Origin of the sequence: Methylobacterium sp. GC_Met_3 (genome assembly GCF_026540775.1) — a bacterium.
Classification (GTDB): Bacteria; Pseudomonadota; Alphaproteobacteria; order Rhizobiales; family Beijerinckiaceae; genus Methylobacterium.
Genome location: NZ_JALNUL010000015.1, coordinates 53,923 through 109,972 on the forward strand (window position 1 = coordinate 53,923; position 56,050 = coordinate 109,972).

At 68.5% G+C, this 56,050-nt stretch carries 48 protein-coding genes, 1 tRNA gene and 4 pseudogenes (1 of these 53 cut by a window edge); 21 read left to right on the forward strand and 32 right to left on the reverse strand.

The window, feature by feature from the left end; genetic code table 11:
- Positions 1 to 378 carry the 5' portion of a helix-turn-helix transcriptional regulator gene (locus OXS27_RS18190; protein WP_267358064.1) on the reverse strand. Its footprint begins 30 nt before the window's first position, so 378 of the gene's 408 nt are visible here — the first part of the coding sequence; it begins with the start codon at positions 376 to 378; its stop codon lies beyond the left edge, outside the window.
- A gap of 578 nt (positions 379 to 956) precedes the next feature.
- On the opposite strand from OXS27_RS18190, the gene OXS27_RS18195 reads away from it, so the two are divergent.
- From OXS27_RS18195 to OXS27_RS18205, 3 genes are all read left to right on the forward strand, one after another.
- Entirely contained in the window at positions 957 to 1,790 is an 834-nt protein-coding gene (locus OXS27_RS18195) for a thermonuclease family protein (protein ID WP_267358066.1), read from the forward strand.
- 5 nt (positions 1,791 to 1,795) lie between these two features.
- Positions 1,796 to 3,277 (forward strand): M48 family metalloprotease, encoded by a 1,482-nt coding sequence (locus OXS27_RS18200; RefSeq protein WP_267358068.1) that lies wholly within the window; start codon positions 1,796 to 1,798, stop codon positions 3,275 to 3,277.
- A gap of 73 nt (positions 3,278 to 3,350) precedes the next feature.
- Positions 3,351 to 4,031 carry a glutathione S-transferase family protein gene (locus OXS27_RS18205; protein ID WP_267358069.1) on the forward strand — a complete coding sequence of 227 codons (681 nt, stop codon included), beginning with the start codon at positions 3,351 to 3,353 and terminating at the stop codon, positions 4,029 to 4,031.
- A gap of 9 nt (positions 4,032 to 4,040) precedes the next feature.
- On the opposite strand, the gene OXS27_RS18210 is transcribed toward OXS27_RS18205, so the two are convergent.
- The 5 genes from OXS27_RS18210 to OXS27_RS18230 all read right to left on the reverse strand — a co-directional run bounded on the left by OXS27_RS18210 (position 4,041) and on the right by OXS27_RS18230 (position 8,699).
- Complete coding sequence (locus OXS27_RS18210; RefSeq protein WP_267358071.1) at positions 4,041 to 4,196, reverse strand: hypothetical protein; 156 nt, start codon at positions 4,194 to 4,196, stop codon at positions 4,041 to 4,043.
- A gap of 65 nt (positions 4,197 to 4,261) precedes the next feature.
- Entirely contained in the window at positions 4,262 to 4,699 is a 438-nt protein-coding gene (locus OXS27_RS18215; protein WP_267358073.1) for an EamA family transporter, read from the reverse strand.
- Between the two features lie 196 nt (positions 4,700 to 4,895).
- Positions 4,896 to 7,163 (reverse strand): xanthine dehydrogenase family protein molybdopterin-binding subunit, encoded by a 2,268-nt coding sequence (locus tag OXS27_RS18220; RefSeq protein WP_267358075.1) that lies wholly within the window; start codon positions 7,161 to 7,163, stop codon positions 4,896 to 4,898.
- A 7-nt stretch (positions 7,164 to 7,170) separates the two neighbouring features.
- The gene (locus tag OXS27_RS18225; RefSeq protein WP_267358077.1) at positions 7,171 to 8,178 is read right to left on the reverse strand and encodes a xanthine dehydrogenase family protein subunit M; all 1,008 of its coding nucleotides are present in this window, start codon (positions 8,176 to 8,178) and stop codon (positions 7,171 to 7,173) included.
- On the reverse strand, positions 8,175 to 8,699 hold the full coding sequence (locus OXS27_RS18230; RefSeq protein WP_243921960.1) for a (2Fe-2S)-binding protein: 525 nt from the start codon (positions 8,697 to 8,699) through the stop codon (positions 8,175 to 8,177). The genes OXS27_RS18225 and OXS27_RS18230 overlap by 4 nt, the downstream gene beginning before the upstream one ends.
- 347 nt (positions 8,700 to 9,046) lie before the next feature.
- Here OXS27_RS18230 and OXS27_RS18235 point away from each other — a divergent pair, with 347 nt between their 5' ends.
- On the forward strand, positions 9,047 to 10,432 hold the full coding sequence (locus OXS27_RS18235) for a M20/M25/M40 family metallo-hydrolase (RefSeq protein ID WP_267358079.1): 1,386 nt from the start codon (positions 9,047 to 9,049) through the stop codon (positions 10,430 to 10,432).
- Positions 10,433 to 10,436: 4 nt separating this feature from the next.
- Here the strand turns inward: OXS27_RS18235 and OXS27_RS18240 are convergent, their stop codons facing one another.
- Complete coding sequence (locus OXS27_RS18240; protein ID WP_346732996.1) at positions 10,437 to 11,264, reverse strand: ParA family protein; 828 nt, start codon at positions 11,262 to 11,264, stop codon at positions 10,437 to 10,439.
- A 50-nt stretch (positions 11,265 to 11,314) separates the two neighbouring features.
- Between OXS27_RS18240 and OXS27_RS18245 the strand changes: the two genes are divergently transcribed.
- The gene (locus OXS27_RS18245) at positions 11,315 to 11,467 is read left to right on the forward strand and encodes a hypothetical protein (RefSeq protein ID WP_267358081.1); all 153 of its coding nucleotides are present in this window, start codon (positions 11,315 to 11,317) and stop codon (positions 11,465 to 11,467) included.
- 302 nt (positions 11,468 to 11,769) lie between these two features.
- A complete protein-coding gene (locus OXS27_RS18250) occupies positions 11,770 to 12,213 on the forward strand; it encodes an MEKHLA domain-containing protein (RefSeq protein WP_267358083.1) in 444 nt (147 codons plus the stop codon).
- A gap of 10 nt (positions 12,214 to 12,223) precedes the next feature.
- Here the strand turns inward: OXS27_RS18250 and OXS27_RS18255 are convergent, their stop codons facing one another.
- The 8 genes from OXS27_RS18255 to OXS27_RS18290 form a co-directional block, all read right to left on the reverse strand.
- Complete coding sequence (locus OXS27_RS18255; protein ID WP_267358085.1) at positions 12,224 to 13,204, reverse strand: oligopeptide/dipeptide ABC transporter ATP-binding protein; 981 nt, start codon at positions 13,202 to 13,204, stop codon at positions 12,224 to 12,226.
- On the reverse strand, positions 13,201 to 14,181 hold the full coding sequence (locus tag OXS27_RS18260; RefSeq protein WP_267358087.1) for an ABC transporter ATP-binding protein: 981 nt from the start codon (positions 14,179 to 14,181) through the stop codon (positions 13,201 to 13,203). The genes OXS27_RS18255 and OXS27_RS18260 overlap by 4 nt, the downstream gene beginning before the upstream one ends.
- Positions 14,178 to 15,149 carry an ABC transporter permease gene (locus tag OXS27_RS18265; RefSeq protein ID WP_267358089.1) on the reverse strand — a complete coding sequence of 324 codons (972 nt, stop codon included), beginning with the start codon at positions 15,147 to 15,149 and terminating at the stop codon, positions 14,178 to 14,180. The genes OXS27_RS18260 and OXS27_RS18265 overlap by 4 nt, the downstream gene beginning before the upstream one ends.
- A gap of 10 nt (positions 15,150 to 15,159) precedes the next feature.
- Positions 15,160 to 16,140 carry an ABC transporter permease gene (locus OXS27_RS18270; protein ID WP_243921945.1) on the reverse strand — a complete coding sequence of 327 codons (981 nt, stop codon included), beginning with the start codon at positions 16,138 to 16,140 and terminating at the stop codon, positions 15,160 to 15,162.
- A 9-nt stretch (positions 16,141 to 16,149) separates the two neighbouring features.
- Entirely contained in the window at positions 16,150 to 17,763 is a 1,614-nt protein-coding gene (locus OXS27_RS18275) for an ABC transporter substrate-binding protein (RefSeq protein ID WP_243921943.1), read from the reverse strand.
- Positions 17,764 to 18,146: 383 nt separating this feature from the next.
- Complete coding sequence (locus tag OXS27_RS18280) at positions 18,147 to 21,305, reverse strand: multidrug efflux RND transporter permease subunit (RefSeq protein WP_243921941.1); 3,159 nt, start codon at positions 21,303 to 21,305, stop codon at positions 18,147 to 18,149.
- An 18-nt stretch (positions 21,306 to 21,323) separates the two neighbouring features.
- The gene (locus OXS27_RS18285; protein ID WP_243921939.1) at positions 21,324 to 22,595 is read right to left on the reverse strand and encodes an efflux RND transporter periplasmic adaptor subunit; all 1,272 of its coding nucleotides are present in this window, start codon (positions 22,593 to 22,595) and stop codon (positions 21,324 to 21,326) included.
- Positions 22,596 to 22,748: 153 nt separating this feature from the next.
- Positions 22,749 to 23,201: a hypothetical protein gene (locus tag OXS27_RS18290; RefSeq protein ID WP_267358093.1), complete on the reverse strand. Its 453-nt coding sequence runs from the start codon at positions 23,199 to 23,201 to the stop codon at positions 22,749 to 22,751.
- Between the two features lie 172 nt (positions 23,202 to 23,373).
- On the opposite strand from OXS27_RS18290, the gene OXS27_RS18295 reads away from it, so the two are divergent.
- From OXS27_RS18295 to OXS27_RS18305, 3 genes and pseudogenes are all read left to right on the forward strand, one after another.
- Positions 23,374 to 23,934, forward strand: coding sequence for a L,D-transpeptidase (locus tag OXS27_RS18295; RefSeq protein ID WP_243921935.1), 561 nt, complete (start codon positions 23,374 to 23,376; stop codon positions 23,932 to 23,934).
- Between the two features lie 529 nt (positions 23,935 to 24,463).
- Positions 24,464 to 24,675 (forward strand): annotated as a pseudogene (locus OXS27_RS18300) (DUF4287 domain-containing protein).
- A 202-nt stretch (positions 24,676 to 24,877) separates the two neighbouring features.
- Positions 24,878 to 25,746: pseudogene (locus tag OXS27_RS18305) on the forward strand (LysR substrate-binding domain-containing protein).
- A 91-nt stretch (positions 25,747 to 25,837) separates the two neighbouring features.
- Here OXS27_RS18305 and OXS27_RS18310 read toward each other — a convergent pair.
- The 3 genes from OXS27_RS18310 to OXS27_RS18320 all read right to left on the reverse strand — a co-directional run bounded on the left by OXS27_RS18310 (position 25,838) and on the right by OXS27_RS18320 (position 28,547).
- Positions 25,838 to 26,917: a molybdopterin-dependent oxidoreductase gene (locus OXS27_RS18310; protein WP_267358095.1), complete on the reverse strand. Its 1,080-nt coding sequence runs from the start codon at positions 26,915 to 26,917 to the stop codon at positions 25,838 to 25,840.
- Between the two features lie 68 nt (positions 26,918 to 26,985).
- On the reverse strand, positions 26,986 to 27,318 hold the full coding sequence (locus OXS27_RS18315) for a cytochrome c (RefSeq protein ID WP_243921931.1): 333 nt from the start codon (positions 27,316 to 27,318) through the stop codon (positions 26,986 to 26,988).
- Between the two features lie 11 nt (positions 27,319 to 27,329).
- Positions 27,330 to 28,547: a molybdopterin-dependent oxidoreductase gene (locus OXS27_RS18320; RefSeq protein WP_267358098.1), complete on the reverse strand. Its 1,218-nt coding sequence runs from the start codon at positions 28,545 to 28,547 to the stop codon at positions 27,330 to 27,332.
- Positions 28,548 to 28,634: 87 nt separating this feature from the next.
- On the opposite strand from OXS27_RS18320, the pseudogene OXS27_RS18325 reads away from it, so the two are divergent.
- Positions 28,635 to 28,814: pseudogene (locus tag OXS27_RS18325) on the forward strand (hypothetical protein); the annotation flags it as partial.
- A 140-nt stretch (positions 28,815 to 28,954) separates the two neighbouring features.
- Here OXS27_RS18325 and OXS27_RS18330 read toward each other — a convergent pair.
- On the reverse strand, positions 28,955 to 29,884 hold the full coding sequence (locus OXS27_RS18330; RefSeq protein WP_243921927.1) for a LysR family transcriptional regulator: 930 nt from the start codon (positions 29,882 to 29,884) through the stop codon (positions 28,955 to 28,957).
- Positions 29,885 to 29,979: 95 nt separating this feature from the next.
- On the opposite strand from OXS27_RS18330, the gene OXS27_RS18335 reads away from it, so the two are divergent.
- Together OXS27_RS18335 and OXS27_RS18340 are read left to right on the forward strand one after the other, a co-directional pair.
- Positions 29,980 to 31,074, forward strand: a complete 1,095-nt coding sequence (locus OXS27_RS18335; RefSeq protein ID WP_267358100.1) for an aldo/keto reductase — start codon at positions 29,980 to 29,982, stop codon at positions 31,072 to 31,074.
- A 198-nt stretch (positions 31,075 to 31,272) separates the two neighbouring features.
- Positions 31,273 to 31,623: an MmcQ/YjbR family DNA-binding protein gene (locus OXS27_RS18340; protein ID WP_267358102.1), complete on the forward strand. Its 351-nt coding sequence runs from the start codon at positions 31,273 to 31,275 to the stop codon at positions 31,621 to 31,623.
- A 51-nt stretch (positions 31,624 to 31,674) separates the two neighbouring features.
- Here OXS27_RS18340 and OXS27_RS18345 read toward each other — a convergent pair whose 3' ends face one another.
- The 4 genes from OXS27_RS18345 to OXS27_RS18360 all read right to left on the reverse strand — a co-directional run bounded on the left by OXS27_RS18345 (position 31,675) and on the right by OXS27_RS18360 (position 37,367).
- Positions 31,675 to 32,133, reverse strand: coding sequence for a DUF2852 domain-containing protein (locus OXS27_RS18345; protein WP_267358104.1), 459 nt, complete (start codon positions 32,131 to 32,133; stop codon positions 31,675 to 31,677).
- Positions 32,134 to 32,472: 339 nt separating this feature from the next.
- Complete coding sequence (locus tag OXS27_RS18350) at positions 32,473 to 34,215, reverse strand: HWE histidine kinase domain-containing protein (protein WP_267358106.1); 1,743 nt, start codon at positions 34,213 to 34,215, stop codon at positions 32,473 to 32,475.
- A gap of 405 nt (positions 34,216 to 34,620) precedes the next feature.
- Entirely contained in the window at positions 34,621 to 36,237 is a 1,617-nt protein-coding gene (locus OXS27_RS18355) for a cyclic nucleotide-binding domain-containing thioredoxin-disulfide reductase (RefSeq protein WP_243921915.1), read from the reverse strand.
- Between the two features lie 401 nt (positions 36,238 to 36,638).
- Positions 36,639 to 37,367 carry a helix-turn-helix transcriptional regulator gene (locus OXS27_RS18360; protein ID WP_267358108.1) on the reverse strand — a complete coding sequence of 243 codons (729 nt, stop codon included), beginning with the start codon at positions 37,365 to 37,367 and terminating at the stop codon, positions 36,639 to 36,641.
- Between the two features lie 461 nt (positions 37,368 to 37,828).
- Here OXS27_RS18360 and OXS27_RS18365 point away from each other — a divergent pair, with 461 nt between their 5' ends.
- A complete protein-coding gene (locus OXS27_RS18365) occupies positions 37,829 to 38,545 on the forward strand; it encodes a Crp/Fnr family transcriptional regulator (protein WP_267358110.1) in 717 nt (238 codons plus the stop codon).
- A 215-nt stretch (positions 38,546 to 38,760) separates the two neighbouring features.
- Positions 38,761 to 38,901 (forward strand): hypothetical protein, encoded by a 141-nt coding sequence (locus OXS27_RS18370; protein WP_267358112.1) that lies wholly within the window; start codon positions 38,761 to 38,763, stop codon positions 38,899 to 38,901.
- A gap of 145 nt (positions 38,902 to 39,046) precedes the next feature.
- On the opposite strand, the gene OXS27_RS18375 is transcribed toward OXS27_RS18370, so the two are convergent.
- The 6 genes from OXS27_RS18375 to OXS27_RS18400 form a co-directional block, all read right to left on the reverse strand.
- Positions 39,047 to 41,065 carry a hypothetical protein gene (locus OXS27_RS18375; RefSeq protein ID WP_267358114.1) on the reverse strand — a complete coding sequence of 673 codons (2,019 nt, stop codon included), beginning with the start codon at positions 41,063 to 41,065 and terminating at the stop codon, positions 39,047 to 39,049.
- A gap of 21 nt (positions 41,066 to 41,086) precedes the next feature.
- Positions 41,087 to 42,073: a phosphatase PAP2 family protein gene (locus OXS27_RS32675; protein WP_267358116.1), complete on the reverse strand. Its 987-nt coding sequence runs from the start codon at positions 42,071 to 42,073 to the stop codon at positions 41,087 to 41,089.
- Between the two features lie 163 nt (positions 42,074 to 42,236).
- On the reverse strand, positions 42,237 to 44,081 hold the full coding sequence (locus OXS27_RS18385) for a hypothetical protein (protein ID WP_267358118.1): 1,845 nt from the start codon (positions 44,079 to 44,081) through the stop codon (positions 42,237 to 42,239).
- 932 nt (positions 44,082 to 45,013) lie between these two features.
- Positions 45,014 to 45,772, reverse strand: coding sequence for a helix-turn-helix transcriptional regulator (locus tag OXS27_RS18390; protein ID WP_267358120.1), 759 nt, complete (start codon positions 45,770 to 45,772; stop codon positions 45,014 to 45,016).
- Positions 45,773 to 45,864: 92 nt separating this feature from the next.
- Entirely contained in the window at positions 45,865 to 46,455 is a 591-nt protein-coding gene (locus tag OXS27_RS18395; RefSeq protein WP_267358122.1) for a class GN sortase, read from the reverse strand.
- Entirely contained in the window at positions 46,452 to 48,629 is a 2,178-nt protein-coding gene (locus tag OXS27_RS18400) for a marine proteobacterial sortase target protein (protein ID WP_267358124.1), read from the reverse strand. Before OXS27_RS18400 ends, OXS27_RS18395 begins: the two co-directional genes overlap by 4 nt.
- A 251-nt stretch (positions 48,630 to 48,880) precedes the next feature.
- On the opposite strand from OXS27_RS18400, the gene OXS27_RS18405 reads away from it, so the two are divergent.
- The 5 genes from OXS27_RS18405 (at position 48,881) to OXS27_RS18425 (ending at position 52,707) form a co-directional block, all read left to right on the forward strand.
- Positions 48,881 to 49,612: an NUDIX domain-containing protein gene (locus OXS27_RS18405; RefSeq protein WP_267358126.1), complete on the forward strand. Its 732-nt coding sequence runs from the start codon at positions 48,881 to 48,883 to the stop codon at positions 49,610 to 49,612.
- Between the two features lie 10 nt (positions 49,613 to 49,622).
- Positions 49,623 to 50,609: an SPFH domain-containing protein gene (locus OXS27_RS18410; protein WP_267358128.1), complete on the forward strand. Its 987-nt coding sequence runs from the start codon at positions 49,623 to 49,625 to the stop codon at positions 50,607 to 50,609.
- Between the two features lie 11 nt (positions 50,610 to 50,620).
- Entirely contained in the window at positions 50,621 to 51,514 is an 894-nt protein-coding gene (locus tag OXS27_RS18415) for a hypothetical protein (RefSeq protein ID WP_267358130.1), read from the forward strand.
- A gap of 27 nt (positions 51,515 to 51,541) precedes the next feature.
- On the forward strand, positions 51,542 to 51,697 hold the full coding sequence (locus OXS27_RS18420; RefSeq protein ID WP_267358132.1) for a hypothetical protein: 156 nt from the start codon (positions 51,542 to 51,544) through the stop codon (positions 51,695 to 51,697).
- Between the two features lie 446 nt (positions 51,698 to 52,143).
- Positions 52,144 to 52,707, forward strand: coding sequence for an outer membrane beta-barrel protein (locus OXS27_RS18425; protein ID WP_267358134.1), 564 nt, complete (start codon positions 52,144 to 52,146; stop codon positions 52,705 to 52,707).
- A gap of 201 nt (positions 52,708 to 52,908) precedes the next feature.
- Here OXS27_RS18425 and OXS27_RS18430 read toward each other — a convergent pair.
- From OXS27_RS18430 to OXS27_RS18440, 3 genes and pseudogenes are all read right to left on the reverse strand, one after another.
- Positions 52,909 to 53,310 (reverse strand): annotated as a pseudogene (locus OXS27_RS18430) (GNAT family N-acetyltransferase); the annotation flags it as partial.
- Positions 53,311 to 53,345: 35 nt separating this feature from the next.
- Entirely contained in the window at positions 53,346 to 54,389 is a 1,044-nt protein-coding gene (locus OXS27_RS18435; RefSeq protein ID WP_267358136.1) for a MaoC family dehydratase, read from the reverse strand.
- A 12-nt stretch (positions 54,390 to 54,401) separates the two neighbouring features.
- Positions 54,402 to 54,704 carry a YggT family protein gene (locus OXS27_RS18440; protein ID WP_091722957.1) on the reverse strand — a complete coding sequence of 101 codons (303 nt, stop codon included), beginning with the start codon at positions 54,702 to 54,704 and terminating at the stop codon, positions 54,402 to 54,404.
- 123 nt (positions 54,705 to 54,827) lie between these two features.
- On the opposite strand from OXS27_RS18440, the gene OXS27_RS18445 reads away from it, so the two are divergent.
- Together OXS27_RS18445 and OXS27_RS18450 are read left to right on the forward strand one after the other, a co-directional pair.
- Positions 54,828 to 54,903 (forward strand) — tRNA-Ala (locus tag OXS27_RS18445).
- A gap of 100 nt (positions 54,904 to 55,003) precedes the next feature.
- Positions 55,004 to 56,050, forward strand: a 1,047-nt coding sequence (locus OXS27_RS18450; RefSeq protein ID WP_346733029.1) for a DUF6538 domain-containing protein, incomplete at its 3' end; no start/stop codon positions are given.

Below are 56,050 nucleotides of genomic sequence, written 5' to 3' on the forward strand. Positions count from 1 at the left end.
AATCGCGTCGGCGACGTCGCGGCGGGTCTCCTCGGAGCAATTCTCGATGATGTGGCGACCCACGACCTCGGCCAACCCCTTCAGCCCGCTGTCGGACAGGGATGCCTGCTCGCGCTCGCCGAATCCGGGGGCGACGAAGTCATCGGTCCGCGGCATGCCCTTGAAGAAATAGTCCATCGGCACGCCGGTCATCCGGGAGAAGATGTCGAGATGGACGGCGCTGATCCGGTTCGTGCCCTTCTCGTACTTCTGGAGCTGGGCGGCAGACATACCGAAGCTTTGCGCGACGCGGCGCTGCGTGAGGGATGCCTTCCGCCGCTGCTCAGCGATGCGCTGCCCGACATAGACGTCGCGCTGATCGGTTTTCTGACCCGCCATGAAGAAGCTCGCCCACCCCCTTGCCACGATTCCTGGCGGCAAAGCTTAGCGCGCGCCGGCGAACTTGTCACCGGTGGGCGATCGACAAGGTGAACGATCCGGCCGCACCATCTGGCTGTGCGGCACCCTGGACCTGAAAGAATGGCGTCCCCGGCAGGGCTCGAACCTGCGACCCCAGGTTTCATACCACTTCGGCTTTCGCCGCCGCGCCCCGGGAGCCGCGTTCGTGGTCTGGACTATCCCTTCACCCTGGACCGGACTCGCGCCCGGCCTTTAGGTGCCGCCCGTCTAGTCTCTACACCTTCCCGCGAGGCGCGGGTGCGCCGGGCGGGCTTGGCTCGGGATTGGCAGGGTACCGGACGGTAAGACGCCGGCGCCGGAAGCTTTCCCCGACTTTGAGCGGATCCGCCGCGCGGTTTCCCGATGCGACGCCCAATTGAACCTGTCTAGGAAACCTGTGCTCTGTCCAGCTGAGCTACGGAGACAACCGCGGGCTCCATAGCATTTCCCCCGCCGCAGGCCAACCGCGCCCGGGTGGACAGGCGCGCTTCACGGCGCATGATGTCCCGGGGTGTCGGATGCGCGGTACGGTGGGCGCGGCGAAGCGGATCGGGGCCGCGCTGCTGGCGGCGTGGGCGACGGTGACCTCCGTGCGGGGCGCACCGCGGGGCGGTGAGGCGGATTGCATGACGGGACCGGCGCGCGCCGAGGTGTTGGAGGGCATCGGGCTCCGGGGCGAGATCCGCCTCGCCTCGGGGGCCCGTGCGGTGCTCGACTCCCTGCGCTGGCCGGACGCCCCGGAACCCGCCGCTGCGGCGCGGGGCTGGCTCGAGGCGCGGCGGGGTACCGGACTTACGGTGACGCCCCGCGGGCAGCCCGATCGCTGGGGCCGGGAGCGGGCCGACATCCAAGTCGCGGAGGGCGACACGGATCTCGCGGGTGGCTTGATCGGCGAAGGTCTCGCCTTCGCCGACGCGAACGAGGCCGATTCGCTGTGCCGCCCGTCCCTGCGTCTGGTCGAGGCCGCCGCGCAGGCAAAACGCCGCGGCCTGTGGCGGGAGCCGCTCCCGGCGGCAACCGACGGCCCGGCGCTCCGCGCGTTCGCCGGGCGCTTCGTCGTGGTGGAGGGCCGGCTGCACCATGTCGGCGAGCGCGGCGCCCGGACCTATCTCGATTTCGGGGCCCGGGGCGCGGACGCGCTCACGGTGACGGTATCGAAACGCACTTGGCGAATGGTGCGTGCCCGTGGTTTGAGTGCGGCCTCGCTCGAAGGCCGAACCGTGCAGGTACGCGGCATCCTGGAGATCTGGCGCGGTCCGACCCTGGAGGTCGGGGCCGACGCCATTGAGGTCCTCGGCGAGGCGGACCGGCCCGAGGCCGGCCCGGAGACGGAACGGGGGCTGCGGCGCTGATCGCGATGGGCGGGATCACGGGGGGATTTCGGGTGGCGGGATGTTTCCCGCGCAAGGCGGCGGCACCCTGTGCTGCAGCCGTGGCGTTCAGCATTCTGCTGGGTGCCTGCGTGGCCGACCAGACCGCGGCGACCATTCAGCCGGCGGTGGTGCGGGTCCCCGTGGAGGCGCCACGCACGACGGGTCGCGAGCGCGTCTCAGACGCCGACCATCTCAAGCTCGTGGCCTCCTTCGGAGGCGAGGCCCGCGCGCCCAACGTGACGCGGATGCTCACGGAGGTAACCGACCGCCTCGTGAAGGCGAGCGACCGGCCCGACCAGAGCTACGTGGTGACGCTGCTCGATTCGCCGGTGGTCAACGCTTTCGCGCTGCCGAACGGGCGGCTCTATGCCACCCGCGGGCTCGTGGCGCTGGCGAGCGACACCTCGGAGGTGGCGGCCGTGCTGGCGCACGAAATGGCGCACGTGACCCTCAACCACGCCACAGCCCGCAGCGAGCTGGAACTGCGCTCGGCGCTTGTCAGCCGGGTCGTGCGGGACGTGCTGAACGATCCCGATACCGGCGCGCAGCTTCAGAGCCAGTCGCGCTTCGCGCTGGCCCGATTCTCCCGGGAGCAGGAGCTGGAAGCCGACGCCACCGGCGTGCGCACGCTGGCCAAGGCCGGCTACGATCCGTTCGCGGCCGGCCGCTTCCTGACCGCCCTCAACCGCTCGACGGGGCTGAAGGCGAACAGCGCCACCGAGCCCGACATGCTGGCGACCCATCCGGGCACGGCCGAGCGCATCACCCAGGTCACCCGCGCGGCCCGCCGCATCGGCGCGCCGGGCATTGGCACCGACGACCGGGCCGCCTACCTCGCCGCGGTGGACGGACTCGCCTACGGCGACAACCCGCACGACGGGGCCGTGCGGGGGCACCGCTTCATCCATCCGGGGCTGGGCATCGCGTTCGAGGTGCCGGACGGGTTCGCCGTCGAGAACACCCGCTCGGCGGTCCTCGGCACGACCACGGACGGCAACCGCCGCCTGCTGTTCGACCAGATCGAAGCCAAGGACGGCCAGCCCCTCGACACCGTGCTGAAGGCGAGCTGGAACGACGCGTTCGATCCGGCGGGCTTCGAGACCCGGGAGGTGGCCGGCCACCCGGCCGCCTTCGCGCTGTCGCGGGGCAAGGAATGGACCTTCCGCCTCGCGGCGATCCGGATCGGCGATTCGACCTACCGGATGATCATGGCTGCCAAGGGCGCGACCGATCCCGACCCGGCCTTCCGCCGCTGGACCGAGACCCTCGGGGCAATTTCCCCGGATGAGGCGGTGCTGCGCCCCCTGCATCTGCAGGTGGTCCAGGCGGCCTCGACCAGCGCCGAGGAACTCGCCCGCCGCATGGCGGTGCCCGACCGGGCGCTCGACCGGTTCCTCGTCCTCAACGGGCTGGAACGCGGCGCCGCGCTGGTGCCGGGCCACAGCTACAAGATCGTGACCGAATAGCCGCCCTGCGCGGTTGCGGCTTGTGCAGCGCGCGGCCTCGGACATCCTTCCGGGATCGTTCAGGGAGAGCGCCGTGATTCGATTCTTCTACAATCTCAGCCCCAACCCCATGAAGGTCGCCCTCTGTCTCGAGGAGATGGGCCTCCCCTACGAGACGGTGCCGGTGGATACCCGCAAGGGCGAGCATTTCGACCCCGGCTATTCGGCGATCAACCCGAACGGGAAGGTGCCGGCGATCGTCGACGGCGACGTGACGGTGTTCGATTCGAACGCGATCCTGCTCTACCTCGCGGGCAAGACCGGGCTGTTCCTGCCCGGGGGCGAGCCGGCGCGGGGCGAGATGCTCTCCTGGCTGATGTTCGTGGCCACCGGCATCGGGCCGTTCTCGGGTCAGTGCGTGCATTTCCGCCACTTCGCGCGGGATGGCGGCGCCTACGCCACCGAGCGCTACACCTACGAGGCGCGCCGCCATTGGGGCGTCCTCGACCAGCGGCTGAAGGACCGCGCTTACGTGCTGGGCGAGACCTACACGATCGTCGACATGGCGGTGTGGGGCTGGGCCCGGATGGTGCCGTTCGTGCTCGGCGAGGGGGCCTTCAAGGACCTGCCCAACGTGAAGCGCCTTCTCGACGCGATCAACGCCCGGCCGGCTGCCCAGGCGGCGGAAGCGTTGAAGGGTCGCCACACGTTCAAGGCCGAGATGGATGAAGAAGCTCGGGGCTTCATGTTCCGCGCCGCGCGGGGCGGCGCCTGACGGATCGCTTCAGGGCGCGGGGGCGGTCACCGTCAGCATCGGCAGCGTGATCGCGAGCGCGCCGCTTGGCGGCCTGTCGGTGCCCAGCGTCAGGCAGGCCGCGAGGCCGAGACATAGGGCGAGACCGAGGAGCGACGTCTCGAAGCCGCGGTAGAGCCAATCCATGGCGGTCCCCTTGCACGAGGCACCGCCAGAATGCGCCGGTCGGGTTAACGGATCGGTGTGCGACGTCACCAGCCGGAGGCGACAAGGGCGGCTCCGGCGGCGATCAGAGCGACGCCGGTCCAGGCGGCGAGGCTGAGCGTTTCGCCGAGCAGGCTCGTCCCGAGGATCGCCACCAGCACGACGCTGAGCTTGTCCAGCGGCGCGACCCGGGCGGCATCGCCCAGCGACAGCGCCCGGAAATAGCAGAGCCATGACGCTCCGGTGGCGAGCCCGGACAGGATCAGGAACACGAGGCTGCGGCCAGAAATCTGCGCAAGCCCACTCACCTGCCCGGAGGCGACCACGATCAGGCCGGCGAAGATCAAGATGACCGCCGTGCGCACGAAGGTCGCAACATCCGACGGGACGCCCGACACGCCGAGCTTGGCGAGGATCGCGGTGAGCGCCGCGAACCCTGCGGCGGCGAGCGCCCAGAAGCGCCAGGATTGCAGCAGGTGGCTCACGGGTTTTCAGAGAGCGCCGCTGTGCGGCGTGTCCTTGCGCCGGGTCCCGAGTCGCATTCAGCTGATCCTGCATGCGCCTGGGAGAAGGCGCCGCAATTCATTTTGCGCCGCCCTTTCCCGGATAGGTTGAGCGTCAGCGGAACCTGATCTGAGACCCAGCCTACAACGTGCCACGAAGCGGCTCCAACCCCGCTCCTCACAGCAGCTTGTCGACCGTGATCGGCAAGTGGCGCACCCGCTTGCCGGTGGCGTGGAACACCGCGTTGGTGATCGCCGCCGCGGTGCCGACGATGCCGATCTCGCCGAGGCCCTTCACGCCCAGCGGGTTCGCCTTGTCTTCCTCGTCCACGAAGATCACGTCGATGTCGTAGATATCGGCGTTCACCGGCACATGGTACTCGCCGAGATTGTGGTTCATGAACCGGCCAATCCGGTGGTCGAGCATCGACTCCTCCTCCAGCGCCGAGCCGATCCCCATCACCACGCCGCCGAGGATCTGGCTGCGCGCCGTCTTCGGGTTCAGGATCTTGCCGGCCGCGATCGCCGAGACGATGCGGGTCACCCGGACCTGCCCCAACTCTTCGTCGACCTTCACCTCGGCGAAGATGGCAGAATGGGTGTAGGCCTCGTAGGCCTGATTGAAGTCCTTGTCCGGGCCAGCCTCCTCGACCGCCTCGACCTTGTCGACGCCTGCCGCCTGCAGCACCTCCACCAGGGCAACACTGCGACCGGGATCGCCCGCGACCGAAATGCGGCCGTCCGCGAACACCGCCCGGTCGAAATCGACATTGGCGAGCGGCGAGTTCTCCATCGCGCGGGCGAGCTTGAACACCTGTTCGCCGACCTTGCGGCAGGCCTTCATCACGGCGGTGCCCGAGGAGGCCGCCGTCCATGAACCGCCTGCGACCGGGGCCTCGGGCAGGCGGGTGTCGCCGAGCTTGGTGGTGACCGACTCCATCGGCAGGCCGAGGGTATCGGCAGCGATCTGGGTCAGGATCGTGTAGGTGCCGGTGCCGATGTCGCCGGTGGAGTTGCCGACCGTCAGGCGGCCGTCCGGCGTCAGGGTCGCGATGGCGCTCGACTGCATCATCATCGATTCCCAGATGCCGGTGGCCACGCCCCAGCCGACCAACTCCCGTCCCTCGCGGGTGGTGCGCGGCTCGGGCTTGCGCTTCGCCCAGCCGAAGCGCTCGGCGCCGAGCGCGAAGCAGCGCCGCAGCTCCTTCGAGCCGAACGGCTTGCCCTCGGCGGTGGCGTCGGATTCGGCGTAGTTCTTCAGCCGCAGCGCGATCGGGTCCATGCCGGTCGCGTAGGCGAGTTCATCCATGGCGGTTTCGATGGCGAACACGCCGGTGACCGCGCCAGGCGCGCGCATGTCGCCCGGGGTCGGCGTGTCGAGCTTCACCAGCCGGTAGCCCAGGGCGACGTTGTCGCATTTGTACAGGACGCCCGACCAGTTGACGACGACCTCCTGGTAATCCTCGTACTGCGAGGTGCCCTGGACGGCGTCGTGCCGCAGAGCCGTCAGGGTTCCGTCTGGCTCGGCGCCGAGCGCGATCGTCTGCAGCGCCTCGGACCGGTAGGTGAAGCTCCACATCTGGTCGCGGGTCAGGGTCACGCGGACGGAGCGCTTGAGCTCCTGCGCGGCCAGCATCGCCAGGAACAGCTGGTATTGCGGGCGCAGGCCCGAGCCGAAGCCGCCGCCGAGATAGGGGTTGAGCACCCGCACCTGATCGGGCTTCAGGCCGAACACGTTGGTGAGATACTGGTGGCTGTTCGAGACGCCCTGGATCTTGTCGTAGACCGTGTAGGTCCCGTCCTGCTCCACAACGACGGTGGAGGCGTGCGGCTCCATCGGGTTGTGGTGCTCGTCGGCGAGGCTGTAGGCGCCCTGCACGCGGACCGGTGCGCTGTCGAAAGCCGCGTCGGCGTCGCCCCAGGGCTTCGGCGGCGGCTTGATGCCCTGGCGCTTGCCCGGCGGGTCGTAGGCGGTGCCGCGCAGGGCCCCCAGGTCGGTCCCCGGCTCCTGCGCCGCGTAGGTCACGTGGACCAGTGATGCGGCGTAGCGCGCCGTTTCGAAATCCTCGGCCACCACCAGGGCGACCGGCTGGCCGCTGAACGCGATCAGGTCGTCGTAGAGCGCGCGGAACGGCGAGCCGGGGGGCGCCACCTGATCCTGGAAGTTCTTGTCCCGCCACGCGGTGCGCGGCCGGTTTTCGTGGGTGAGCACCTTGAGGACGCCCGGCACTGCCTCGGCCTTGGTCGCGTCGATCGACACGATCCGGCCCTTGGCGATGGCGCTCGATACCACGTACCCATAGGCGAGGCCGGGGGCGGCGAACTCGCCCGCGTATTTGGCGAGGCCGGTGACCTTGGCGGGGCCGTCGATGCGGCTGCGCGGGGTGCCCACGAAGGTGTCGCGGCCGGTGGAGCTGAAGGTCTGGGGGCTTGCGGTGTCGGTCATGGCGGGCCTACTGGATGCGCTTGTCGCTGAGCGACTGGGGCGTGCCGGCAGCGGCCTGTTCGAGGCCGCGCACGATGGCCCGCCGGGCGAGATCGATCTTGAAGCCGTTCTCCGACTGGGGCTGCGCCTCGGAGACGATCAGGTCGGCCGCCGCTTGGAAGCTCTCGCGCGTGGCGGGCTTGCCTTCGAGCAGGGCCTCGGCCTCGCGGTTGCGCCAGGGTTTGTGGGCGACGCCGCCGAGCGCGAGGCGCGCAGTCTTCATCGTGTCGCCGTCGAGCTCCAAGGCCGCCGCCACCGAGACCAGCGCGAAGGCGTAGGACAGGCGATCGCGCAGCTTCAGGTAGGTGTAGTGCTGCGGGAAGCGGCTCTCCGGCAGGTCGACCGCGACGATGATCTCGCCGGGGGCGAGGTTGGTGTCGGTCTCCGGCGTGTCGCCCGGCAGGCGGTGGAACTCCGAGAACGGGATCGAGCGGTCGCCCTGCGGCCCGCTCACCTGCACGGTGGCCTCCAGGGCGGCCAGCGCGATGCACATGTCGGAGGGATGCGTGGCGATGCAGTTCTTGCTCGTCCCGAAGATCGCGTGGATGCGGTTCATCCCGCCGATTGCCGGGCAGCCGGAGCCGGGCTCGCGCTTGTTGCAGGCGGTGGCCGTGTCGTAAAAGTAGTAGCAGCGGGTGCGCTGGAGCAGGTTGCCTCCGGTGGAGGCCGCGTTGCGCAGCTGCGCCGAAGCGCCGGCCAGGATGGCGTTGCGCAGCAGCGGATAGCGCTCCGCGACGCGGTCGTCGTAGGCCACCTTGGCGTTTGTGGCGAGCGCCCCGATCCGCAGGCCGTTCCCGTGAGCCTCGATCTTGTCGAGGGGCAGGCGGGTGATGTCGATCAGCCGGCCCGGCTTCTCGACGTCGTACTTCATCAGGTCGATCAGGTTGGTGCCGCCCGCGATGAACCGGGCCCCGGCCCCGAAGGCCTGCACCGCCTCCGCCACCGTGCCTGCGCGGACGTAATCGAAGCGGTTCATCGGGCGCCTCCCTGCATGACGTCCTCGATGGCGTCGACGATGTTGGTGTAGGCCCCGCAGCGGCAGATGTTGCCGCTCATCGCTTCGCGGATCTCATCGCGCGTATGGGCATGGCCCTCGTTCATCAGGCCGACCGACGAGCAGAGCTGGCCCGGGGTGCAGTAGCCGCACTGGAAGGCATCGTGCTCGATGAACGCCTCCTGGATCGGGTGGAGGGCGTTGCTGCCTGCCCGGTCGCCGAGGCCGGCGAGGCCTTCCACCGTGGTGATCTCGGCGCCGTCCTTCATCACGGCGAGGGTCAGGCAGGAATTGACCCGGGTGCCATTCACCAGAACCGTGCAGGCGCCACACTGTCCGTGGTCGCAACCCTTCTTGGTGCCGGTCAGGTCGAGCCGTTCGCGCAGAAGGTCGAGCAACGTAGTCCATGGGGCGACTTGAAGCTCGCGCCGCTGCCCGTTGATCGTGAGCGTGATGCCAATGGGCGTATCCGCCGACACGGGCGGCTGGTTCTCAAGGCGCATGGCGTGTCCACGGTGCGGGGCGGCGGGCTCTCTCGACAACCGTTCCAATCCGCGCCCGTTCCGGGGCAGCGATTCTCGGTCTCGGATCGGACGGCTGTGGCTGCGGATTCGTGTGCTGGATCTCGGATCAGGCTCCGCTTCGCTTCACCTGCCCGGGAAAGGGGACAGTGCAACATGAAGCGCGGCGCCCTCTCGCGGGCGCATGCAGCGACAGCGGAATGCGACCCGGATCCAGCACGAGACGCGCCGTGCAGCGGCTCCAGAGCCAATCCATCCGCCGCCCGACATTGCCGCCCCTGCCCCGCCTCGGCTAACCCTCGTGCTGCGAACAAACCCCGGAGCCCCCGATGGCCGCGCTCGACGCGATCCTCAACGACATCGACGCCGATCTGGAGAACGCCCTGGAGCGGCTGTTCGCCTTCCTGCGGATCCCGTCGATCTCCACCGATCCGTCCTTCGCCGGCCCGTGCCGGGAGGCCGCCGCCTGGCTGGCCCAGGATCTCACGGCGCTGGGCTTCGAGACCTCCGTGGAGGAGACCTCGCTCCACCCGGTGGTGCTGGCTCACAAGCCGAAGCCCGGGGCGCCGCACGTCCTGTTCTACGGCCATTACGACGTGCAGCCGGTCGATCCCCTCGACCTCTGGACGACGCCGCCCTTCGAGCCGCACATCGCCGACGACGGGCAGGGCGGAAAAAAGATCGTCGGGCGTGGCGCCTCCGACGACAAGGGGCAGGTGATGACCTTCGTGGAGGCGTGCCGGGCCACCATCGCGATGAACGGCGAGTTGCCCTGCGGCGTCACCATCCTGATCGAGGGCGCGGAGGAGAGCGGATCGCAGGGCCTGCCCGAATGGGTCGCGGCCAATCGAGAAAGACTCGGCTGCGACGTGGTGCTGGTCTGCGACACCGGCATGTGGAACCGCACCACCCCGGCCATCACCTCGTCGCTGCGCGGCCTTGCCTATTTCGAGGTCATCGTGACCTGCGCTGATCGCGACCTGCATTCGGGCTTCTTCGGCGGGGCGGCGCGCAATCCGATCCACGTGCTGTCCAAGATCATCGCCGACCTACACGATGACGACGGGCGGGTGACCCTCCCAGGCTTCTACGAAGGCGTCCACGAGCGTCCGCCCGAGGTTCTGGAGCAGTGGCGCGGCCTCGGCCTGACGCCCGAGACGCTGCTCGGCCCGATCGGCCTCAAGGAGCCCGCGGGCGAGCGCGGGCGGATGCCGATCGAGCTGGTGCAGTCGCGCCCCTCCTGCGACGCCAACGGCATCATCGGCGGCTACACGGGCGAAGGCACCAAGACGGTGATCGCCTCCACGGCCTCGGCCAAGGTCTCGTTCCGCCTCGTGGACGATCAGGACCCGAAGCGGCTGGCCGAGGCGTTCGAGGCCTTCGTGCGGGCACGGATCCCGGCCGATTGCCGGGTCGAGGTCATCACCTACAAGGGTTCGCGGGCGATCACCCTGCCGTTCGACATGCCGCAGCTCGGGGCCGCCAAGGCCGCGCTCGCCGAGGAATGGGGCGTGCCGGCCGTCACCGTGGGGGCCGGCGGCTCGATCCCGATCGTGGGCGATTTCAAGCGGATCCTCGGACGCGAGACCCTGCTGATCGGCTTCGGGCTCGACGATGACCGGATCCACTCGCCCAACGAGAAGTACGATCTGACGAGCTTCCACAAGGGCACGCGCTCCTGGGCGCGGATCCTCGCGGCCCTCGGCCAGCGCTGAGGCCTCAGTGCGCCGTCGCCCGCATCTTCGCGTCGATCCAGGCCCACAGGGCCCGGATCTCCTCGGCGGCCGGGCCACCGGGGGCGTATTCCGTGACACCGAGGCCGGTCGCCAGGGCGTCCTGGTGGTCGACCCGGTGGATGATGCTCGGCTCGGCCAGCACGCCCAGTCCGTGCAGCTGCTCGGCATAGGCGCTGGTGCGGGGCGAGGGCAGCGGCGGGCACTGGTTCAGCACGAGGGCCAGCCGCCCGCGCAGGCCGAGATCGACCAGCGCCTTGAGCGTCGGGCGCGCCGCCACGATGTCGAGCCGCGAGGGCCGCACCGGCAGCAGCGCGAAATCGGCTGACTTCAGGGCCGGCGCCAGCCCCGCGGCGCTGCCGGCGGTGTCGAGGACGGCGAGCGTCGTGCCCTGCTCGGCCAGTTGGTCCAGGATCGCCGGGAGCTGCCCGATCTCCCAGGGCTGGACCCGATCGACGGCGACGGATCGCTCCGTCCGGAGAGCACCCCAGCCAGCCAGGGAGTTCTGCGGATCGAGATCGAGCGCGGCCACGCGCTCGCCCGCCTCCGCGGCGGCCACCGCCAGGGAGGCGGCCAGCGTCGTCTTGCCGGTGCCGCCCTTCTGAACGGCGATCGCAAGAATCCGCAGCGGCCGAACGACTGACTGGGCCGAGGTCCCGGGCTCGATCCCGGGATCCTTCAGGATCCATGCATCCCACCTGTCGATCGCCTGTGTTTCGGACGTGCCATCGCGGAACCGCCGCCTCCATCCAGCGGATTTTGGCAGCCGTAACCCGGAGCTTGAACGGCGGCCCCGGCTCGGCGACTCGCGCACGCGCGATGCCGCTTCGAGGATGGTATTCCGGACTTCATGACGACGAGACTATGAACACCCTGAAGCCGGCCGCCGGCCCTCGGATCGGCTCAAGAGCGTGGAAAGAGAAGCGCCCGGGTCGAGACCGGCATAAAATCAATCCCGGCTCGACCATGATCTTTTTGAACACCATGAACCGCGCCCACGGAACCTCAGTGATCTGACCGTCGCAGCACCGATACTGATGGGGCTATAACGTCACCGATGCAAGTTCGTCAACCCGCCCAACCAATACGAGATACATTCTAAATCAGAGATCAATACGATTATTGAACTAGTTTATAGTCTATAATAATTCTGGAGACGAGTGCGGCAGCAAAATATCTGGGATGCATTTGATGTATTCACGAAAGCGTATTTGTCAGCAGCCGCAGTTGCGGATCGCCGTTGCACGCTGCGATCGAACCGGGTCTGACTGCATCCGCATGATCCGCGGCCGCTTGGGCCGCTCCCTTTTCGGCACGCCATGACCGACCTCTCGCACGACCCGGACTTCTTCGCCGTGCTCACCGACAGCTACGCGCGGCGCCTGGGCACGCCACTTGTGCCCGAAGGTGCGGACGCGGCGTGGCTCTACGGGCAGGCGCCGTTCGCGGTCCTGGCGCATGACGGCGGCGCGGATCCGCGCTTCGTCTACGCCAACCGGGCCGCACAGGCCTGCTTCGGATACAGCCGGGAGGAACTCGTCGGCCTGCCCTCGCGGCTCTCGGCCGAGGCGCCCGAGCGGGCCGAGCGCCAGCGGCTGCTCGACGCCGTGACCCGGGACGGATTCACCCGCGGCTACCGCGGCCTGCGCATCGCCAAGGACGGGCGGCGCTTCTGGATCGAGCGCGCGGTGGTCTGGCAGCTCGAGCGTGACGGCGTGCCCGTTGGGCAGGCGGCGACGTTTTCGGAGTGGCGCGACGCGTGACCGCGCCCCGTCAGGCCCGCCCCTCGTGCACGGCGTGGCAGGCAACGCCGTCGAGCAGCGCCGGCACCTCGGTGCGGCAGCGGTCGTTGGCCAGCGGGCAGCGCGGGTTGAAGGTGCAGCCCGGCGGCGGATCGATCGGGTTCGGGATCTCGCCGGAGACCGGCACCCGGGCGCGGCCGACATGGGCGAGGTCGGGCACCGCGTCGAGGAGCATCCGCGTGTAGGGATGGCGGGGCGCCGCGAACAGGTCTTTCGCGGTGGCGACCTCCACGAGGCGGCCGAGATACATCACCCCCACCCGGGTCGCCATGTGGCGGACCACGGCGAGGTTGTGGGAGATGAACAGATAGGTCAGCCCCAGCCGATCCTGCAGGTCGCGCATCAGGTTGAGGATCTGGGCCTGTACCGACACGTCGAGCGCCGAGGTTGGCTCGTCGCCCACCAGGAACTCGGCTTGGCTCGCCAGCGCCCGGGCGATCGCCACCCGCTGGCGCTGCCCGCCGGAGAATTCGTGCGGGTATTTGTTCGAATCGTCCGCGTGGAGCCCGACGAGGCCGAGCAACTCGCCGACCCGGGCGCGGATCGCCCCCTCCCCCTGGATCAGGTTGAAGGCGCGGATCGGCTCCGCGATGATCTTCCCCACCCGCCAGCGCGGGTTCATGGACGCGTAGGGGTCCTGGAAGATCATCTGGATCCGCGCGCGCAGGCGCCGCCGGGCCGCGGCCTGGCGCGGATCGGTCATCGACACGCCGGTGATCGTCACCTCGCCGGCCGAGGGCGGCAGCAGGCCGACCACCATCCGGGCGACCGTCGACTTGCCGGAACCGGATTCGCCCACGATCGCGAAGGTCTCGCCCTTCTCGATCGTGAAGCCGACCCGGTCCACCGCCGTGAGGAATTTCCGCGGTTCGCGCTCGATCACCCGGTTGAGCCAGGGTTTCGAGACGTCGAACCGGCGGCGCAGGTCGGTGACTTCGACGTAGGCGCTCACGCTGCGCGCTCCGCTGCATCGTACAGGTGACAGGCGACCCGGCTGGCATCGACCGGGATCGGCTCGGGCCGCTCGACGCGGCAGCGGGCAAACACCTTCGGGCAGCGCGGGTTGAAGGCGCAGCCCTGCGGGATGGCGGTGAGCCGGGGCATCGAGCCGGGGATCTGGCTCAGCCGGTCCGCCTCCTGCGACAGGGTCGGGATCGCCCCCATCAGGCCGACCGCGTAGGGGTGGTGGGGCTTGGCGATCACCGAGGCGACCGGGCCGATCTCGGCGACCCGCCCGGCATACATCACCGCGACCCGGTCGGCGGCCTCGGCGATGACGCCCATGTCGTGGGTCACCAGCATCACGGCGGTGCCATGCTCGCGGCAGAGGCGCTTGAGCAGCGTGATGATCTGGGCCTGGACCGAGACGTCCAGCGCCGTGGTCGGCTCGTCGGCGATGATCAGCTCCGGCTCGGCGGCGAGCGCGAGCGCGATCACCACCCGCTGGCGCATGCCGCCGGAGAATTCGTGCGGGTAGCCGTCGATCCGCCGTTCAGGCGCCGGGATGCCGACCTCGGCCAGGAGGTCGATGGCGCGGGTGCGGGCGGCCTTCGCCGACAGACTGGTGTGGGTGCGCAGGGTCTCGACGATCTGGTCGCCGACCCGGAACAGCGGATCGAGCGAGGTCAGCGGATCCTGGAAGATCATGCCGATGCGCCGGCCCCGCACCCGCCGCATCGCCTCCGGGGACAGGTTGTCGATGCGCTCGCCGCGCAAAAGAATCTCGCCGCCGGCGATCCGGCCGGGGCGGTCGATCAGCCCGATCACCGCCGAGCCGGTCACCGACTTGCCGGCCCCGGACTCGCCGACGACGCCCAGGATCTCACCCCGGCCGATGTCGAACGACACCCGGTCGATGGCGGTGAGCGGCCCGCGGCGGGTGTCGAACGCGACCGTGAGGTCGCGCACGGAGAGGATGGTTTCGGTCATTGCAGCTTCGGATTGAGCGCGTCGCGCAGCCAATCCCCCAGGAGGTTGATGGCGATGACCAGCCCGGCGAGCGCCACGCCCGGGAAGGCGACGATCCACCACTCGCCGGAGAACAGGAACCGGTTGCCGGTGCGGATCAGGGTGCCGAGCGACGGCATGGTCTCGGGCAGACCCGTGCCGAGGAACGACAGCGTCGCCTCAGTGATGATCGCGAGCGCGAGATTGATCGTCGCGATCACGAAGACCGGCCCGGTGACGTTGGGCAGGACGTGGCGCACCAGGATCACCGGCGGCGACAGGCCGATCAGCCGGGCCGCCTGGACGTAATCCTTGCCCTTCTCGACCATCACGGAGGAGCGCACGGTGCGGGCGTACTGTACCCAGAAGGACAGGCCGATCGACACCACGATCAGCCCGATCAAGGGCCCGACATCCAGTGCGCTGCCGAAGCTCGCCTTGGCGACACCGTCCACCACCAGGGCGATCAGGATCGCCGGAAAGGTGAGCTGCACGTCGGCGACCCGCATGATCAGCGTGTCGACGGCCCCGCCCGCGTAGCCGGCGATCAGGCCGAGCGCGATGCCGAGCACCCCGGAGGTCAGCACGCCGAGGACGCCGACGATCAGCGACAGCCGCAGGCCGTACAGCACCGCCGAGAGCACGTCCCGGCCCTGGTCGTCGGTGCCGAGATAGTAGGGCGCCTGACCGTCCGCCTGCCAGATCGGCGGCAGGTTGGAGTTGATCAGGTCGAGCTGGGCCGGGTCGTAGGGGTTCTGGGGGGCGATCAGCGGCGCCGCGAAGGCGAGGCCGACCATCAGAACCGTGGCGATCAGCGCCACCATGGCGGTCTTCGAGCGCAGGAAGTTCGCCAGCAGGTCGGAATCGCGCCAGCGGGCGAGCCGGGAGCGCTTCGCCTCCGGCAATGGGACCGGCGGGGCATCGCCCGCGTCGAGGTCGTATCCGCTCATCGGTCGCCTCTCATGCCGCCCGCCCGGTGGAGAGCCGCAGGCGCGGGTCCACCACCGTGTAGAGGATGTCGACCACGAGATTGATGGTCACGAAGATCAGCGCGACCAGCAGCAGATACGCGGACATGATCGGGATATCGACGTTCTGCACGGCCTGGACGAACAGCAGGCCCATGCCGGGCCACTGGAACACCGTCTCGGTGATGATCGAGAAGGCGATGACCGAGCCAAGCTGCAGCCCCGCGATGGTGATCACCGGCACCAGCGTGTTCTTCAGGGCGTGGCGCAGGTGGACGGCCCGGGTGGTGAGACCCCGGGCGCGGGCGAAGCGGATGTAGTCGGTGCGCAGCACCTCCAGCATCTCGGCGCGGACCAGCCGCATGATCAGCGTCATCTGGAACAAGCCGAGCGTCACCGAGGGCAGGATCAGCGCCTTGAGCCCGGAGGCGGTCAGGAATCCGGTGGTCCACCAGCCGAGCCGCACCGTGTCGCCGCGCCCGTAGGAGGGCAGCCAGCCCAGCGTCACCGAGAACAGGTAGATCAGCAGGATGCCGATCAGGAAGGTCGGCAGGCTGATCCCGATCAGCGAGACCGCCTGGAACAGCCCGGCGAGCCAGGAATCCCGGAAGAGCGCGCAGTACACGCCCATCAGGATGCCCACCACTAGGGCGAACACCGTGGCGCAGAAGGCGAGCTCCAGCGTCGCCGGCATGCGCTCGGCCAGGAGCTGCGAGACCGGCTGCCGGAACTGGTACGAGATGCCGAACTGGCCCCGCACCACGTTGCCGGCATAGCGGGCGAACTGGACCAGCACCGGATCCTCGAGGCCGAGACTTTTGCGGATCTCGGCTCGCTCGGCCACGGTGGTGTCGGGGCCGACGATCTGGTTCACGGGATCGCCCGCGAACCGGAACATCGCGAAGGCGATGAGCCCGACGACCGCGAGGACCGCGGCCGCCTGGATCACCCGCCGCAGCAGGAAGGCGAGCACGCCCGGCTCCTACTGCGGGTCCTTCGACACCCAGTAGAGCAGGAGCAGGTTGTCGGCGCGCTGGGTCAGGTGGACCTTCTTGGAGACGCCCCAGGCCAGCGCCTGCTGGTGCAGCGGGATGTAGCCCCAATCGGTATTGAGGACGTCGAAGCCGTCCTTGATCAGCGCGTCGCGCTTGGTCTTGTCGGTCTCGGATTCGACCTTGTCGGCGATCTCGTCGATCTTCGGGTCGCAATAGCCCGCGAGGTTCCAGCTGCCCCGGCCCGACTTGTCACCGGGCTTCCGGCAGCCGACGATCTCGTAGAGGATGTTGTGGCTGTCGAGCGAGGACGGCGTCCAGCCGAGCAGGTAGAACGAGGTGTCGTAGTTCGGCGCCAGAACCTTGGCGAAGTACTTGGCCTTCGGCTGGGCGTTGAGATTCACCTTGACGTTGATGCGGGCGAGCATCGAGACCACCGCCTGACAGATCGCCTCGTCGTTGACGTAGCGGTCGTTCGGGCAATCCATGGTGAGCGAGAACCCGTCCGGATAGCCGGCCTGGGTCATCAGCTCCTTGGCCTTCTTGAGGTCGGTGGCCGGGCGCTTGAACTCGGCGCCGCGGTCGTAGAGCGCCGGGGCGATCATCAGCGCGGAGGGCACCGCCTGCCCGCGCATGACGCGCTTGGCGATCGTCTCCTCGTCGATGGCGAGGTAGAAGGCCTCGCGCACCTTGATGTCCTTGAACGGGTTCTTGCCCTTGACGCTCGAATCCTTCAGCTCGTCCCGATCCTGGTCCATGCCGAGGAAGATCGTGCGCAGCTCAGGCCCGGCCATCACGATGGCGGTGCCGCTGGCATTGACCCGCTGCTGGTCCTGCAGCGGCACGGGATCGATCCAGTCGACCTCGCCGGAGAGCAGCGCGGCGACGCGCGTCGCCGGATTGGCGATGGTGGTGAGGATCGCCTCGTCGAGGTTCGACTCGACCTTGCCCCAGTAGCCATCGAACTTCTTGAACACGGTCTTCACGCCGGGCTGGTGCTCGGCGATCACGAACGGGCCGGTGCCGTTCTCATGCAGGGTGGCGTAGCTCGGGCTGGTGGCGTTGGGCGCCGTCGGCTGGACGACGCCGTTCTTCTCGGACCACGCCTTCGACATGATCAGCCAGGTCGGGAACTGGGCGATGGCGATGGGGTTCGGCTTCTTCAGCACCATGTCGACGGTGAAGTCGTCGACCTTCACGAATTCGGCGTCGGAGGGGACGTTGGTGGTGAAGTTCGAGCCGGAGGCCCGGACCCGCTGAGCGGAGAAGAGCACGTCGTCGGCGGTAAAGGGCGAGCCGTCGTGGAACTTGACGTTCTTTCGCAGGTGGAAGCGCCAGCGGGTCGGCTCGGGGGTCTCCCAGGATTCTGCGAGGCCGGGGGCGAATTTCAGGTTCTTGTCGAGGGTAACGAGGGACTCGTAGGCCGCCTGCTGCATCCCTTCCGTGAAGCTTTCCTTGAGGGAGTACGGATCCAGCGATTTCAGATCGCCCTGGAAGGCGAAGCGGAACACGTTGGCGGCCTGCGCGGGCAGCGCGAACGCCAGGGTCGCGACCGCACCCACGGACACGCCGCGGGCGAGGGTCTTCAGGGCTGAGCGGGACAAGCGGATCTCCGGAACCGTGAAAGTTGAGCGCAGGCCGTTCCGCGGAAGCGGTGGTTAGGCTTAGCCCCGGCACCGCGCGTCGGCAAACGGCGCGACCGCTGCGCCCACAGCAAGGTTCGGACCAGAGGTACTGGTTGAGGGGCCAATTCCCGCGGTCTCGGAGGCGTGTCAGAGATTTACGGTCGAGGATCGAGCGCGGGTCCCCTCTCCCGTGCGGGAGAGGGACAGGGTGAGGGATCAGGTCTTCCTGAAGAGGGCGCGACCTGTCGGCGCTTCAAGGGTGCGCTCGATCCTGAGACTTCTCGTCCCTCACCCCAACCCTCTCCCGCACGGGAGAGGGGGCCTGTCGCGCCTTGCATAAACCACGACGCGAACGGCGCCGCTCACTCGGCCGCCACCCGCGCCGGCTCGGGACGCGTCTCGGCTTCCGCCGCCTCCCCCTCCGCCACGGCCTTGCGCCGGAACAAGCGCATGACAACCACGAAAAACACCGGCACGAAGAACACCGCCAGCACGGTAGCGGTGATCATGCCGCCCATCACGCCGGTGCCGATCGCCTGCTGGCTCTTCGAGGCGGCACCGGTCGCGATGGCCAGCGGCACCACGCCGAAGATGAAGGCGAGCGACGTCATCACGATTGGCCGGAACCGGAGGGTCGCCGCGTCGATCGCCGCCCGCACCACCGAGGTTCCGGGCCTCCAGAGGTCACGCGCGAATTCCACGATCAGGATCGCGTTCTTGGCCGAGAGCCCGATGATCGTGATCAGCCCGATCTTGAAGTAGACGTCGTTGGGCATGCCGCGCAGGTACACGGCCGCCACCGCGCCGATGACGCCGAGCGGAATCACCAGCATCACCGAGACCGGGATCGCCCAGCTCTCGTAGAGCGCGGCGAGGCACAGGAACACGATCAGCACCGACAGCGCCAGCAGCAGGCTCGCCTGGCTGCCGGCCTGCTTCTCCTGATAGGACTGACCCGTCCAGGCGTAGCCGAAACCCTTGGGCAATTGGAGCATCAGCCGCTCCATCTCGGCGATGGCGTCGCCCGACGTGTAGCCGGGGTTCGGCTCGCCGGTGAAGCGCACCGACTGATAGCCGTTGAAGCCGACGATCTGGCTCGGCCCCATGCCCCATTTCAGCTCCGCAAAGGACGACATCGGCACCATCGTGTTGGTGGCGTTCTTCACCGCGTAGTTGAGGATGTCCGACGCGGTCATACGCTGGAGCTGCTCGGCCTGCACGTAGACCCGCTGCATCTTGCCCCGGTTGGGGAAGTCGTTCGGGTAGACCGAGCCGAGGTTGAGCTGGATCGTGGCGTTGATGTCCTCGAACTTCACGCCGAGCGCGGCCGCCTTCTCGCGGTCGATGACCAGTTCCGCCTGCGGGGTCGGCGGCAGGCCCTCGATCTTCACCTTCTGGAGGATCGGGCTCTGCGTCGCCAGCTTCAGGAGTTGCTCCTGGGCCGACAGCAGAGCCGCGTAGCCGCGATTGGCCCGGTCCTGAAGGCGGAACGAGAAGCCCGCCGCGTTGCCGAGGTTGTCCACCGGGGGTGGTTCCTGGGCGTCCACGGTGGCGTCGCGGTAGGTGCTGAGCGCCGTATTGGTGGCGGCCACCAGCGCGGCGGCAGAGTTCTTGGCGTCGCGCTCGCCCCAGGGCTTGAGGGTCACGAAGGCCTGACTGGTGCTGGGCGCCTGGCCCGAGAACGAGAAGCCGTTCAGCATCGTCACGGTGGCGACGCCCGGCTGCGCCAGCAGGTACTCCTCGACCTTGCGCACCGCCTCCTGGGTGCGGTTGTAGGAGGCGCCGGGCGGCGTCTGGATGTCGACCGTGAAGAAGCCCTGGTCCTCCACCGGCAGGAAGCCCTCCGGCAGCTGGACGAAGGCGTAAGCGGTCCCCGCCACCAGCGCGAGGTAGACCAGCATCACCCGGCCGGACTTGCGGATGAACGCCGCGGTGCCGCGGCCGTAGCGGGCGGTCTCCCTATCGACAAACCGGTTGAACATCCCGAACACGCCGCCCTTGGCATGGCCGTGGCCCTTCTCGATCGGCTTCAGGAAGGTCGCGCAGAGTGCCGGCGTCAGCGACAGGGCCAGCAGCGCCGAGAAGCCGATGGAGGTCACCATCGCGATCGAGAACTGCCGGTAGATGATGCCGACCGAGCCGGGGAAGAACGCCATCGGGATGAACACCGCCACCAGCACCAGGGTGATGCCGATGATCGCCCCGGTGATCTGCCCCATGGCCTTCTTGGTGGCCTCCTTGGGGGGCAGCCCCTCCTCGTTCATGATCCGCTCGACGTTCTCCACCACCACGATGGCGTCGTCGACCAGGATGCCGATGGCCAGCACCATGCCGAACATGGTGAGCACGTTCACCGAGAAGCCCGAGATCCACATCACCGTGACGGTGCCCATGAGGGCGATCGGCACCACGATGGTGGGGATCAGGGTGTAGCGGATGTTCTGCAGAAACAGGAACATCACGAGGAAGACCAGCACCACCGCTTCGACCAGCGTGTGCAGCACCTTCTCGATGGAGGCTTCCACCGCCGGGGTGATGTCGTACGGGATGTCCCACTTCAGGTCCGGCGGGAAGAACTGGGACAGTTCCACCATCTTGGCGCGGATGGCCTTGGCGGTCTCCAGCGCGTTGCCGTCGGGGGCGAGCGTCACCGAGATGCCGGCGGCCGGGCCGCCGTTGAGGCGCGTGGAGAACTGGTAGGCGTCGCCGCCGAGTTCGATCCGCGCGACGTCGCGCAGGCGCACGTTCGAGCCGTCGGAATTGGCCCGAAGCACGACCGCCCCGAAATCCTCGATGGTGCCGAGCTGGCCCTTCACGATGATCGGCACGGTGAGCGCCTGCCGGGTCGGGCTTGGCTGCGCGCCGACCGAGCCGGAGGCGACCTGGACGTTCTGGTTGCGGATCGCATCGGTCACGTCCGAGGCGCTGAGCGACAGGCCGCGCAGCTTGTCGGGATCGACCCAGACCCGCAGCGACCGCTCCGTCGAGTAGAGCGTCGCGCGGCCGACCCCGGGGATGCGGCGGATCTCGTTGATGACGTTGCGGATCAGGAAGTCGCCGAGGCCGACCTCGTCCATCGACCCGTCCCTGGAGACGAGGGTGATGATGTTGAGGGTGGCGGCCGAGGCCTCCTCCACCAGGATGCCCTGCTGGCGCACCTCGGCCGGAAGGCGGGCTTCCACGCGCTTCAGCCGGTTCTGGACCTCCACGGAGGCCAGAGCCGGGTCGGTGCCGGGCTGGAAGGTGGCGGTGATGTTGACCGAGCCGAACGAGTCGGTGGTCGACTCGAAGCTCATGATGTTGGCGGCGCCGTTCAGCTCATCCTCGATGAGCCGGGTCGTGCCGATGTAGAGGCTCTCGACCGAGGCCCCCGGATAGGCCGTCGACAACGCGATGGAGGGCGGCGCGATCACCGGATACTGCGCCACCGGCAGGTTCGGGATGGCGAGCGCGCCGCCGAGGCAGATGAACAACGCCACCACCCAGGCGAAGACCGGGCGGTCGATGAAGAAGCGGGCCATGGTCGGGGTCTCCCGGGCTCAGTGGCGCTGCTGGGCGGCAGCGGCCCGCGGGGCGGCCTCCGCCTTGTCGCGAGAACTCTGGTCACCCTGCACGTCGGGTGCCTCGTCGGCATCGTGCTTCGGCCCGGTCTCGCCATGGACCGGACTCTGGTCGAGGGGCTTCACCTTGGCGCCCACGGTGATCTTCTGGAACCCGTCGATCACGACGCGCTCGCCCGCCTTGAGGCCCGAGCGGATCAGCCAGTTCTGGCCGACCACCGGCCCGACCTCGACGGGCTGGCGCATCACGGTCTCGTCGGCACGCACGATCCAGACCTCGGCGCGGCCGTCATCGGTGCGCTGAATCGCCTGCTGCGGCACCGCGATGGCGTCGGAATCGATGCCCTGCTTGATCCGCGCCCGGACATACATGCCGGGGAACAGCTCGTCGTGCGGGTTCGGGAACTGCACCCGCAGGGTCACCTGTCCGGTGCTCGGATCGGCGGTGACGTCCGAGAACAGCAGGCGGCCGGCCAGCGGGTAGAGGGAATTGTCGTCCATGATCAGGTGGACGTTGGCGGTGTTGTCCTCCAGCCGCGCCAGCTCGCCGCTGGCGAGGTCCCGGCGCAGGCGGTTCAACTCGCCGACCGACTGGGTGATGTCGACGTAGATCGGGTCGAGCTGCTGGATCGTGGCGAGCGCCCCCATGGCGCCGGGCTCGATCAGCGTGCCCTCCGTGAGCAGCGCCCGGCCGATGCGGCCGGTGATCGGCGCGCGCACGTCGGTCCAGTCAAGGTTGAGCTGCGCCTTCTGGCGGCTCGCCTTGGCGCCGGCCACCTCGGCCTCGGCCTGCTTCTTGCCCGCGTAGGCAGCGTCGTACTGAGCCTGGCTCGCCGTGGCGCGGGAGAGCAGCTGCTCCAACCGGTCGGCCTGCTGGCGGGCGAGCACCAGGGCGGCCTCCTGGCGGGCCAACGCCGCCTCCGCGCTGGCAAGCTCGACCTCGTAGGGCGCGGGGTCGATTTTGTAGAGAATATCACCTTCCTTGACCATGCTGCCCTGCTCGAACAGGCGCTTGACCACGAGGCCGGAGACCCGGGAGCGGACCTCGGCGATCCGCATCGGCGCGACGCGACCGGGCAGGTCGCGCAGATAGGGAATCGCCTGTGGCTCCACTTTGACGAAGCCGACCTCCGGCACGGGCGGCGTCGGCGCGGCGGCCTGCTTCGGGTTGCAGGCCGCGAGGCCGAGCAGCAGCAGGACAGCCGGTGCGCGGAACGGGGACAGGGTTCTGGCGGACAAAGTGCGGGTCACGATTACCGACGCTCCTGAAAGCATGCGTCTGCTGAGGCTGGCGCGGGGCATGGGCCCGCGCATCGTCGAGTCGGATCTCGGGACCGGTCATGCGACCGGCCGGGCGGAGATCAGGTCAGGCGGGCTCGCCGGCCGTGGAGGCTAGGGCGCGCGTCAGGCCGAGCGTGGGGGCCGGTGCGGCGAACCGTCCGGCGCGGCGGCCGGCACGCTATCGGACCTGTAATCGAACGATGCGGAGATGGTGTGGCGGGGCCGCGGCGCCTCAACCGGGGGGTGCGGCAGGCTCAGCTCCGTGAGGATCTCACTGTCGGCGGCGCAGAGGTCGGTGCGGCCGAATGTCGAATGCTCAGCCTCAGGCTGTGACTCCGGTGCGCCCGACAGGACCGCCATCCGGGCGCCCGTGACGGTGCAGGCCGGCCCTTCGGCGCGCATGACCTCGGCTCGGGCAGGCGCGGTGAGGCACGCCACCGTCGCAAGGACGAGCAGCGCCAGCACGGCGAGGCCCCGCGCGAGGCGGTCCGGCGGGCCCGCGATGCGGCGGGCCAGGAGGGCGGCGGATCGGATCACGAACATGAGATAAGCATGGCCGTCGCTGGGTTCAATCACCCATGGCGTCGCGCCGACCGGACCCTGTTGCACGAACGCAACGGTCACGCCCGGAAGCGCCCTCCCCTGCAACCCGGCCTCAACCTTGCCGCGAAGTCGGGGCCGGGTTCGGCCCATGACCGCGCGGCCGACGCCAAGGCGCAAGCCGCGACCAGGGGAGGAGATGGAGACCATGTCGAAACGGATCGCGATGCTGGCGCTCGCGGGCGCCCTGCTGGGGGGCACGCCTGCTTCCGCCGGCCCGATGGACAGCGGGCCGCTCGCGGATTTCCTGAACGTCTTCCGCAGCCAGGCGATCCCGCGCGAGACGATCGGCTGGAACAGCACCGAGAAGCCCGGCACCATCGTGATCTCCACCCGCCAACGCCGGCTCTACTACATTCTCGGCAACAGCGAGGCGATCCGCTACGGCGTCGGCGTGGGCCGTCAGGGCTTCTCTTGGTCAGGCACCAAGACCGTGACGATGAAGAAGGAATGGCCGGCTTGGCGCCCGCCGCAGCAGATGCTGGCCCGCCGCCCGGACCTGCCGCGCTACATGGCCGGCGGCCAGGACAACCCGCTGGGCGCCCGCGCCCTCTATCTCGGCTCCTCGCTCTACCGGATCCATGGCTCGAACGAGCCCGAGACCATGGGCGCGGCGGTCTCCTCCGGCTGCATCCGCATGACCAACAAGGATGTGGTCGATCTCTACGACCGGGTCCGCGTCGGCACCAAGGTGGTCGTGCGGGACTGATTGAGCGCGCACAGGACATTTGTCGGCGCGCATCCAGGCCAGCCTGATCACCGGGCTCCGACCCTGAATGCGTGAGGGTGCTTCCCGGCGCGCGCGTCATTGAGCGCGCGCTGGCCAGCCATGAGTCTCATGCCACCTGCGACGACCGGGCCCGCGGGGAGGCATGCGGGGGCTGTCGCCTGCCTCATGGCTGCCAACGCCCTCCGCAATCCTGCCTAAGCTCTCGATGCCCTGAGCGTCACCGCGAAGATCCTCCCGCGCCGGGGGCGCAGCCAGTTTGATCGCTGCGGCACGTGCCCCGGTGCAGCAAGGCCCTGGCCGACGGCATCGTTCAGGTCGCGCGCGAGGGCCTGCGGCTCCTCGTCTTGAACGGCTGCTTCGGAGTAGATCCGCCGCGGAAGCGGACGGGCGCCTTCGGCCCTTGCGCGGGCATCAGCGGGCCTACCGTAATGGTTCTTGCGTCAGGGTTGCGGTCGGCGCGATGCGCGGCGAAGCTGGCGCCGATCGCCTGCTGTGAAAGATGCTCCGCATGCCGACCGACTCCGCCAAAGGCCCTGCATCGTATTTTCCGTCCATCGAGAAGACGTACGGGCGTCCGATCGGCGAATGGCAGCAGCTGGTCCGGACACGCCTTCCCGCAAAGCATATGGACCTGATCTCCATGCTGAAAGCAGAGCATGACTAGGCCACGGTCACACCAACGCGATCGTCGCGCACGTGTTGTCCGAGCATAAGCGGTAACCGACCCGCGCCGCCGATACGGCGTGGCCGCTTTCCAGACGTCTCAGACGCTCCATGAGCGATCCGCAGCGACAGAATCTAGTTGAAAGCTGCGGATCCGCTTTCGAGCCGGTATGCGGGACAAGCGTACGCGCGGCCGCCGCCCGAAGCTTAGCCGAGGCATGATACGCTCGCAGCGTCCTCTCTGCCGCCGAGCCCGTCGATGACCCACGATCAGTTGCGCATCTTCGTGGCGGTCGCCGAACGCCGGCACGTCACACGCGCGGCCGAGGCGCTCAACATCGTCCAGTCGGCGGTCAGCGCCGCTGTGTCCGGACTGGAGGGGCGGCATGCGGTCAAGCTGTTCCACCGGGTGGGCCGCGGCATCGAGCTGACGGATGCCGGACGTATCTTCCTCGGGGAAGCCCGAGCCGTGCTCGCCTGCGCCGAGGCGGCCGAGCAGGTGCTGGCCGACCTCAGCGGGTTGCGGCGCGGGAGCCTGCGCGTCCATGCCGGCCAGACCATCGCCAGCCATTGGCTGCCCCGCCATCTCGTCGCGTTCCGGCCGCCTACCCGGAGATCACGGTCCGCCTCGCGGTGGGCAATACCGCCGAGGTGGCGCGGGCGGTCAACGAGGGCGCGGCCGAACTCGGTTTCGTCGAAGGTGAGATCGACGATCCCGCTCTGGCGAGCACGGCGGTCGCGCAGGATCGCCTCGTCCTCGTCGTGCCGCCGAGCCACCCGTTCGCCGCCGCAGGCGCACGCATGGCGGCCGATCTCGCGGCTCACCCCTGGGTGCTTCGCGAGGAAGGATCCGGCACGCGCTCCGTCTTCGAGGCTGCGCTCACGGCGGCCGGCGTTCCGCTCCGGGAGCTCTCGGTCGCGCTGGAGCTGCCCTCGAACGAGGCCGTTCTCGCCGCGGTCGAGGCCGGCGCGGGGGCGAGCGTCCTGTCGGAGGCCGTCGTGGCGGGCAAGCTCGCCGCTTGTGTGCTGGTCGCGGCGCCGTTCCCGCTGCCGACCCGGACCTTCCGGATGCTGCGCCACAAGGAGCGCTATCGCAGCCGGGCCGCCGATGCCCTCTGCTCGGCTTGATCCAGGCGGCCAAGCCGTGAGCGGCGCTCATTCGCCGAGGCGCTGCCGGACTGGCCCCTCCGGGTCATGGCTCTGGCGCATTGGAACGCGCTCAGTCCACGGTGACGCGCACGCGGTGCCACGATGCGCCGAGATAGCCCTTGTAGTTCCAAGTGTCGTCGGGAGCGGCCGGCTGGGTCTGACCGGCCTCGTCCCACGCGCGCACCGCCAGTTCATGCTCGCCCGCCGGTAGATCGAGGTCGATCGACCAGAACGTCCAGGCGAAGGGCGCGGTCGCATCATGCTCGAGCGCGGCTTGCGCCCAGGTTCGGCCGCCATCGCCCGAGACATCAACGCGAACCACCGCGCGATCGCCCGAAACGGCATAGCCGGTGATGCACTGGACCCCGGCCTTCAGGCTCGCGCCCCGCGCCGGCGCACAGATCACCGCGTTGAGCGGCATGGTGTTGATGGTGTGCCCCTTGGCGGGGTCTGCCGTCGCCGCGGTGACGTCGGCCGGGAACAGCTTGTAGTCGTCGGCCTGGATCGGGTTGTCGGACGGGTGATCCTGCACGGTGATGCGCGTCAGCCATTTCGGGCTGCGCACCCCGGCAAAGCCCGGCACGACGGCGCGCAGCGGGAAGCCGTGTTCGGGCAGCAACGGCGCACCGTTCATCGCGAAGGCCAGCAGGGTCTCCGGGGCGAGCGCCTTGGCGAGCGGGATCGAGGCGCCGTAGGGATGCCCGTCGACCAGGTCGTGACACGCGAAGGCGACATGCAGGTCCGCGCCCTCGGTGATCCCGGCCGCGCGCAGGACGTCGCCCAGCCGCACCCCGGTCCAGTCGGCGGTGCCGATCGCGCCCCCGTACCAGGGATCGCCGGAGACCGGCGCCACCGCCCGCATGTCGGCGCGGCGGTTGCCCGCGCACTGCATCGTGGCGGTCACGGTGACCTGGGGAAAGCGCGACCGCAATCCGTGCAGCGACAGCTCCAGCGCGATCGGGATCGCCCCGTCGACCGTGAGCCGGTAGCCCTCCGCGTCGATCTCGGGCAGGTCGCCGTGCGAGCGCACGTAGAAGTCGTCCGCCGCCGTGCGGTAGGCCGCGCGCAGCCGGGCGAGCGGCGGCTCGGCGTTGTAGGGCGCATCCCCGTGCACGATCAGGCGCGCCTTGCGCTCGGCCAAGCTCGACATCTGAATCTCCACGTTCGGGCACCGGGGGTACAACCTGCCGGGACCGATCCGATCCCGGCACGCTCCGCTCACGGCTTCATCGCGGCGAGGTAGTCGACGATGGCCTGGATATCGGCTGGGTCGACCGGCGCCTTGTAGATGTGGACCATCTTGTTGACGGTCTCGGTCCACTGCGCCCGCGACAGTTTGGGTTGCGTCAGCACCATCCCGGCCGAGTGGCAGGCGAGGCAGTTGTTGTTGACCGCCTCCGCCCCGGGGCCGTCCGGGAAGGTCCGGTCGGAACTCGGCAGCTCGACCCGCTGCGAGGTGAAGCGCATCGGCTCGGGCGCCGGGGTAGCGAGCGCCGCGGCGGGGGTGAGGGCGAGCCCGGCGAGCAGGCATACGGTGCGGGCTGTGGACATGGCTCTCTCCCTCAGGCGACGTGGAGCGACACGGTCTCGACACCGTTCTGCATGAACCCGGCCCCGTTCCAGACCGGGTCCATCAGCTGCGCGAGGCCGTTCGTGTTGGTGCAGCGGACCTTGAGGGCGTGGCTGCCGGCCGACAGCGCCGGAAGGCTGCCCTTGAAGCGGCGGAAGCTGTAGGGGCCCGCGTCGGCCCCGAGCCGTGCCGGCGTCCACGTCGCGCCGCCGTCGCTGGAGATCTCGACCGTCTTCACCCCGCAATCGCCCCCGAAGGCGATCCCCCGCACGGCCACCGGTGCGCCGGCAGCGACCGTGGCGCCGTCCTGCAGGTTGGTCACGAACGAGCGCGGGACCATCCGGTTGATCGGCACCGTCTTGAAGCCGGTCTGGCCGGGCTTGATGTTGGCCCCGGGCACGTCCGGAATACGGTAGGCGGTCTTCATCCAGTACTGATCGTCGGGCTTGTCCAGCACTTCGATGTCGGACAGCATCTTGACCCAGTAAGTCGAGTACCAGCCCGGAACCACGAGGCGCAGCGGGAAGCCGTTGAGCAGCGGCAACGGCTCACCGTTCATCGCGTAGGCGAGCATGACCTCGCCGTCCCGGGCATGGTCGAGGTCGAGCGACTTCTTGAAGTCCGGCGCGTCGTCCACGACCGGCTCGTCGAGGCCGCTGAAGCGCACCTGCACGGCCCCCGCCTTCACCCCGGCGCGGTCGAGCACGTCCTTCAGGCGCACGCCGGTCCAGCGCGCGTTGCCCATCGAGCCATTGGCCCACTGCGCCCCGGGCACCCGCGGCTCGAACAGGCCACGGGAATTGCCCGAGCACTGGTTGACCGCCGCGATCTCGAAGCGCGGCAACTGGGCGATCGCGTCGAGCGACAGCGACAGCGCCCGGTCGACATGTCCGCGCACCGTCAGCCGGAAGGCGTTCGCGTCGATGTCGGTGGGGATCGAGGCCCAATGCCAGCGCACGTAGAAGCGGTCGTTGGGCGTGAACACACCCTGGTCGAACACGTCGAACGGCGTCTCCAGGAGCGGCGGCCGGGTGCGCTGCAGGATCATCGACCCCTTGCCGGGGAAGGCGGTCGTGAGGTCGCGCGTGTCGGGACCACCGGGCAGCGGCAGCGTGACCGTGCCGGCAGCCCAGCCCGGCGCGGCGGCCGCGAGACCACCGAGGCCGAGGCCGGCCAGCACGGCACGGCGAGAGATGGCAGAAGGGTTCACGAGCGGGCCTCCGCGTTTGGGTCGGGCGCCCCAGGCCCCACCTCTCGATAGGAGAGATATCTTCCCCGCTATGTGCTGTCTAACAAGCTGCCGAACTACACAACGATCAACCTAATCTCTTACTATTGGATCACGCCGGGGGTGCGGATTTACCTCAACGTCGACAACCTGTTCGACGCCACCTACTACGATCGTGCATTCCAGAACCGCTACGCCACGCCGGGCGCACCCCGCACCATCATGGGCGGTGTCGCGGCACGGTTCTGACGAACACCGCCGTCGGGACGAGGATTCTCTGCGGTGGCTGGAGCGCTTCGCCGGCCTGCTCGGTCACCGGTCGCGCAGCGACCGCGATTTCGCCGGCGAGGTTGCGCGCGGCTGGCGCGGCGCCTGAGGCGGGCTGGATCTCAGGGGCGATCCGGGGGCGCAACGAGCCCCCGTGCGGCCGGCTCCCGCCAGCGCAAGACGTCGATCAGGCTCCGGAGGGCCGGGGTGACCTGCCGGTCGGGATAGTACAGGTGGCATCCGGGGAACGGCGGACACCACGGGTCCAGCACCTGGATAAGCCGGCCGGCCGAGAGGTCGTCGGCCACGTCGTCCTCCAGCATGTAGCCGAGCCCGGCCCCGGCCCGCACGGCGGCCGCCGCGAGGGGACCATCGTTGGCGACCAGCTGACCGGCCGCACGGATACGGACCTCGCGCCCGTCGCGGGCAAACTCCCAGGGCAGCAGGCCGCCCCCGCCGACGAGGCGATAGTTCACGCAGCGATGCGCCTCCAGGTCGGCCGGCGTCTCGGGGCGAGGAGAGCGGGCGAAATAATCGGGCGTGCCGACGACCACCGTGCGCAGGTCCGGTCCAACCCGGACCGCGACCATGTCCCGCTCGACGGTTTCGCCGAAACGGATGCCGGCATCGAACCCGGCGGCAACGATGTCGGTCAACCGGTCGTCGACCACCACCTCGACCGAGACGGCGGGGTGGTCGATCAGGAATTGCGGCAACCGGGGTTCGAGGATGGTGCGGGCGGCGTAGGGAAACGTCGTCAGGCGCAAGCTGCCCGAGGGCTCCCCGCGCCAGTCGGCCAGGGCGTCAAGGCCCTTCGCAACCTCGTCGAGGGCCGGGCCGAGGGACCGCAGAAGCCGCTCGCCGGCCGGGGTCGGGGCGACGCTTCGGGTCGTGCGGGCCAGAAGGCGCACGCCGTACCGCTCCTCCAGCGCCCGCATGGTGTGGCTGAGGGCGGAAGCCGACACCCCCATCTCGGCCGCAGCCCGCGTGAAGCTGCGATGCCGCGCCACCGCCGCGAAGGCCGCCAGGTCGTCGAGGGTACCACGCCGCATTCCTGAGCCACGCTCACAAGACCTTACCGACCTTTACGGCTAATCACGGCCTGCGTCGCGGATTACCTCTCGATCCTCACCAGAGAGGTACGGCGATGGACCTGACGCACTATCGGACCCTGGGACGCTCTGGCTTGGCGGTAAGCCCGCTCGCGCTCGGCACCATGACCTTCGGCGCGGGCCGCTGGGGCAGCGACGCGGCGACTTCGGCGGCGATCCTCGACCGCTACGTCGAAGCCGGCGGCAACTTCGTCGATACGGCGGACGTCTATTCCGGGGGCGAGAGCGAGACGATGCTCGGCGCGATGGTCGCGGAGCGCGGGCTGCGCGACCGACTGGTCATCGCCACCAAGTGCGGTTTCTCCCGTGCTCAGGGCACCCCGCTCGCGGGCGGCAACAGCGCCCGCAACATCCGCGCTGGCCTGGAGGGCTCGCTGCGGCGGCTGCGGACCGACTGGATCGACATGTACTGGACCCATGTCTGGGACCGGACGACCCCGCCCGAGGTGGTGCTGCGCGCCCTGACCGATGCCGTCGCTCGCGGGGACATCCTCTATTACGGGTTCTCGAATGCCCCGGCGTGGTACGCGGCGCAGATCGCCACCCTGGCGCGCGCCCACGGCCTGCCCGAGCCGGTCGGCCTGCAATACGGCTACTCCCTGGTCGACCGCGGCGTGGAGCTCGACGTCCTCCCCGCCGGTAAGGCGCTCGGCCTGGGACTGGTCCCGTGGAGCCCGCTGGCGGCGGGTCTCCTGACGGGGAAGTACGGGCGCGAGAAGCTCGCACAGGCGGGACCGGCGGGGTCACTCCCGGACCGGTCCGGCGCGGCGAGCCAGGGCGGCAGCGACGGGCGGCTTAACGGCGACAACCCGTTCGGGGGCATGCTGTTCACGGAGGCCAACTTCGCGGTCGTGGACGTGCTGCGCGCTGTCGCGGCGGAACTCGGACGTCCGATGGCGCAGGTTGCTCTGGCCTGGGTCGCGCGGCGTCCCGGCGTTTCGTCGGTTCTCGTCGGCGCGAGCCGTCCGGAGCAACTGGACCAGAACATCGCTGCCCTGGACGTCGCCTTGAGCCCCGAGCAGCAGGGGCGGCTGGACGCGGCCGGCAAGCCGCCGAGCCTCAATCCCTACTTCATCTTCGACCTGCCAACGCCGACCATCTTCGGCGGCCAGGACGTCCGAGCTTGGTAGCCTCATTCCACACGATTGCCGCTTGCAGCTCGGCTATACGTGGAGGAACCGATGATCTTGGTGACTGACGCCCCCCCACGAACTACGCGGCGCGGATCGGACGACGTGGCACGGCATAGCGACACAGATCGCGTCGCGCCGGATGACTCAATGGTTGGTCGCTCCGATCATTCGGCGACCGAAACGATGAGAGCAGCGATGGGCGTCGACATCGAACGCGTGAAGGCGCTCATCGCGACGCTGGAGGCGGTGACCTCCGGCCTGCACTTCCACAGGACCGCCTTCCGGACGCCGCGCAAGACCTTCGCGACGTTGGACGAGGCGGGCCAGGACCTCAACCTGATGTTCGACCCGGAGCATCGGGATTTCTTCTGCGAACAGGTCCCCGACGCGTTCAGCCCGGTCTCTGGCGGCTGGGGCCGTATGGGCGCGACGCGGTGCGACCTGAGCGCGGTCGACGAGGCGACCCTCCTGTCGGCCCTGACAGCGGCGCACAGGCTCGCCGCCCCGAAGGGGCGGACCCGAATCCGTCGGGGCGGCGTCGCATGATGCTGGAGCGGGCGTCGACGCAGAATCGCTCGATGCCAGCCAACCAACCGATCAGCCGATCGTCGAAGGGAGCGACAGCTCGGACGGTGGAGCCGATTTGTGAGCAGGATGATCGGCAATGCCGACGCGGTCGACCACCGCGCCTGATCCGGCGGGATGTTCGGCCACGAAGCGCTCGAAGGTCGCCCGATCCTTGGCGCGCTTCAGCTTATCGACGAAGCTCTCGAAATCCTTGAGACGGGTTTCGAGTCCTTGGCGCTGCGCCTCGATCCGGCTGATCTCGCCGTCGCGCCACGCGTCGAAGGCGGTATTGCCGCTGGTTCGTGCCGATGTGAACCAAGGCCGCTCGCGGGACGTGGCGCCGAGTGCGAAGGGACGGCGCAGGCGTTCGAGGCCAGGGAGGCCGGACAGCCTGAGATCGCGCCGTCCGAGCGCCTGCCGCGCTACGATGACCAGTCCGGCGAAACCGCCGAGATAGAGGGCCTCATGGATCCAGGGCATGATGGGCATGGGAAAGCTCCTTGCGCGCGTGTCGGCGCCGTTGACGATGGCCGGAGCATGCCGCCGTGTCCGTGATGCAGCCTGAACCGGTCGGTTCAGCGCGGATTAAGCTTTCCGGCCATGAACGCGGAGCGGGTCGACCGTATCCGGTCCCACGCCAGCCGCGTTGATGTGACGGTCAGGCGCTTGCCCATCAGGATCGGATCGTCGTCGCCGAGCGCCTGGATCCCGGTCAGAGACCGCGACCCTCGCGACGCGGCGAAGGGGAGCCGAAGTTCGAGCACCCCGTCGTCCCCCGTGTGACAGACGGTGGCCCGAGCGCCTTTTTTGGTAGCGGTTGCCCGGCTTTCAGACGCTGCGAACCGGCCGGCTTTCGGGCACGTCCGCGAACGAGGTGAACCGGTCCGGCTCATCGAGGGGAACGTCGAGGCTGCAACGCAGGCCCTCTGGGGCGAACGCGAGGCTGACCTTGCCGCCGAGTTCCCGCCCGACCCCGCCCGTGATCAGGCGTGTGCCGAACCCGCGCCGGACCGGGTCGCGCACCGGCGGCCCACCGCTCTCGCGCCAGTCCAAGGTGAGCCGCCTTGCGCCGCTCTCGCCGACGACGACCTTCCACGCGACGTCGATACGGCCGGTTTCGTTCGAGAGCGCGCCGTACTTGGCCGCGTTGGTCGTCAGCTCATGCACCGTCATCCCGAGGGCCAGGACGTAGCGCGGCGGCAGGTCGATGTCGGTCCCCTGCAGGCCGAAGCGGTGTGCCTCCTCGTCTCGGAAGGGGGAGAGTTCGTTCTCCAGCACCGTACGCAGCGAGGCGCCCTCCCAGTCGTCGCGCGAGAGGAGGTCGTGGGTCTTCGACAGGGAGAGGATGCGCCCCTCAAGCCGTTCGCCGCGGTCCTCGTCGCGGCGGGCCTGCCGGGCCAGGGATTGAACGGTGGTAAGCGTGTTGCGGACGCGGTGGTTCAACTCGTGCAGCATCATCGTCTGCCGCTCCTGCAGGACGCGGCTGCGGGCGACCTCCTCGCGCAACTCGCCCTGGTGCCTCTGCAGCGATGCCGCCATGGCGTCGAACGCCTCGCCGAGCTGGCCGAACTCGCCGCGTCCGGACAATCCGGTCCGTGTCTCCAACTCGCCGGCGCGCCAGGCGCCGGCCGCACCCAGCAGGCGCTGAACGGGCCGGCGTATGAAGGCGCGTCCGGCCAGGAGCGCGGCGCCGATCGCCAAGATCGCTCCGAGGCCGATCAGAACGATCCCGCGGTGGGTCGCGGCATCGATGTCGGCGAAGGCGGTGGCGGGCAACAGGCCCACCGCCACCGTCATGGTGTCGAGATCCCCCGGCGTGCCACCGGCCACCGCCGTGATCCGCGGGTTGCCCCGCAAACCGATGAGGTCGGCGACCCGGCCCCTATGGTCCGTCAGGGCCTTCCAGAAGGCCGGAGGGAGCGGCCTGCCCGCCCACGCCTCGTGGTCAGGCAGGCGGACCAGGATCGTGCCCTGCCGGTCCGCGACCGTGATGGCGGCATCGGGCGGCAACCCGGCATCGGACTGCCGGGCCGCAAGATAGGACAGGTCGATGCTGGTGATCACGATGCCGTCGGGCCGACCGTCGCCGTCATCGTCGGCAATGGCCTGGGCGAACTGGATGGTGGGCCGGCCGGTGACCCGGCCGGACACGACCTCCCCGATGGCAAAGCCGCCGGTGCGCATCGCCTCCTGGAAGTAGGACCGGTCAGCGACCGTGTAGGCTCCCACCGGGGACCCCATGGTGTTGCACCGGATGCGGCCGTCCGGTTCGGCGACGCCGAAGAAAAACGAACCGGGCACCTTCCCGACGACCGTCGCGAGATACGCCGTGCAGGCCCGTGCGTCCTTGCCGCGGATCTCGGAGATGCCGGCCAGGATGCCGAGAATCTGCCGCGCCCCGCGACCGAATTGCCCCAGGTCGGCGGCGACCGCCCGGGCCCCGCGCATGGCCTCGTTCCGGACGGCCTCGGCGCGGGCGGCCCGAAGCGCGTACACGTTGTAGCCCTGGACAGCCAATGCGGGGATCAGCGCCAGCACGACCAGGCCCACGATCCGCTTCGTCAGAGACATCGAGGGCTGCTTCCCGACCCTGGTTACCCCGTCGCGTCTCGGGACCCGGCCACCGAACTAGGTCGGGTCGGCGCTACGACCATGGTGTGGCGCTCGGCCCCATGTGGACACCGGGGCAACGCGGCTTCGCTTTATCCTCGGCTTGAGGCGTATGATCGAGATGCGGCCGAGGATGTCCACGCGGTGGATGTCAGCCACGCGCGCCGCTCACTGCGCATCCGCGCCTTCGTCGATTTCCTCGCCGCCTCTGCGACAGGGGACGCCTGACGTCGTCGCCGACCTCGACGTCGACGTTTCGAGGATCTGCGCCGAACGTTATGATCGGCCGGGCCGCAAGCGCAGGAGTGAGAGCCCGGTCGTCGGGGGATCCGGCGCTCCGGTCGGATGCGTGCCGGGCGGCGTGATCTACGTCCGAACGTGCTCCCACACCTTGGAGATGACGACCGATCCCTCGCCGACCGAGGCTGCGACCCGCTTGACGGAGTTGGCGCGCACGTCACCGACCGCGAAGATTCCCGGATGCGACGTCGCATAAGGCGAACGCCCGCCGATCGCGTCTCCGGTCAGGACAAAGCCGTGGCCATCGAGCTCGACGAGCCCCGAGAGCCAGCCGGTGTTGGGGGCGGCGCCCACCATGACGAACACGGCACAGGTCAAGATCCTGCGCGTCGTTCCGTCGGCGACGGTGCGGATCGTCACCGCGTCGAGATGGTCGTCGCCGTGCAGGGCGGTGACTTCGGCCCCGTACTCGATGGTGATCGCCGGGTCTGCCTCCAGCCGGCTCGACAGGTACCTCGACATGGAGGTCGCGAGCGATGGCCCGCGCACCAAGAGGCGAACGTGTCGCGCCGAGCGGCTGAGATACATCGCGGCCTGGCCCGCCGAGTTGCCACCGCCGATGACGATCGCCTCGACATTCCGGCAGTAGCGCGCCTCGATCTCCGTTGCAGCGTAGTAGATGCCTGCGCCCTCGAACGCTTCGAGGCGGTCGATCGGCAATCTCCGGTACTGGACGCCGGTCGCGACGACGACGGCCTGTCCCCGGACGCGCCGGCCGTTTTCGAACGTCGCACAGAACGATCCGTCCTCAAGCCGTTCCAACTTCGCCACGCGCCGCGGCATCGCGAAGCGCGTGCCGAACTTCATCGCCTGGATCTCGCCGCGCCAAACGAGGTCAGCTCCCGAGATCCCGGTCGGGAACCCCATGTAGTTCTCGATCCGGCTCGATGTGCCGGCCTGGCCGCCGATCGCCACATCCTCGATGACCAACGCGCGCAGTCCCTCCGCACCCGCATAGACGCCCGCTGCCACCCCGGCCGGGCCGCCGCCTACGATGAGGACGTCGAAGGCCTCGTCGTCGACGAGGTTGTAGTCGAGGCCGAGCAGCCGCGCGACCTTGGCGGGCGTCGGCTCGGTCACGACCACGTCCCGGCCGAAGATGACGGCCGGTCGGCTCGCCGAGATCGAGCAGGCCGTGGCGACGCTCGCCGCCTCCGGGCTGCCCAGCGGATAGGTCCTGTAGGGAAGCCGGTTGCGGCTCGCGAATTCGGCGATCCGCCGTACGCTGCGGTCGTCGTCCTCACCGATCAGCACGAGCGTGCCGTCGTGCGAGTCGAGCTGCCGCCGCCGCCGTGCGGCGAGGACTGTGATGATGATGTCCGACATCTCCGGGATCTCGGACATCAGTCGCAGCATCGCGGGGCGCGGCACCTCGGTGACGACCGTATCCGCGCTCGCCCGCATGGGCATCGACCAGACGCCGCCGTTCAGAAACGAGATCTCGCCCATGAACTGGGTCGGACCAAGGGTGGAGGGCAGATGGCGCTCGTCCGTGAAGGGATTCACGACTTCGATCTCGCCGGCCTCGACATACACGAAGCGATCGGCTGGATCACCGGCACGGACGAGAAAGGCGCCGGCGGGGTAATGCTTCTCGGCCCCGATCGCCCGCAATGCGGCGACATGTGATGCAGCGAGGGGGATGCGCTGCATCTCGCGCAGGTCACGGCCGATCGTTTCCATGGATCGCTCCCGGCGCAGGCTATCCGATGCGGCGCAGCATCGATGGCTCGGCCATTACAGGCAAGACCCTCGGCGGGGGCGATTATTCGATCGAAGCCGGAGGCCTGAAGTGGCTTACGTGGACTCGCAGCCCGGCCTTGACCGACGTGCGCTTCGGAGCAGTCGGCGAGACTCCTCGAATGGCAAAGATGGGCGCCAAGTCGAATGTCCGATCCTGCGGTCGATGCCGATCGGAACAATATTTATTTCTATTTCCAGCAAAGATCAAAGATTTATTGTAGTTTTAGCCAGATAGAGTTTTCCGTCTCAGTGGACTCACGACTGCCGGGACAATGCCGCGTTTCGATTCGACCCGTTGAACACCACATCCGAGCAAGACTTAAACGGGATTCCGGTTTGGCTTATCTGCAGGCGGCTGGCGCACTCTGTTCCACAATCGGCTTGGGGCAGAGCAGGAGGAGACGCATTAAAGCGGCTTGACGACGTGTATCCGTTTTTTCGAAAATGTGGCGCAAGTGAACCCGCGCCGTGTTGAGCGTAATGCTGCGACGCGCTGCGCTCGCCGCGAGGTCGTTTCCGGCCAGCATCTCAAGCGCGAACGCAGCCTCAGTGGCCGTCAGACCGAACTGAGCCTGCAGCGCCGCTTTGGTTGGAGGCCGAACGTTGATCGGATCGATCAGGCGCAGAAGCACGATGCGATCAACATCCGCGCCGGCCCCTGACGGAAACGCGCTCGCCGCGATCAGCAGCGTCTCCTCATCAGCCCCGAGCCGAAGCGACCCGCCAAGGCCGCTGGCCGCGCAGTCGGCAATCACCGTGCGAAGCGCTACGCTGCCGCTCGGCGCGCTGGCGCAGAGTCGGCCGTTTGCAAGGCGCAGGTGAGGACCTCGCACAATGCCTTGGGCCTCCCGGTTCAAGAACAGGGCGCAGCCGAATCTGTCGACGACCGCCACGCCCTCCTCGAAATGGTCAACGAACGCTTCCAGCGCGGCAGCTACAGGCGCTGAGTCGAACGCGCGTCGGTGCTCGTCCGCAAGGCCGTCCCAGTAAAATGGGGCCCGCTTCTGATCTTGAGAACTGGCCAACGTGCTGGCAGATCCTACGAACGCCTGTTTTGCGGATGCGTGCATCTGCGGCCTCGCGTCAATTTCGCGTCGAACAAACCCTCAAGGGCCCGCAGCCTACGATTTCTCCTCTCCGAGCGGGTGTGACCTTCGTCACTCTCGCGGGGCAGACACGGACACAAAAACGGATCTGGAAAGGCGGCAAAGATCCGTCGCTCGACCTTTGGAAGCTCCATCCCGGCTCATCCATTGCCGCATGCCCCAGGGGCCAGTGGGCAGAAGGCACTTGCTTGCGAGCGAAGTGCAAACTTGTCCCGTATCGCCCCCTGTTTATACTGTCCTTTCGCCACCCGGCGGCATCTAAGTACCGTCGCACCCCGGCCGGTACAGCACGTATGGGGTCGAGCATGGGCGCGCCGAGACGAGACTGCCGGTCGACATCCTCTGTTTCGGCACCGTCCTTCGGACTGCCGGCCAGATCCGCGCGCAGCTTGCGCAACGCTGTCCGTTAGGCGGGAGCCTGCCACGTGTCGTCCGGCAAAGGCGCTACCGTCTTTGACAAGCGGACCGCGCTGTCGCGGCATGAGTTGTTCCGGGATGCGCCGCAGGCTGTCATCGAGCGCCTCAGCGTGCGCGCTCAGCCCCTCACGTTCAACTGCGGTCGGCGTGTCTTTAGCCGAGGCGATGAGAGCCATGGGCTCTTTGCAGTTGTCAGTGGCTATGTCCGGATCTCTACGAGCTGTCCGGAGGGCCGATCCGAGCTCATCATGAATCTCATTGGTCCTAACGAAGTCTTTGGGGAGATCGCAATGCTTGATGACGGGCTGCGAACGGCTGATGCGATCGCGGCGACCTATTGCTACCTCCTTCTCCTCGAACGGCGAGACCTGTTTCCGATCCTCAACGACTTCCCCATTCTCGCGGTCAGACTCCTGGGGATCTTGAGCGGGCGGTTGCGGCGCACAAGCCAGCAATTGTCCGATTACGCGTTCGTCTGCGCCGAGCAGCGCTTGGCGAAGACGCTCCTTACGCTCGCCGGACACACGGAGCGCAACGATGTCCGTGTGCTCACGACGCAGCGCGAGCTAGGCCACATGGTCGGCCTGTCCCGCGAGGGCATCAACCGGCATCTCTCGGTCTGGCAGCGCAAAGGCTTCATCGCGCTGGCTCCGGGTGCCTGCACAATCCGCGACCGTGCAGCCCTGGCGAAAATCGCGTTGGGTGATGGCGAGGTTCGAAGCTGACCGCCCCTCCTTCGATCGGACCTCTCATTCGGGAAAGCTCGACTCTCAGGGCGACCGAATTCATCGAGCCCACAGAACCGTCTTCTTGGCTCGAAACAAGCATCCCTTTTCAATGCGAGATGCGGCGAGCCCAAAGCAACGTGATGTGAGGCGGCTCACACCAGCATTTTCTGAAATCTGATAACGCATTGGCATCCACCCTGCGGAGGCTGGCGATGCTGCTGTTCCTGGTCAAGCTACTCGAGACGCAGAAGCGCGTTTCAAGTGCCCGCCGTTGCCTGTATCATTTTTCGGAGCGTGAGCTCGACGACATAGGCGTGACATTCAGTGAAATACTGTTTTTACGGCAGCATTGAATATAAGATATTCTTCCAGAAACGGATTTATTCCTGCGGAAGCGGCGCAGAACAATTGTTCGTTAGGAAGCACCGTGTCGACCGCTGAAACGCGCGGCGAAAGCGCTCTTGTCGCAACGCGCATCGGCCTGCGCGCGACGCGCCGTCACGCCGGTTTCAAATTCCCGCCGCCGCGCTTCGCGATCTCGCCCGGAGTGGTCGGCACCTGGGTTGGTGCCGGAAGCGGAGGGTTCGCGAGTTGACGGGCGAGCTGGGGTGACGCCGTACTGGTCCCGATCAGGCGGAAGACGCTGCCGGTTCGATTGCCGCCGGCCCGCAGGCCCTTGAGCGCGAACGTACCGTCCGTAGGCAGCAGGAAGTCCGGACCAGCGCGGAGCGTGAGCGGGCCAGGGCGCGCAGGTCCCGCCGATGAGTACGCAGCACGGCGGCCATTCGCGAGGATGTAACCACCCGCCACATGCACGTTGCTGTCGCCTGCGGTGGCGATCCCGTTCAGGGTACCGTCGCGGTGGATGAGTGAGCCGGCGTCATCGAAAGCGCCGTCGACATAGGTCAGATCGGCCTCGGCGGACCTGGCCAGGCGCCACGCGTCGTCGACGAAATACGATCGTTTGGCACCGGTGCGGACGCCGATGTTCGGGTCGCTGCGGGCCGCGTAGGCGTGGATTTCAGCGCCTTGCGGGATACCCGAGATGGTGATGCGCCAGTCGCCATGTTCCGCGGTGTCTTGGGTCGCCTGAACCGCCAACAGCCAGAGCGTGTCCGTGCCTTGCGTGATCGGCGAGGAGACCTGGAACGCCGCGGCTGGCGCACCCGGCGGCGGGACAGCGGCCGAGGAGGCGGTCGCGCCGCTCGGCGCGGTCAGCGTGATGGTGACGGCCTGCGCCGCGCTGCCGGGCATCCAGACCTCGGCAAAGCACGTGACTGGGTTGTCGGGTAACAGGCGCCAGACCCATTCACACAGGTCGCCCGGTTTGGGTCCGCCGACGTGGCAGACATGGCTATCGCTGAGGTAGCTGTTCCCCGCTGGGAGCACGATCTCCAATCTCGGTTTGCCTGGCGTGCCGTTGAAGTCCGCCACGAACGCGGCAAGCGCTCTTTCAAGTTCGGACGTGCCGTTATGGGGGCCCGTCGTGATCCCGTAGCTGATGTTGATGATGACGTGCTCGGTGTGGTCCGGGTCGACGTAGGACAGCACGTACCGGATGCCGTCGAAGATGTAGGCTTTCAGCCACACGCCGGTGGCGTCCTTGATGCAATCGTCAGAAAACTGAACAAAGACGATGTCCGCGCTGGACGCCGGGTCAGTCCCGTTCTGCCAGCTTGGTGGATCCCTGTTATCAGTGCCAGGACCGGTGGGGCCGACACGCAACGCGGTCGGCATAATCCCGGCCAGAACATCCATCACGTGCGCGCCGTGCGACTGGCGCGACAAGAGACGCCGAAAATCGGCGTCCGCGTAGCAGCCGTCCTCATCAAGGCTCCCGCTCCCGGCATGGAGCGCGATCCACGCGTCGAGATCGAGCCCTGTTGGCGCGGAGGGGGGCAGAGGCGCGCGTCTGAATTCCAAGCCGTAGAGAAAATCAGCCGGAATCATGCCGAATTGGCGTAGGGTGCCTTGGTTGTCCGGGAACGAGATCGGCGATTTTCCCAGATTCTGATCCCAGATGCCCCGCACGCGCGTGCTGTTTGGACCTCTCAGGAACCGGGCCGCCGCGAAGGGGCAACCATCGTCGAGCAGGCCGATGAGGACAGGGCCGGGTGGCGTGTGAGGCGCGCGGTGATGGCGATGGTGAACCCTGTGCTGACGTCTCGTCACGGCGGCGCGCTTGATCGGGAGCGACAGCTCGACCTGATCGACGAAGGCGTCCCATATCGCGGCAGTCAGGGGCGCCGTCACCCCCTCCAAATCCGTGAACACGGTCGCGAAGCAGCGCTGCTCGCTGTCCGGGCCGAGCTCGACATCGACTGAGGCGTCCCGCCCCATCGCCTTCACGAAGGCCGATGCCGATCCCGCCCGCTTGAACGCAACGAGCAGGAAGAGTTTATGCTTCCGGCTGTGAAGCAATGCGAAATCACGGAATCTCGTGGCGATCGCATAGCGGAGATAGGGCCCAAAGCATTTCGGCAGATCGGACCAGGGATCGGATTCGACGTCGAGCATCGCCACAGCCTCCTCGACCGCTCACGGATAGCGTCCGACCCACTCGTCGTGCGCCCGCGTCCAGAAATGCTTCATCAACGGTGAGACCGGGATCGGTCCGCCCGGCGCATGTGCGTAGAACGGGGCCCCGAGCGCGGTCTGGGCCGCATTGAACGGGTTGAAGTCGGTCGTCGGAGCGCTGTTGATTGCGGACGCGACGAATGTACGACCTGGGAAAGCGACCTGCCCGGTGCAGCGACCGACGATGTATTCGCCGAGCGCCTTACCAAGCATCCGTCCGGCCATGTTGTCGACCGGGAAGTGGACGCCGGCGATGACCCTGTTCGTGGCGATCCGCGCGGCTTGGCGATCAAGCTGCTCGACGATCTGCGTGTACTGCGGCTCGAGCCCGAGCAGCACCTTGAGAACATAGGCGACTGCATGAGCCTGCGTCGCGTGTCCGCTGGGGAAGCTCCCATGCCCCGGCGTCGTGATCATCGGCTGCACCTGGGCGCTGTATTCGATCGGACGCCAGCAGGCCAAGGCTTGTTTCAGCCGCATCTCCACGTAAACGCAGAACTGCAAGACAATGTTGATTAGTTCGAACGTGCGTTTGGTGCGATCGGGATGCAGATAGACGACCGAGGACCAAAAAGCGTACTGCGGATCAATCTGCGCCATGATCTCGGTGGCACGCTCGCTGCGCAGTTCCGCCCAACTGAGGACCAGCGGGATCTGAGCGGCAAAAGTCGCTCGTTGCGGCCGATCGATCTGCGCGATCAGATCCGGGCCGCGAGAAACCCTGAAGCCAGATGGCGTGTCTTGGAAGACGATGCCTTGCAGCAGATCTCCAATCGCGATGTAAGCACGAACCCAGGGTTCCCAACGTTCAAGCTGCTTGGGTGCGTCGATCGCTGGGAGTGCAGGCGCGTGCAGCGTGAGATTGTTCGTAACAATCCCTTCGCGTTCGAGGATCAGCGCATCCACCATGATCGGATTGGCATAGGCATCGGCGAGCGTGCCGAGCACCGAGCCGCCTGCCCCGCCGGCTCCCCCTGCCCCGCCGGCTCCCCCTGCCCCGCCGGCACCGCCTGCCCCACCGGCACCGCCTGCCCCTCCGGCACCGCCTGCCCCACCAGCACCGCCTGCCCCGCCCAACTGTGCCATTGCTTCCCCCTCTCAGATTGGGTCGTCACCCCGACGGCAATCCAGCCGCTGCCAAGCACCGTGCCCAGTCTCGGCCCGTGTTGAGGTTCGCGTTGGGCATCCTGGCCAAGTAACCGTCGACGGTCAGCGCAGGCTCGAGCTGACGGACGTTTCGAAGAGCCTCGCGGGCCTCGCTCATCCGGCCCTGGTTCACGAGCGCGATCGTGAGCACACGCCAGGTCGACAGGTGCATGCGGTTGAGCATCAAGGATGAGCGCGCGAGCCGCTCCGCGTTCTCATAATCCTGCGCCGACAGTTCGGCCGTCGCAGCGAGCGACTCGAAGTAGTAGCGGAGAGGATCGAGGGGCGAGAGTTCCAGCGCGCGCCGTGTCGACGCGACCGCCGTTTCGCCATTCCCGAGGAAGGCGTGGACCGTCCCGCGGTAGAGCCAGCCCAAAGCATGACTTGGGTTGACAGCAATGGCCTCGTCGCAACGCGCCCGCGCAACATCAAGGTCTTTCAGCAGATGGCAGTAGACGAAACCTTCTGTCGCGAGGGCGAGGGCATCTGAGGGATTGCGGTCGAGTGCTGCGTGCGTCGAGTTCAAGGCTTCGGCCGCTTCCTGATCACGGTTCTCGGACCACCCCCGCGTGACGCGCAGGACGAACCAATTGCCCAGCAGGGCGTGCGGCGCGGCCATGCGGTTGTGTCGGTTGATCAGTTCGTCGAGGAGTTGGCGAGTCCGCAGGAAATCCTGCCTGTTCGAGCGATGCATCATGGTGGAGCTGCCAAGAAGCAAGGAGTAGCTCTCCAGGCTCGGCAGGGGCTGGGTCCGGATATGTTCGATTTCCGTTTCGAAGATCGACCCATGCGTAGCTTGGGCGATGAGAGCTGCGAGCTCACTGTCTGCCTGGAGGAGGTCATCGACCCGTCCGCTGAAGCGATCAGCCCACAGCACCCGATGGCCGCGAGACTTGGACAGCTCTGCCGTAACCAGGATGTTACCGCGATTTGCGACATAACTGCCACTGAGGACATAGGTCGCTTCTAGACAGGCCGAAATCTCCTCCATGGCATCGGATCGATCCCGGAATACAGCGGTCGACCGTCGTGAGATGACCTTAAGGTTCGTGTTTTTGGAAAGGCGACACATGACACCATCGGCGATCAGGGTGCCGACATCGAGATAAGCCGCTGTCGTGCTGTTCGCCTGGAAGGGAATGACCGCAATCGACGGTACCATTGCCGCTTCGGAGTCGCGCCGGGCAGGCATGGTCGTTCGCGGAGCAGCGGGCCCGATCCGATAGGCCCGGACCGGCTTGTCGAAATGCTTGAGGAAGCAGTCGCCGAGATCCTCGCAAGAGGCATCCACCCCGTGCGTCAGCTCATCTCGGGCGGCGGCGTTTCCGATGGTGTCACCGGGGCCGCCCAATTGAGCGAGCGCGGCGGCAAGCCCCTCATACGCCGAGGTGCCAGCGATAGTTTCGCCTGGGCCAGCCAGCGTCGCAAGCCGCGCCGCCAGATTAATGCCCGTGCCGTATACGTCTCTGCCGTCACTCCAAGCCGCGGTCACGTTCAAGCCGGCACGGAGGTGAAAATGTCGATCCTCGGGCAATCCGACATTTAGACGGGCGGCCGCCCGATGCATGTCCTGCGCGGCGGACGCCGCGTTGGATACGGCTTGGAACCGCAGCAGAAGGCCGTCGCCAAGACTCTTTATGAGCACTCCATCATATCGCGGTAATATCTCATGCGAGACAACCTCAACAAAGCTCATCCATCGACTGACAGTCTCGTATTCGTGCTGTCGCATGAGACGCACGGATTCGACGAGGTCGGCGAGCAGGATGACGACGTCTTCGCGTACGAGTCCGAAGCCTGCGGACCGCAAGCTTAAGCACTCCGGAAGGATACATGGCTCGTCGTGGGGAATGGCTAAGCCCTCGGTCACGCCGAATCAGCGACGCCAGATCTATTCTCCTCACGAATACCATATTCGCGCCGTAACATCGCGCACTCGCGGATTCGCTCGGCATTATTTTCGATCAAAAATTGAAATGGGCAAAATTTAATTAATGAAGAACGCTCCTGGGCACAATACTGGCCAAAATTGATGTGCCAAAATATCTTTCCGACAATCGATAACAATGCGCGACTGCTTATATCTGACGATCGATTTCAACACCGTCCCTCGGATCGTTATTAGATCGGATTCTTGCGACGCTCGAGCCGTTCTGATCTCGGCCACGCACTCAGATTGCGGCTTGAAAAGTGTTTTACCGCCCTCCCCGCACGCTGATAGATGTCTCTGCGACCAGCGAGCGCCTCCCCGCTCGATCCACGCCATCACGGCGCGAGCCCTTGGCCCACCGTCGTCAGCGACTGAAGCATTGCGATTCGCGATATCGAGGGCTTGAAGTGGGCCAACCGGCAAACTTCGACTTTCGGCACTTTGTGCGCGAGTGGGACGCTGGTCAGCGCGCGGCCAAGCCGGCTTACAAACCGCTCGAACCAAGCATCCTCGGCCAAGCCTTTCGCATCGTCGCTGACGCCAAGGGGGTCGCGCACCGGGCAGGCTCGCGATGGCCGCGCTGGTCGACAACAGGGCGGCCAGCCCCGGGGTCGAGCCCGACGTGGCCGACGCCGAACCCCGCCTCGACCGAGAACACCGCATCCCGCTTGCCCCGCCGGCGCGTGAGCGCGGCCGTGCCGGGTTTGGCACCAGACGGAAGCGCCCGGGGCCACATTGCCCCGATCGCCGCCGGCACGCCCCGACGATGCTAAGGCGCCGTGAGACAATCTGGCGGCGCGGAAGCGGGAGACCTAGGGAGCACCGGTGAAGAACGTGGCGTAGCCATCCGTGTGGACCCGTTCGAGATGCGTTTGATAGGCCGCGTAAGCCGGCTCATGCGGCGCAATGCGGCCGTAACCCAGGTCAGCCGCGAGGCGCTCCGGCAGCAGGGCGAGCGGTGCCGCAGCGGGCGTGAGCTGCGTGCCGCGGCCGGCGTGGAGCGTGGTGAGAATCCCGTACATCGCACCGCGAATATTGGGACGGCACAACACCGCGAGGCGATGCTGCCCGTGCCAGTTGGTCACGAGATAGATCATGCCCGACTGGCTCGGGACGGCGACGCTGCCGGACTGCGCGAAGGGGGCGTCGACCCGCTCAGCCTCGCGAAACACCAAGCGCGCGCTGTCCGCATCCCACGCAATCTCGGTGCGGTAGGCGAAAATCGCCCCCGCCGTCTCGAACGACGGACGTAAGGTGAGATAGCGGCCCTCCAGCCAGGACACGCCCTCCTGCGCGTAGGCTCCGAGTTCATCGGGGGCGTGACGCGGCAGGTCCGGAGCCGAGGCCGGCCCCGTCGGCTGCCGGAGGGATTGGCCCAACGCCTCCTCAAGCCGGATCGTGGTCGCCAGGGTGAAAGGCCGGCGGCCGGCCAGCGCCTTCTCCAGGGTCGAGAGGCTGATCCGGGCCTCTTCGGCCAGCGTCTGCCGGGAGATGCGCCGGCGGGCCAGCGCCTCGCGCACGGTCTGGGCAATGGCGCGGCTCTGCGCCTCGGACAGTTCGATCTCGCTCACAGGCACGGCTCGCACGGGCTTGGCCCGCACAGATCCGCACGAAACCGCACATTTGCGCAAGCGCGGCCAAGCTGCCTGTCCACGCAGACCCGTCAGGACCGCCCCGCCTCCGAAGCCAGCTCGGTCTCTACGATCAGCCGGAGCGGGCCGGACTGGAGCGCCTCCAAGGGCCAGCAGGTGACGAGGTCGAGGTGCCGGCCGGGGGCCTGAGGATCGATGCCCGAGGCATCCCAGCGCGCTACCCGCGTGCCGGTGACGCGGAAGCGCCGGGTCCGGCCGTCGCGGCCGGTCACCGTGACGGGATCGCCGGGGCCGAGCTGCCCCAGCACCGCGAATTGCGTGTCGCGGTGGGCGGCGAAGATCGCGGTGCCGGGCGCGCCGGCCTCCGGGGTGCCGTCCAGATGGCCGGGGCCGAAGGCCAGGGCCTGGCCGCTTCCGCCCCGCAGCACCACGAAGCTGTGGCCGGCGACCGTGAGGCGGGCGACCGGCTCGGTGTCGGCCCAGGGCCAGGGCCGGGCGGGCCGGCCTTCCGCCAGGGTGCGGGCGAAGGCGCGCTCCAGCAGCACCTGCGCCAGGGCGGCCTTGGCGGGGATCCAGGCGGCCTGCGCCGCCAGCACGATTCCCGCGAGGGTGAGGAGGGCCGCGAGGGCCCTCCCCAGTCCGGTTGCCGGGCCGCGGCTCACCGCGCGTCCCCGACCGGCCGGCCGCTGCGCCGCAGGCCGATGCTCAGCAGGAGGCCCAGCAGGGCGAGGAGCAGGCTCAGGGCTAGCTGCGCCAGGATCCCGGCCCCGGTCTGCGGCAGGTCGATGGCTGCGCCGTCGGCACGGATCGGCACGATCCGGGCTGCCCTGTCGTCGGCGGGCGCGACGCCGGGCCGGTCCGTGCCGAACACTTTTGCGAAGTCCCAGCCCGCGGGCAGGTTCAGCGGCAGGTCTGCGGCGACGAGGGGCGTGCCGGGCGCCCGGCGCGGGGTGGCGTCGATGGCCACGAGGCTGGTCAGCCGCGTCGTCAGGCCGTGCTCCAGGGCGAGGGCCAGGATGGTGGCGTCGGCCGCGTCGGCGCCGAGGCTCCCGGTGATGCGCGCCGTCTCGGTCTCGCCGATCCGGGAGCGCGCCCAGACCTTGGAAATGCCGGCGCCCGCGCCCGCCTCGGCGAGGGGGAGCGTCCGGGTCCAGGTCCGGCCGCCCACCCGGCCCGAAACGGTCACGGTTCCTTCCGACGCCACCGGCAGAAGCGCGGCGAAGACCAGCGGCTCGCCGCGGTACAGGTCGGGCAGCGCGCCCGGCGTGACCGCAACGCCTGGGACCGAGAAGGTCGCGGTGAGGTCGGTGACGGCCGGGGATTCCAACTTCTCGTAGAGCGCGCGGGTCCGGTCGCCGACCTGCGCGAGGTCGCGGATCTCCGTGAAGCTGCCGCGGCCGATCTCGGCGGCGTGGCGCATCAGGTGGCCGTTGGGCGCCGAGCCGATGCCGACCATGAACAGGCGCGTGCGCCCGAGATTGGCGTGGATCGCCGCGAAGATCCGCTCCTCGTCGCCGACGGCGCCATCGGTGAGGAACACGACTTGGCGCACGCGCCCGTCCTCCGGATGGGGATCGGCCAGGGCCGCCTTGAGCGGCGCCAGCATCTCGGTGCCGCCGCGGGCCTCAAGGGCGGCCACGAAGCGCTCGGCCTCAGCCAGGGCCGCCGGCGTGGCCGGGACCGGCTCGGGATGCAGCGCGTCCCAGGTGTCGTCGAAGCGGATGACGTTGAAGCGGTCCTGTGCGGTCAGGCGGCCGAGCCCGGCCAGCAGCCCGGCCTTGGCCTGCCGCATCGAGGCGCCCGACATCGAGCCGGAATTGTCGATGACGAAGGTGACGTCGCGCGCCGGCCGGGCGCCCGGGTCGGTCTCAATTGCCGGCGGGTTCACCGCGGCCAGCAGGTAGGTCCGGCCAGCCACGGTCTCGCGAAACAATCCGAGATCAGGCACCCGGTTCGGGACCGGTGTCCAAGTCAACTCGAGATCGCGGTCGGCCGGTACGACGCCGTCAGCGAGCGTAATGGTCCGCGCCTCCGGGCCGGTCTCGGTCACGCGGATCGCGTGGGTCGCGCTCAGCACGGCGCCGACCGCGAAGCCCGCCTGGAGCCGCACCGTGACGGCGACCGGGTTGGTCGGCTGGGACAGGGCCGGGTCGAGCACCGGTGGGCTGATCCGGGCGCGATCCGGCACCGGGTCGCGGGCCGCCTCGGCCACGCCGTCGAGGGAGACCGCGTCCACCGCGCTGAGAGCCGGATTGTAGCGGGGCGCGACCACCAGGGGCAGGCGCAGCATCCGGGTCTCGCCGGAGACGGGGATCGTCTGCTGGTAGGTGATCTGGACCAGCACCGTCTCGCCGGGGCCGATATTGGCGACCGCGTTGGTGAAGATGTTGGGCCGCTCCTGCGCGGTGAGCGCCGCCGACTGCCCGGCCGCCTTCGCGGCCTCGTAGGCACGCTTGGCCGCCGCCCGCTCGCGGATGTCGGCGACGATCACGCGGGCGCCGACGACGAGCTTCATCCCGTCGACCGCCGCGTCCTCCGGCAGGGGATACACGTAGGTGCCTTCGACCCAGTCCGCCGTGACGTTGCGGAAGGCCTGGGTGACGGTGGCCCGGGCGGTCGGGCCGCTGACATCGACGCTGATGTCGGTCGCGAGCTGGACGGCCTCGACCGGCGCGGTGCCGGCCGGCCCGTGCAGCCTGAGGCCGCCCCGCTCTGCACCCGGCGCCGCCTGGGCCGAGGCGAGCATCACGAGGAGCGCCAGCAGCGCAAGGAAGAGCGGTGACAAGGCGGCGTTGCGCGGGGGCTCGACCGCGGATCGTGGAGCGAAGAACGGCATCGGGGAAACCTCCTGCGCCGGCGGATCGGGGCCGGCTCGACGCTGAAGCTCCCGCGCCCGCCGCTGCGCCGCCACGAGAAGCTTCGCCCTTTTCCAGGCTCGGGCCGCACCCGCCGGCCGCGCCCGGGCGGATCTGTGCGGAGCCGGTGCAGAGCCGTGCGCCAAGCGGCGCTTCCTGACGGACCCGCTCGCGTCTTGACATATGCGCAATCTGCGTCTTACTTATGCTCAACCTGAGTAGAAATCGACCGATGACCGAACCCGAGTTCCTGGCAGGCTACGATCCTGCGGCCTACGACCGGCCCGCTCTGGCGGTGGACCTCGTCCTCATGGGGATCCGGGCAGGGCGGCTCGCCGCGCTCCTGCTGCGGCGGAGCCAGCAGCCGCAGGCCGGCCTCTGGGCCCTGCCGGGCGGGTTCGTGGGCATCGCCGAGACCCTCGATGCCGCCGCGGAGCGGGTGCTGCACGACAAGGCGGGGATCGGGCGGGCGCGGCTCGAGCAGCTCTACACCTTCGGCGCCGTGGACCGGGATCCGCGGATGCACATCGTCTCGGTCGCCTACCTGGCGCTGCTGCCGGAGGCGGCCTTCGCCGAGGCCCTGGCGGGTGGCGCCGCGCTGACGGCGGCGATGTTGGTCGTGCCCTGGGCGGGCGAGGCCGGCGGCCCGGTCTCGGCCGAGACGGGGGACGGGGCGCCCCTCGCCCTCGCCTTCGACCACGTCGACATCCTCGCGCTCGCCGTGAAGCGGCTGCGCGGCAAGCTCGACTACACGGATGTCGGCTTCGCGCTGCTCCCGGAGCACTTCACCCTCCGGCAGCTCCAGGACGTGCACGCGGCCATCCGCGGCGCGCCCCTCAACAAATCCGCCTTCCGCCGCCGCATGCGCGACCGGGGCTGGATCGCCCCGACGGGCGCCCGCGAGGCCGGGACGGCGTTCCGCCCCGCCGAACTCTTCCGCTTCGACAGGTCGGGGCAGTTTTGAGGAGGCCATCATGGCTACGCTCCGCAACATCGGTGTGATCGCCCAGCTCCGGAGCGAGGCGAGCAGCCACATCATCCGCTTCCGCAACGGCCGGGTCCGGCAGAGCGGGCGGGGTCTGGCCTTCTGGTTCCGGCCCGAGACCGCCAGCATCAGCGAGGTGCCGGTGGACGACCGCGAGATGACCCTGTTCGTCCGCGGCCGCAGCCGGGACTTCCAGACCGTCGTGGTCCAGGGGACGATCGGCTGGCACGTCGTCGATCCGGAGCTGCTGGCGAGCCGGGTCGATTTTTCCGTCAATCTCCGCACCGGGCGCCTCCAGGGCGAGCTGATCGAGCGGATCGAGGCCCGCCTCGGCGGCATCGCCAGTCAGGCGGCACTGCAATATCTCGGGGCGAGCCCGATCGGCGCCCTCCTCGACGCCGGGCCGGAGCCGCTGCGCGCCGTGCTGGAACGGGTGCTGTTCGACGCTCCGGCGCTGGCCGAGATCGGCGTCGCGGCCGTGTCGGTGCGGCTCACCAACCTTGCGCCGACCAGCGAGCTGGAGCGCGCCCTGCAGACGCCGACCTTCGAGGCCCTGCAGCAGAAGGCCGACGAGGCGACCTTCGCGCGGCGCGCCCTGGCGGTCGAGAAGGAGCGCGCCATCGCGGAGAACGAGCTCGCGACGAAGACCGAGCTGGCCCGGCGCGAGACCGTGCTGATCGCCCAGGAGGCCGCGAATGCCCGCGACCGCGCCGCCGGCGTCGCGGGGGCGCGGGGCCTGGAGGCGGCCGCGGAGGCCGAGCGCATCCGGCTCGTCGAGGGCGCCCGGGCCGAGGCGGAGCAGCGCCGCGCCGCAATCTACCGGGACATGCCGCCCGCCGTCCTGCTCGGGCTGGCAGCCCGGGAACTCGCCGGCAAGCTGGAGACGATCGAGCACATCAACGTCACGCCCGACCTGCTGGCTTCCATCCTCGGCGAGGTCCGGGGCGCGCTTCCCGCGCGGCTCACGCCGCGCTGAGGAGACCCGCCATGCCGGCCATCCCCCCCCGCGCGGTCTTCGTGATCCGCGACACGGATTGCGAGCTGCTCATCGCCCGGCACGCGACCCGCGGCCAGGTCCGGTTCTTCCTGGAGAGCCGGGGCCAGACGCTCGCCGAGGTCGAGTCGCGCCACGCCCGGTTCCAGGCCGTGCTGACCGAGGCCCGGGCGTCGGTGCCCCTGGACTGGCGGCAGGCCCTGGTGCGGCGCCCCGACCTCGACCGCTTCCTGTTCGCCCCCGAGGATGTGGTCGTGGCGGTGGGGCAGGACGGGCTCGTGGCCAACGTGGCCAAGTATCTCGACGGGCAGCCGGTGGTCGGCGTCAATCCGGCGCCCGACCTCTACGACGGGGTGCTGGCCCGGGTCCGGGTCGAGGCCCTGCGCGAATTGCTGCCGGCCAGCGCGGCCGGCGCCACGTTCTTCCAGCGGCGCACCATGGTGCAGGCGACCTTCGACGGCGGCGAGCGGCTGCTCGCCCTGAACGAGATCTTCGTCGGCCACCGCAGCCACCAATCCGCGCGCTACCGGATCGACGACGGGGCACGGGCGGAGGACCAGTCGTCGAGCGGGCTGATCGTGGCCTCGGGCACCGGCCTGACCGGCTGGGCGCGCTCGATCAGCGAAGCGACGCACCTTACCGTGGAGGTCGGCATCGAGGAGGCGGCCTTCGGCTACTGGGTGCGCGAACCGTTCCCGAGCGTCGCCACCGGCACCGACCTGCGCGGCGGCAAGTTCGCCGGATCGCCCCTTACGGTGGTGTCGCGGATGAACGAGGGCGGCGTGGTGTTCTCGGACGGGATCGAGCAGGATTTCGTCGCCTTCGACTGGGGGCGGCGCGTCGCGATCACCCCGGCTTCCCGGTCGCTCAATCTCGTCCTTGCTTGATGCAGCAAGATTTCGCTCGACGCGGTCATGTCCCTGGTGACCCCCGAACCGCGCCGGAGGGGCCTGGTCCGGGAGGAGCACGAGGGGACGACTCTGCGGGACAATCGCGGCCTGCCGCGCTTCGACGACCGGTTCTCCGGGCCGCACGGTGATCGACGTGTTTTGGGTCCCGACAATGTCTGACGGCGCTCGAAATCTGCGGCTGCGGCGACCACGTCGAGGCGCGGCTGCTAGGCAGTGCAGCCACCTCAGGTCCATCCCGCAGTCCGTCGCCTTGCCCATCTCCACACCGGCACGGCCGGCATCGCCCACCCGCATGCTGGAGCGCGGCAACAGCACTGCCGCGCGCAGGCTCGCCCGCGCACCCACATGCTCTGGCCGACCTCGCAGACCTGCTGGCTCCCGCCCCCCGGGCGCTGACACCGCAGCACCCAATCGTCGTAGCTCGGCTCGCGTGGTCCTCGCGGGCACCGCCGGCCCCGGAAGCGCCTTGGGCGGCGCGCCGGCGAAGAGCCCGCTCAGCCCTGTCGCGGCTCGGCGCCTTCGGCTAAGCTGCCGGCATGATTCGATGCGCCGAATCCCGTCCGTTTCGCCGGCTCGCGGCCAATCTCGTGCTTGGGGCCTGCTGCGTGTCGGCGGGGCCCGCCGCCGCTCAGGCTCTCCTGTGGCCGTCGATCGGCTTCGCCCCCCTACCCTCCTTTGCCTGGCCCGCACCCGCCGAGGACGCAGCCGGCCGCTGGACCGGCTCCTACGCCCGCCTGTCGACCGGCTATGCGATGACGAGTTCCCGGCATTTCGGCAGCTATTCCGGCCCGACCATCGGCTTCGAGGCCGGGCGGATGTGGCAGGAAGGCCCGATCCTCTACGGCATCAGCGGCGGTTTCGATTATCTCGCCGGGCTCGACGGCACCCTGACGCCCGGCTACGGGCGGCTGAGCTATAGCCGCGACTTCGCCGGCGCCCTGGAGGTGAAGGTCGGGACCCTGCTGACACCGGACGTCCTGGTCTACGCCAAGACGGGCGCCGCTGCCCTGCACGAGAGCCTGCGCGTGGGGCCGACGCCGGCGACGCTGCCGTTCAGCCGGCAGGACATCGCGGTACGGCCTGTGGCGGGCGTCGGGGTCGAGTGGGCCGTCACCGATCGCCTGACACTGGGGGTCGAGGCCGGCGTGGTCGGCAGCGGGATTCGCTGAGGGCCTCTCACGCCGATAGGGATCCGGGTCGCCGGTTGCGGCCAGGGCTGCGAGATCACGCCAGCCGTATGCGACCTCGGCGAACCGTCCGTGCCCGCGGACGGCCTCCGGCCCGTAGAGCAGGGTGCCGCCACGACCCTCGACGAAGCGCCGGCCGGGGGCGTTCGTGCGCAGCACCCAAGCGCTGACGGCTTGATAACCCACCTGCTGCAGGCTCGTCGCCATCGCGGCGGCCAGGGCCCGGCCAATGCCGCGCCCCTGGGCGGTCCGCACGACGTAGGGCCCCCGGAACGCCCCGTCGAAGCCTGCCGCCGCCAGCGCGCCCGCGCGCTGGGCGTTGCCGAGACTGAATCCGACCGGCTTTCCGGCCAGTTCGGCCAGAAAAGCCACCTCGGCAGCATCCAGCTGCGGGCTGCTGAGAACCTGCGCCCACCACGCCTGCCGCACCTCGACCGTGAGGGCGCCGATCATCTCGGGAGGCAAGAGGCCGCCATAGGCCTCGTGCCAAGCCGTCACGTGGAGTGCGGCAATCGCGGCTGCATCGTCCGGTCCCGCGCGCCGCACGACGAGCGCGCGCGTCGTCGCGATTCTGATCACGGCCATAGGCTCAACGCCCGATCGCTGGACCTTGCCGTCCGCTACTTCGGCACGAACGCCCAGTAGTCGAGATCGAGAATCACCGCCGGATCGTAGCCATCCCCCGCGCGATCCGGGAAAGCGCCGCAGGGCTGATTCTTGGTGGCCACGGTGCGCAGGCGCAGGAGCCCGACATCGGCACGGCCGACATCCGCCGTCGACAGAACCTCGCTCCAGGCATAGACCGTGTCGCCGGCAAACAGCGGCGCCACGTGCCGGCCGGCATTGATGCCGGCGAGCGCGAAGGCGTTGGCGAGCCCGTTGAAGCTGAGCGCCCGGGCGAGCGAGATCACGTGCCCGCCGTAGATCAGGCGGCGGCCGAACCGGGTGTCCTTGGCGGCTAGCCCGTCGAAATGCACCTTCGCGGTGTTCTGGAACAGGCGCGTGGCGATCTGGTGCTCGGCTTCCTCGACGGTCATGCCGTCGACGTGGTCGATCTTTTCGCCGACCGCATAATCCGCGAAGCGATGCGGGCTGCCGGCCAAGTCCGTATCGTAGGCGGCGGCCGAGAGCGGCGGCAGCGCGCCTGCCAGATCCTGCGGATCCACCACCTTGGCGAGGGTCGGCACGCGTTCCTCGGCGATCGCGGCCTCCGGGTCGCGCTTGCGCACCAGCACCCAGCGGCAATAGCTCAGCACGGTCTCGCCACGCTCGTCCGACCCGGTCGAGCGCACGTAGACCACGCCGGTCTGGCGGTTCGAGCTCTCCTTGAGGCCGATCACCTCCGAGACGGTCGATACGGTCTCGCCCGGATAGACCGGCCGCCGGAACCCGCCCTCCGCGTAGCCGAGATTGGCCAGCGCGTTGAGGGAGACGTCCGGCACGGTCTTTCCGAACACCATGTGGAAGGTCAGCAGATCGTCGAGCGGGCTCTTCGGGTAGCCGAAGGCGCGCGCGAAGGCGTCCGAGGACTGGACCGCGAAGCGCGGCCCGTAGAGGCCCGTGTACATCGCCATGTCGCCCACCGTGACGGTGCGCGGGGTGGCGTGGCGGATGGTCTCGCCGAGGCGGAAATCCTCGAAGAAGCGGCCGGGATTCGTCTTCACGGGCGATCGATCCTACTGCGCGTAAACGTAGGTTGCGGGCACGGCATACTCGTGCAGCAGGCGGCTGATGAACAGCAGCAGCAGGATCAGGATGATCGGCGAGATGTCGACGCCGCCGAGATTGGGCAGCAGGTTGCGGATCGGCCGCAGCACCGGCTCGGTGATCCGGTAGAGCACCTCTCCGATCTGCGCGACGATCGGATTGCGCACGTTCACCACGTTGAACGCCACGAGCCAGCTCAGGACCGCGCTGGCGATGAGGACGTAGATGAAGAGCTGGACGACCGTGTCGAAGAGCCAGATCAGGGCGTTCATGCGGGTTCGCGTGCTATCCTCGGGGCGCCCGCATCCCGGCGCCGGAGCGGCGCGCGGCGGGCGACGTTGAAACAGGGAATTGACAGGCTGAGCCGCCCGCGCCTACAAGGCCGGCGCCTCGACGGGGCTGTAGCTCAGATGGGAGAGCGCCGCAATCGCACTGCGGAGGTCAGGGGTTCGATTCCCCTCAGCTCCACCAGGTTTCTTTAACCTGTTGGAAAGGCACGAACTCATTGCTCGGCAATGAGTTTCCGGGCTAAGTTGGTACACCAGACTGGTACACCAAGCCGCCCGAACCCATGGCAAAAAAGGATGCGCGTCTGCAGCTTCGGGGCAGCACGTGGTGGGTTAGGGTCAAAGTGCCCGAGACCCTCCGTCGAGCTGGGCTGATCAAAAAGCGCGAATTTCGAAAATCTTTGGGTACGGGCGATTTTTCAGAAGCCCGGCGGCTGTTGCCGATCGAGCTCATCGCGATCGATGCACAAATTGCCGCTGCCAAACGCCAGCTCGATACCGCACCGGTTCGGGCGCTGACACGCTCCGAGGCGGAGCACATCGCGCTGACTTGGTTTCATGAGCGTGAGGACGTTCGGCTCAAACGGAAACGAAGCGCAGGCCCTGCTTGGTCCCGGCAGGATGAATTGATGGACCTGGAGATCGACGAGGCGACCTTCGCGGACCCAGCGGACACCAACGGTCAGGCCAGCACGTTCAGCACAGCCAAACGGCTCCTTGAGTGCCACGGCATCGCGGTCGATCTCAACGCACCCGAGTTTCGGCATCTCATCCACCTGGTACGCCGAGCCGCGTTGGAGCAAGCGAGACGAGAGCTACGAGACGCGAGGAGCGATTTCTCCCGCCAAGCCGGAGATGCCTTTTTCGCGGATGCGCCGGCCGATGTCCCGCTTCCTTCGAGAGCAGCGAAGCGCACCACACTGAGCGAGCTGATAGCTCAGCATCGGGCCGAGCCTGCTTGGCAGGGCATGTCACCAAAATCGAAACTGAAAGGCGCCGCTCAAGCTCGCTTGTTCGAGGAGGTGTTTGCGGCCGACCGGGATGTCTCACAGATCAAGCGCGCCGATGCGGCCGAGCTGGTGAACCTTTTGGTCAGGCTACCCGCAAGCGCCACGAAGCGATTTCCTGGCCTTACAGCGCCTCAGGCTGCCGATGCCGCAGCCAAAGCAGGTGCCGCACCCATGACCCGCCTTACAGCGAGCTCCTACCTATCCGCCTTCTCCGCTCTCATGGAATTCGCCATTGCGCGGGGCGTGCGAGCAGACAACCCCACCAACGGCCTTTCGGTCGGGGTCGATGGTGTAGCAGCAAAAGACCGACGGCATCCGTTT

Excerpts from the sequence above, each read along its gene's own strand:
- OXS27_RS18375 (WP_267358114.1), bottom strand. The coding sequence starts at position 41,065 with ATGCTCGACGTCGAATCCGATCCCTGGTCCGATCTGCCGAAATGCTTT.
- OXS27_RS18220 (WP_267358075.1), bottom strand. The coding sequence starts at position 7,163 with ATGACCGACACCGCAAGCCCCCAGACCTTCAGCTCCACCGGCCGCGAC.
- OXS27_RS18245 (WP_267358081.1), top strand. The coding sequence starts at position 11,315 with ATGAACACCCTGAAGCCGGCCGCCGGCCCTCGGATCGGCTCAAGAGCG.
- OXS27_RS18315 (WP_243921931.1), bottom strand. The coding sequence starts at position 27,318 with ATGTCCACAGCCCGCACCGTATGCCTGCTCGCCGGGCTCGCCCTCACC.
- OXS27_RS18335 (WP_267358100.1), top strand. The coding sequence starts at position 29,980 with ATGGACCTGACGCACTATCGGACCCTGGGACGCTCTGGCTTGGCGGTA.
- OXS27_RS18265 (WP_267358089.1), bottom strand. The coding sequence starts at position 15,149 with ATGAGCGGATACGACCTCGACGCGGGCGATGCCCCGCCGGTCCCATTG.
- OXS27_RS18195 (WP_267358066.1), top strand. The coding sequence starts at position 957 with ATGCGCGGTACGGTGGGCGCGGCGAAGCGGATCGGGGCCGCGCTGCTG.
- OXS27_RS18200 (WP_267358068.1), top strand. The coding sequence starts at position 1,796 with ATGGGCGGGATCACGGGGGGATTTCGGGTGGCGGGATGTTTCCCGCGC.
- OXS27_RS18330 (WP_243921927.1), bottom strand. The coding sequence starts at position 29,884 with ATGCGGCGTGGTACCCTCGACGACCTGGCGGCCTTCGCGGCGGTGGCG.
- OXS27_RS18360 (WP_267358108.1), bottom strand. The coding sequence starts at position 37,367 with ATGCACGCATCCGCAAAACAGGCGTTCGTAGGATCTGCCAGCACGTTG.
- OXS27_RS18280 (WP_243921941.1), bottom strand. The coding sequence starts at position 21,305 with ATGGCCCGCTTCTTCATCGACCGCCCGGTCTTCGCCTGGGTGGTGGCG.
- OXS27_RS18400 (WP_267358124.1), bottom strand. The coding sequence starts at position 48,629 with ATGCCGTTCTTCGCTCCACGATCCGCGGTCGAGCCCCCGCGCAACGCC.
- OXS27_RS18345 (WP_267358104.1), bottom strand. The coding sequence starts at position 32,133 with ATGCCCATCATGCCCTGGATCCATGAGGCCCTCTATCTCGGCGGTTTC.
- OXS27_RS18210 (WP_267358071.1), bottom strand. The coding sequence starts at position 4,196 with ATGGATTGGCTCTACCGCGGCTTCGAGACGTCGCTCCTCGGTCTCGCC.
- OXS27_RS18370 (WP_267358112.1), top strand. The coding sequence starts at position 38,761 with ATGCTGCTGTTCCTGGTCAAGCTACTCGAGACGCAGAAGCGCGTTTCA.
- OXS27_RS18420 (WP_267358132.1), top strand. The coding sequence starts at position 51,542 with ATGTCCCTGGTGACCCCCGAACCGCGCCGGAGGGGCCTGGTCCGGGAG.
- OXS27_RS18225 (WP_267358077.1), bottom strand. The coding sequence starts at position 8,178 with ATGAACCGCTTCGATTACGTCCGCGCAGGCACGGTGGCGGAGGCGGTG.
- OXS27_RS18340 (WP_267358102.1), top strand. The coding sequence starts at position 31,273 with ATGGGCGTCGACATCGAACGCGTGAAGGCGCTCATCGCGACGCTGGAG.
- OXS27_RS18415 (WP_267358130.1), top strand. The coding sequence starts at position 50,621 with ATGCCGGCCATCCCCCCCCGCGCGGTCTTCGTGATCCGCGACACGGAT.
- OXS27_RS18235 (WP_267358079.1), top strand. The coding sequence starts at position 9,047 with ATGGCCGCGCTCGACGCGATCCTCAACGACATCGACGCCGATCTGGAG.
- OXS27_RS18310 (WP_267358095.1), bottom strand. The coding sequence starts at position 26,917 with ATGTCGAGCTTGGCCGAGCGCAAGGCGCGCCTGATCGTGCACGGGGAT.
- OXS27_RS18350 (WP_267358106.1), bottom strand. The coding sequence starts at position 34,215 with ATGTCTCTGACGAAGCGGATCGTGGGCCTGGTCGTGCTGGCGCTGATC.
- OXS27_RS18260 (WP_267358087.1), bottom strand. The coding sequence starts at position 14,181 with ATGACCGAAACCATCCTCTCCGTGCGCGACCTCACGGTCGCGTTCGAC.
- OXS27_RS18355 (WP_243921915.1), bottom strand. The coding sequence starts at position 36,237 with ATGGAAACGATCGGCCGTGACCTGCGCGAGATGCAGCGCATCCCCCTC.
- OXS27_RS18250 (WP_267358083.1), top strand. The coding sequence starts at position 11,770 with ATGACCGACCTCTCGCACGACCCGGACTTCTTCGCCGTGCTCACCGAC.
- OXS27_RS18295 (WP_243921935.1), top strand. The coding sequence starts at position 23,374 with ATGTCGAAACGGATCGCGATGCTGGCGCTCGCGGGCGCCCTGCTGGGG.
- OXS27_RS18440 (WP_091722957.1), bottom strand. The coding sequence starts at position 54,704 with ATGAACGCCCTGATCTGGCTCTTCGACACGGTCGTCCAGCTCTTCATC.
- OXS27_RS18230 (WP_243921960.1), bottom strand. The coding sequence starts at position 8,699 with ATGCGCCTTGAGAACCAGCCGCCCGTGTCGGCGGATACGCCCATTGGC.
- OXS27_RS18405 (WP_267358126.1), top strand. The coding sequence starts at position 48,881 with ATGACCGAACCCGAGTTCCTGGCAGGCTACGATCCTGCGGCCTACGAC.
- OXS27_RS18410 (WP_267358128.1), top strand. The coding sequence starts at position 49,623 with ATGGCTACGCTCCGCAACATCGGTGTGATCGCCCAGCTCCGGAGCGAG.